Genomic DNA, 56,791 nt, shown 5'->3' on the forward strand with positions numbered 1-56,791 from the left:
CCCGCGGCTGTGGTTCCTGCCGGGGGGGGGGCGCCCCGCCGGCCCCCCCCCCCCCCCGACTCGAACAACGGGGACATCATGAGCGAACAGGAAGTGCAGCGCGTGACCGCGACGCCCGCCGCGATCGACTTGATCGAAAAGCTCAAGACCGAGCACGGCGAGGTGCTGTTCCATCAATCCGGCGGATGCTGCGACGGCAGTGCGCCGATGTGCTTTCCGGTCAGCGAATTCATGGTCGGCGGCTCGGACGTCAAGCTGGGCGCGATCGGCGGCGTGCCGTTCTACATGACCGAATCGCAGTACGAGTACTGGCAGCACACGCAGCTCATCATCGATGCCGTGCCGGGCAATGGCGGCATGTTTTCGCTGGAGCGTCCTTCCGGTCTGCGCTTTCTCACGCGCTCCCGTCTATACAGCGATGAAGAGAACGCGTGGCTCGACAAGCATCCGGTCGAGCACGTGACCTAGGCGTTCAATCCCGACGCGGCGGACGCTTTTCGATGAACGCCTGCGTTCCTTCGAGCGCGGCGTCCTGCATCATGTTGCAGGCCATCGTTTCCGATGCGAGTGCATATGCAGCTTCGATGCCGGTTTCGAGTTGCCGATAGAACAAACCCTTGCCCGCCGCGACCGCTTCGCGCGGTTTGGCGGCGATGGTCGCGGCAAGCGTGCGCACGGCATCGTCGAGTTCGGCTGGCGACGCGACGCGATTCACGAGGCCGCGTTCGCGCGCGGTCGCCGCATCGATGAATTCGCCGGTGACGAGCATCTCGAACGCGGCCTTGCGCGATACGTTGCGCGACAGCGCCACGCCCGGCGTCGCGCAAAAGAGCCCGAGATTCACGCCCGATACGGCGAAACGCGCTTCGCTCGATGCCACCGCGAGATCGCACATCGCGACGAGCTGACAGCCCGCCGCGGTCGCGACGCCATGCACACGCGCGATCACCGGCTGCGGCATGCGCTGGATCGTCAGCATCATGCGCGAGCAGCGCGCGAACAGCTCGCGATAGTAATCGAGCGCGGGTTCCGCGCGCATCTCTTTGAGATCGTGGCCCGCGCTGAACGCGCGCCCCGCGCCCGCGAGCACGACGACACGCGCATCCGATCCTGCGATGTCCGCAAGCGCGCGTTCGAGCGCTTCGAGCATCGCTTCGGATAACGCGTTGAACGCATCGGGCCGGTTCAGCGTGAGCTTGACGACGCCGCGGGTTTCATACGCATCGCGTTCGATCAGAACGAGTTCGCTCATGCTCATGCTCTCCTTCAGACGTCGATCGCGGTCACCGAACCCGCGCGCTTGCGCAATTCGAATTTCTGAATCTTGCCGGTGGATGTCTTCGGCAACTCGCAGAACTCGATCGCGCGCGGCACCTTGAAGCCCGCCAGATGCTTCTTGCAATGCGCGATCAAATCCTCCGCGCTGACTTGTGCGCCGGACTTCAGTTCGACGAACGCGCATGGCGTTTCACCCCAGCGCGCATCCGGTTTCGCGACGACGGCCACCGCGAGCACGGCCGGATGCCTGTACAGCACATCTTCCACTTCGATGCTCGATATGTTCTCGCCGCCCGAGATGATGATGTCCTTGCTGCGATCCTTGATGCGCACATAACCATCGGGATAAGCGACCGCGAGATCGCCCGTATGGAACCAGCCGCCGCGAAACGCTTCTTCCGTCGCGGCAGGGTTCTTGAGATAGCCTTTCATCGCGATGTTGCCGCGAAACATGATCTCGCCGATGGTCTCGCCGTCCGAAGGCACGAGTTCCATCGAAAGCGGATCGCGCACGGTCACCGCATCCTGCAGGTGATAGCGCACGCCTTGCCGCGCATTGAGCCGCGCGCGTTCGCCGATATCGAGCGCGCTCCATTCGGCCTGCTGCGGACACACCGTGGCCGGGCCATAGACTTCAGTGAGCCCGTAGACGTGGGTCAGCTCGAAGCCCATGCGTTCCATGCCTTCGATCATCGCGGCGGGCGGCGCGGCGCCCGCGACCATCGCGTGAACCTTCTGTTCGATGCCGGCCTTCATCTCGTCGGGTGCATTGACGAGCAGGTTCTGCACGATCGGCGCACCGCAGTAATGCGTGACGCCTTCGCTGCGGATCAGATCGAGGATGGACTTCGCATCGACGCGGCGCAGGCACACGTTCACGCCCGCGCGGGCCGCGACGGTCCACGGAAAGCACCAGCCGTTGCAATGGAACATCGGCAGCGTCCACAAGTACACGGCGTGCTTCGGCATGTCCCATTCGAGGATATTGCTGACCGCGTTCGTGTACGCGCCGCGATGGTGATAGACGACACCCTTCGGATTGCCCGTCGTCCCCGACGTGTAGTTCAGACAGATGGCGTTCCATTCGTCCGATGGCGGCGACCATTCGTATGCGGGATCGCCGCTCGCGAGCAACGTCTCGTAGTCGATTTCGCCGATGCGTTCGCCCGCGCCCGTGTACTGCGGATCGTCGACATCGATGACGAGCACATCCTGCGGCACGTCCTTGAGCGCTTTACGCATCACGTCGGAGAACTCGCGATCGACGAGCACCGCTTTCGCTTCGCCATGCGTGAGCATGAAGGCGAGCGTGGTGGCGTCGAGCCGCGTGTTGAGCGTGTTGAGCACGGCGCCCGTCATCGGCACGCCGAAGTGCGCTTCGACCATTTCCGGTGTGTTGGGCAGCATTGCGGCGACGGTATCGGAGAGACCGATGCCTCGTGCCGCGAGCGCCGACGCGAGCCGCCGCGTGCGCGCGTAGGTCTCGGCCCAGTTGCGCCGCACGTCGCCGTGCACGATCGCGGGGCGCGTCGGATACACGGACGCCGCGCGCTCGATGAACATGAGCGGCGTCAGCGCCGCGAAGTTGGCGGCCGTTTTGGGAAGGCCATCGTCGTACATGCCGGGTGTCATCGTCGTCTCCTGTGCGCGCATTTCAATGCGTTTTCTTCGATTATGCCCGCAAGCCTTACACACGACTGACGCCGGCGCACCACGCGAACGTCAGACGAGATCGTCGAGCTTGACCTCGAAGCCGCGTCTGACGGCCGGGCGCGCGAAGAGCGCTTCATACCAGCGCTTGACGTTGGGGTAATCATCGAGCGAAACCTGATGACGTTCGTGTCGCCACGCCCAGCCGAGAATCGCGAAATCGGCAACCGACAAATCGCCCGCCACGTATTCCACCTGCGCGAGACGCGTGTCGAGCACGCCGTACAGACGGCGGGTTTCATCGGAATAGCGCTTCAGTGCGTAGCGCCGGTCGCATTCCGCCTCGACCATGCGGAAGTGATGCACCTGTCCGGGCATCGGGCCGAAGCCGCCCATCTGCCACATCAGCCATTCGAGCACGGGCACGCGTTCGCGCAGGCTTGCGGGCAGGAACTTGCCGGTTTTCTCGCCGAGATAGAGCAGGATCGCGCCGGATTCGAAGATGCTGATCGGCTGGCCGTCGGGGCCGTGCGGATCGACGATCGCCGGAATGCGGTTGTTCGGGCTGATGCGCAGAAAGCCGGGAGCGTGTTGCTCGCCCTTCGTGATGTTTACCGTTTTCACGCTGTAGGGCAGTTGCATTTCCTCCAGCGCGACGCTGATCTTGCGTCCGTTGGGCGTGTTCCAGGTATGCAGTTCGATGGTCATGGCGATGCGCCCCGGTCAGGTCAATGCAGGCGACACATGATGCTGAAAGCCTGTGCGCTGCGTGATGCCCACGTACCAGCGTTCCAGCTCGGGCAACGACGGCCGCGCGAGCTCCGCGATGCCGAACCAGCGGCGCGCGTAAGCGCCGATGACGATATCGGCGAGCGTGAACGAGTTGCCTTCGAGATAGTTGCGGCCTTTCAGATGCGTATCGATGACGCGCCAGAGCTTTTCGACTTCGCTTGCGGCGGCGGCGAGCTTCGCGACGTCGCGATCCGCTGCGCTCGTGCGGATATAGCCCCAGAAGAGCGGGCGCTCGGTCGGTTGCAGCGTGGAGAGTGCCCAGTCGAGCCAGCGATCCGCGCTTGCGCGAATCTTCGGCTCGGCGGGGTAGAGCGTGGTGGCCGGGCCGTATTGCATCGCGAGATAACGGATGATCGAATTCGATTCCCACAGCACGAAATCGCCGTCGACCAGGGTGGGCACGCGGCCCATCGGGTTCATCTCGAGATAGCCGGGCTCGTTGTTGCGACCGAATTGCAGGCCCGCGTCGATGCGCTCGTACGCGAGTTTTAGTTCATCGCAGCACCACAGCACTTTCTGCACATTGACCGAGTTGGCTCTGCCCCAGATCGTCAGCATTCGATGTCATCCTCCGGTAGTGCGCCGTGTTCGGCGCGTCGAAGGGTCAATCTTAGAGTGAGTTGGGGAGTTTCGCTGGATTTTGCTTATCGGTTGGGTTCGGGTTTTTGGGTTTTCGCCGGATCCCGTATTCGTGTTGGTTTATTAGCACTGCCCCTGTGCGGGGCGGCAGTCACTTTCTTTGCTGCTGCAAAGAAAGTAACCAAAGAAACAGCTATCCCCAGCCTAAGCACTTCACACCGGCCGCGGCACAGGCGATTGGCTGAATGGCCCGGCAGTAGCGAGTGCCCTCGCAGGTCTCACGGGGCTTGGACCGCGCACGGTCTGACTCATCGCACCACAGAACAAACTGGTTCAGCACCAAAGAGCTCCGGCCCGCTTTGCGGCCGATGGGTTAATCGGGTTTGCGCGCGCTTCTTCTTCGTTGGCTTCCCTCGCATACCCAGCGGCAGCGCGTAGCGCTGTGCCGAAGCTATTTGGTGCTGAACCATCGCGCTGAAACGTCTCGGGCGGCAGACCGTGCGCGAGCCAAGCCCGATTGGTCCTTCGAGGGCGACACTTAGGCGAGTGCCATCGCGGGCTGGCAAGCATGGCCAACGTGCGTGTGACCGCGGGCCTAAACGAGCTGCTTTCTTTGGTTACTTTCTTTGCAGCAGCAAAGAAAGTGACCCCCGCCCCGGGGAGGGGCAGTGCTAATAAACCACTACGCTAACGGGATCCGGCGAAAACCCCATCGACCTCTCCCGCGCCCTGCCTCAATCGACGTGCGCAGCGAACCCCGTCTTCCCCGCAGCCAGTCCCTCACGCAACGTGAGAAGAGGAATCGCATAATCCCCGTGATTCTGCTTGCGAAACGCGATAGGCGCGTCATCCCAGAGTCGATCGAGCCGCTGCCCGAGCGCATCGTAAGTCGCACGAAGACGCGCATCGTCCATCATGCTCGTGTGATAGAGAACGAACGGCGGCAGCACATCGAACCCGGGATAAAACAGCATCCCATGCTGAATCGGAAACAGAATATCGTCGATCGGTCCGTTGATGCCGCGCGGGCTGTAATGCGATTCCCACCCGCCCGTCGTGACGACGATCATCGCGCGCTTGCCCGCCATCAGACCCTCCCCGTAGCGGTCGCCCCAGTGCGTGTCCGAATGCTCGCCCACCCCATAGCCGAAACCATACGCGTACACGCGCTCGACCCAGCCCTTCATGATCGCGGGCATCGAGAACCACCACATCGGGAATTGCAGGATCAGGGCGTCGGCCCAGCGCAGCTTGTCCTGCTCGATTTCGATATCGCGGCTTTGCAGACCGTTCTCGAATGCGTGCTTCGAGTCGAGGGCCGCATGAAACGGCGCATCGCCGTTGCGTTCGCGGACGTCGTTCGCATCGAGCGAGGCTTTCCAGTTCATCGCGTACAGGTCGGAAACCTGCACCTCGTGGCCATTGGCGCGCAGGCGCTCGACGGTGAAATCATTGATGGCGCCGTTCAGCGAGCGGCGTTCCGGATGGGCATACACGATCAACACTTTCATCAGGCAATCTCCAAATCGGTTCAGGAATGATGGCCAGCTTAGTGACGGCGCGGGTATATTGGAAATGAATATCTGAAATTGCAGGCATTGCCATGATTAATATCTTGAGAAGGCTCGATCTCAATCTGCTCGTCACGCTCGATGTCCTGCTCGCCGAGCAGAACGTCACGCGCGCGGCCGAGCGTCTTCATTTCTCACAGCCGTCCGTCAGCGTGCATCTCGCCAAGCTGCGCGATATCTTCGGCGATCCCTTGCTGTTGCCCGGACCGCGCGGCATGCGGCCGACGGCGCGCGCCGAAAGTCTGCGCGAGCCATTACGCGAGGCGCTCGCGTCGCTCGAACGCGCGGTGTCGCCGGAAGCCGCGTTCGATCCCGCGACCGCCGACAACACATGGCGCATCGCTGCCACCGACTACACGGAATCGACCGTGCTGCTGCCCGCGTTGAGCGGCTTGCGCGCGGCCGCGCCGCATACGCGGATCGCGGTGCTGGAGATCATGCCGCAGCGGCTCGCGAAGCAGGCGGAGAACGGCGAGATCGATCTCGCGTTTCACATCACATCGCCTGAAACGGCCGGCTTTCATCAGCAGGTGCTGTACACGGAAAGCTATGTGCTCGTGGGACGCAAGGATCATCCGAAGTTGAAACGGCGGCCTACGCTCGCGCAGTTCTGCGCGCTGGAACACGTGATCGTGTCGCCCGATGGCGGCGGATTCGCCGGGCCCACGGACGCCGCGCTCGCGACGCTCGGCATGCAACGGCATGTGGCGCTTTCGGTGCCGCACTTCCTGTTCGTGCGTTCCGTGCTCGCGACGACCGATCTCGTTTCGATGCAACCGCTCAGACTAGCGAAACACTGGCCCGAGCTGCGCAGTGTCACGCCGCCCGTCGATGTACCCGGCTACGAGATGTCGATGTACTGGCACGAACGCGTCCATCGCGATCCCGCGCATCGATGGTTGCGCGACTTCATCGCGCAAGCTGTCTGAAAGCATCGCGCATCATTGATGACGTTTTCGCATGACCGTCTTTATCGTTAGTACCGATTCAGCGCATGAAACGCGAGTGCTACTGTTTGTCGGCAAATCCTTAATTGCTGCATGTGTCATGTGTCTGGTTGGCGTCGCTCCACGATCGTTTCGCGATTACAAAGAGGAGACTGATGATGTCAAAGGGCAAGTCGCGGCGGGGAATGAGTACCGTCATTGCAACGGGTACGGTGATGGCGGGGCTGGGCCTCTCGGCCACGGCGCACGCAGCGGGGGAGCCGATCAAGATCGGCGTCATCAGCGAAGAGTCCGCCGTGGCCGGTGCGTCGATCAGCAAGGCCGCGCAACTCGCCGCGGAGGAGATCAATGCCAAGGGCGGCGTCGATGGCCGGCAGATCCAGATCATCGCTTATGACGACCACTCGTCGGCATCGGACGGCGTGCGTGCGTTTCAGCGCGCGGCGAGCCAGGACAAGGTGGTCGCGATCATCGGCAGCTATATCAGCGAAGTGGCGCTCGCGATGGAGCCCTGGTCCGCGCGCCTGAAGATGCCGTTCATCACGCCGGGCGCGGCGAGCAATGAAATATCGAAGCGCGTCCACGACGATTACGCCAACTACAAGTACACCTTTCACGGCTGGATGACGTCCGCGTTCATCGCGCAGTCGATCTGCGATTTCTCGCATGACGTGCTCGTCGGCGAGTTCAAGATGAAGACGACCGTCGTGATGAGCGAAGACGCCGCGTGGACCAAGCCGCTCGACGAACGCTACCTCGAATGCCTGCCGAAAGCGGGCCTGAAAGTGCTGGATCACATCCGCTTCAATCCGGACACATCCGACTTCACGCCGATCTTCAATCAGATCGAAGCGAAGCATCCGGACACGATCACGACGGGCATCAGCCATGTCGGTGTGCAGCCGACCGTGCAATGGCACGATCAGCAAGTGCCGATTCCGATGTCGGGCCAAAGCTCGCAGGCCACGACGACGAGCTTCTGGAAAGACACCAACGGCGCGACCGAAGGCGTCATCACCGCATCGGCGGCGGCGCCCGGCGTCGCGATGACGCCGAAGACCGTGCCTTTCGTCGAGTCGTACCAGAAACACTTTGCCGGCGTATCGCCCGCATACGACGGCTTCACGAGCTATGACCTCGTGTACATCCTCGCCGATGCGATTCATCGCAACCAGGGCTCGACCGATCCCGACAAGATGGTCGATGCGCTGGAGAAGACCGATTATGTCGGCACGATCGGGCGCTGGCAGTTCTACGGCAAGAACGATCAGTTCACCCATGCGTTGAAGTACGGTGAAGGCTATATCACCGGCATCAACCTGCAATGGCAAAACGGCAAGCAGGTGGCGATCTGGCCGAAGTCGGTGGCGAACGGGAAGGTCAAGTTTCCGGCCTTCGTGAAGGTGCAGGCGGCCGCGAACTGAACGCCTTTGCGTCGCGCAAGGCGCGTGCGCCTTGCGCATGTTGCGGGGACCGGTTCCACGTAGACATCGACTAAAAAGGCCGCCATGCTGCCACTGCAAATACTCATCGATGGCTTCGCCATCAGTTCGCTTTACGCGCTCGGTGCGATCGGCTTCACGCTGATCTTCGGCGTCTCCGGCGTGCTCAATCTCTCGCACGGCGGCGTGATGCTGATCGCCGCGCTGCTCGGCTGGGCGCTCGCCGGCGAAGCGGGACTGGGCACGTACATCGCCACGCCGCTCGGCGTGATCTGCGGGATGATCGCCGCTTTCATCACCTATTTCATGGTGGTGCGGCCCATTCAGAATTCCGCCGCGATTCCGCGTGAAGAGAAGGAGATCTTCGTGCTGACGGGCACGCTCCTCTGGGGCATCATGATCCAGCAGGGGATGGCCTATCTCTTCTCCGACAACCCCATCACGATGCGCCCGCTGATTCCCGGCGTCGCGAGCGTCGCGGGCGTGCGCGTGCCGTACAACGAGATCATGATCGCGGTGGTGTGCTGGGTCGTGATCGGGCTGTTGTGGCTCTTCGTGAATCGCACGAAAGCGGGCAAGGCGCTGCTCGCGGCATCGATGAATCCGCGCGGCCTCACGCTGCTCGGCTTCGAGCTGTCGCGCATCTATCTGCTCGCGTGGACGCTATACGGCGTGCTCGCGGGCATCGCGGGCGTGCTGCTCGCGTCGTTTCTCGGCGTGAGCACGAACAACACGGGACAACTCACGGCGAGCGCGTTCTCCATCGTCGTGCTGGGCGGTCTCGGGAGCGTCTCGGGTTCGTTGATGGCCGCGTATGTGGTGGGCTATCTGGAGACCGTCACCGCGTATCTCATCGCGCCGACGCTGCGGCCGCTGCCCGCGCTGCTGCTGCTCGTGCTCGTCGTGTATGTGCGGCCGCAAGGCTTTCTCGGACGGCGCTGATCATGAAAGACATCGTTCGCTCGCGTCTGACAATGTCCGCGATTTTGCTCGCGATCGTCGCCGCGACGCTGCCGTGGTGGCTCACGGGTTATATCCTCGGCGTGCTGACCGTCGCGTATTACTTCGGCGTCTTCGCGATGTCGTGGGACTTGCTGTTCGGCTTCGCCGGCGAGGTCAACTTCGGTCCGACCTTCCTGATCGGACTCGGCGCCTATTCCGCCGCGATACTGAACGCGCACGCCGCCGCGCCGATACCCATTTGCGTGATGGCAGGCGGACTCGTCGCGCTCGTCGGCGGCCTGCTGCTCGCGGTGCCCGCGCTGCGTTTGCGCGGGCCGTACTTCGGCCTCGTGACGCTCGTCGCCGTGTTGCTGTTGCAGAACGCGATCGTGATCTTCGCGGGCGTCACGGGCGGCGAGATCGGCATGATGGTGCCCGACGTGATGTCCGTCGACGCAAGCAACAACTACTGGATCGCGCTCGCGTTCCTGATCGGCTGCGCGATCATCCTGTTCGGCCTGTCGCGCTCGGCGATCGGCCTCATTCTGCAGGCGAGCGGGCAGGACACCATTGGCGCGCAGGCGCTCGGCTTCAACGTCGTGAAGCACAAGCTCGCGGCGTTCTGCATCAGCGCGGTGTTCTCCGGCGTCGCGGGCGCGATGCTCGTGTTCTATCAGGGCACGGCGTCGGTGAGCACGGTGGTCGATATCGGCATCGGCGTGCAGATCATCATCGCGGCCGTGCTCGGCGGGCGGCGCACGATACTCGGCGCGGTGCTCGGCTCGATCTTTCTCATCGTCGCGGGCGAATTCCTGCGTCCGCTCGGGCAGATCAACACGTTCGTGGTCGCGGCCGTCGCGCTCGCGGTCATCCTGTTCTTTCCGGATGGCTTGCTCGGCAACATCCTGCGCGTGAAGGAGCGCGAATGAACGATTCACCTCTGCTCTCCGTGCGCGGTCTGACGAAGCGCTTCGGCGGTCTCGTCGCGGTGAAGGATATCGGCTTCGATATCGAACCCGGCGAGATACTCGGCCTGATCGGCCCGAACGGCTCGGGCAAGTCGACGGTGATGAAGCTCATCATGGGCATCGAGCGGCCCAATGCGGGTTCGATCAAGGTCGATGGCGTCGAGATGGCCGGCTGGCTGCCGCATCGCATCGCGCGCGCGGGCGTGGGCATCGTGTTTCAGCATTCGCGGCCGCTGCATCGGCAAACGGTGCTGGAGCATATCAAGCTAGCGCTGTTGCCCGATTCGCTCGTGAAGCTCGCCGCCGATCCGCATGTCAATCGCCGCGCGCGCGAGATCGCGGAGCGCGTGGGTCTCGCCAAGGTGATGCATCGTCATCCGGCGACGCTGCCTTTCGCCGATCTGCGCCGCATGGAAATGGCGAAGGCGATCGCGCGCGATCCGCGCGTCGTGCTCGTCGACGAACCCTTCGCGGGACTCACCGCGGCCGAGTCGGAAACCTTCTCCGAATTGATCCGCGGCTTTCGTGCGGAAGGGCGCGCGGTGCTGCTCGTCGATCACAACGTGAAGAGCCTCGCGGCGCTCGCGGATCGCGTGCTCGCGATGTATCTCGGCGAGTATGTCGCGCAAGGCTCCGCCGACGAGGTGATGCGAAACGAAACCGTGCGCCGCGTGTATCTCGGCGGCAAGATCGAGGCGCGCGAGCGCGGCGTGGAAGTAGTCAGCAGCAAGCCTTCGATCCTTCAGGTCGACAATGTAGGCGTGCTCTACGGCAAGGCGCGCGCGCTCGACGGCGTGAACATGCATGTGCGCGAAGGCGAGTTCGTATCGGTCGTGGGATTGAACGGTGCAGGCAAGACGACGCTCTTCAACGCGATCTCCGGGCTCGTGCCTTACGAAGGGACCATCCGCTATGGATCGAAGGATCTGAAGGGCATGAGCGGCGCGGCGATCGCTCGCGGGGGCATCGTGCAATGTCCGGAAACGCGCGAGCTTTTCGGCGATATGACCGTGCGCGAGAACCTGGATCTCGGCGGCTATCATCTCTCCGACAAGGCGCGCGCCGATCAGCTCAAGTGGCTCTTCGAACTCTTTCCGATTCTCCAAGCGCGTGAGAAGCAGACCGCGCGCACGCTGTCGGGCGGCGAGCAGCAGATGCTCGCCATCGCTCGCGCGCTGATGATGCAGCCGAAGCTCCTCATTCTCGACGAGCCGACGCTCGGCCTCGCGCCGGTGATCCTTGAGCAATTGTCGAAGGCGATGGAACTGATGCAGAAGACCACGCCGATCACCGTGTTGCTCGGCGAGCAGAACGTCACGTTCGCGCTGCCTCATGCGGACCGCGTCTATGTGCTCGAACATGCGCGCATCGTGTGGGAGGGCAGCCCGTCTCGTTTCGAAAAGGAGATGGGACGCGGGTTTCTCGAAGCGGTGCCGTCCGAGCCGATGCAGGCGAGAGCGTGAACGCCTAAGCCTGTTGCGCAAAAACACCACACGTAGTGCACGAAACCACGCATCGCGACAATTGATGTGTTAAAAAACGCGTGCCTTCATGCGTCACGCCGAAGCCGCGTTCATCTAGACAGTGAACTGAAAGGCGACGCATCGAAGCCCCACAAAATCGCTAATAAATAGACGCTCCAACACATCATGAAGACAATCACATCGCGTGCCATCGCAGGGATGGGTGCATCGGTCATCGCGCTCGCCTGTCAGTCCGCATTCGCGCAAAGCTCGGTCACGCTCTATGGCGTCGCCGACGTCAGCGTGCGTTATCTCACGAACGCCAACGCCAATAACGACGGCAAGCTGTTCATGACCAACGGCGCGATCACCAATAGCCGTATCGGCCTGAAGGGCGAGGAAGATCTCGGCGGTGGCCTGAAGGCGATCTTCCGGCTGGAAAGCGGTGTGGAGTTGGAGAACGGCCAGTACTCCGACAGCGCGCGCGCATTCAACCGCGCGGCCTACGTCGGTCTGTCGAACCAGTACGGCACGCTGACGCTTGGCCGCCAGAAGACGCCGCTCTTCGATATGCTCGGCGACACTTATGATCCGCTCACCGTCGGCAACTACTTCGAGAACGCATGGCTGCCGGTTGCACTGGGCGCGGGTCTCTATGCCGATAACGCGGTGAAGTACAACGGCACGTTCGCGGGCCTCACGCTCGGCGCGATGTACTCGTTCGGCACGAACTACACGGCGACCGGCGCGGGCGGCTTCTCCGGTCAGGTGCCGGGCCATATGGGCGCGGGCAACATGTACGGCTTCACGGCGTCGTATGCGATGGGTCCGTTGTCCATCGGCGGCGGTTATCAGCAGAACAGCGACAACTCGTCGAACAAGCAGAAGATCTGGAACGCGAACGCGGTCTATACGATCGGCGCGGCCAAGCTCTATGCGGGCTATCTGCATTCGACCGACGACACCGGCTTCGTCGACAGCATCCTGCAACAGCGCGGGCTCGTGTCGGGCACGGATATCCTGAAGGGCTCGGGCCGCCGCGACGACGGTCCGTTCGCGGGCATCACGTATCAGGTCACGCCGGCGCTGTTGCTCACGGGCGCGTTCTACTACGACCATATGAAGAACGCGGCCATCGGCGGCGGCGCGACGGGCAGCGGCAATCGCTACACGGGCGTCGCGCTGGCGGAGTATGCGTTGTCGAAGCGCACCGAAGTGTATGGCACCGTCGACTTCAACAAGGTGACGGGCGCGGCCGATGTCGAATTGCCGGGCCGCTCGAATCAGACGGGCGTATCGATCGGCTTGCGCAACATCTTCTGATCGCGCGTCAGCGCACGCGCAACGTATAGCGCGTGCGCTGACGATACACCGCGTCGGGACGCAGGACGGCGCGCTCGCCGTCCATGTTGATCTCGTCCGGAAAGCCGCCTGCTTCGAGACACAGCCCCGCATGCTTGCGATAGCGCGACCCATTGCGCGCGCTCACGCCTTCCAGATAATTCCCCGAATAGAACTGCAAGCCGCGCACATCGGTGGCGACGCTCAATTCGCGTCCGCTCGACGGGTCGAACAGCACGGCGACCGTGCGCGGTTCTTGCGCGTCTTCGCCCAGCACATAGCAATGATCGAAGCCGCCCGCGAGCGTGAATTGCGGATGCGATGCATCGAGACGCGCCCCGATCGATGCGGGCTCGCGCAAATCGAACACGCCGTTCGCTACCGCTTCGCGTGCAACGGGAATCGACTGCGCATCGATCGCAAGGTACGTATCCGATGCAATCGATATTTCATGGTCCCGAATGCTCGCGTCATTGCTCAGATTGAAGTACGCATGGTTCGTCAGGCTGACGGGCGTCGGTGCATCGGTGCGCGCTTCGTAATCGATCGATAACGTGCCCGCGTCGTTCAGTGCGTAGCGCACGGTCACATCGAGATTGCCGGGAAAGCCCGCCGCGCCCGCGGGCGAACGCAGCGTCATGACGAGCGCGTCATCGGCCACGTCCACGCGCCACATCTGCCGATGAAAACCCGCCGAACCACCGTGCAGATGATTCGCGCCTTCGTTGCGCTCGACCTGATACGCGAGGCCGTCGAGCATGAAGCGTCCATCGCGGATGCGATTGGCCCAGCGCCCGATGATCGCGCCCATGAATGCGCTGCCGTTCAGATAGTCGGCGGGCGTGTCGTGGCCGAGCAGCACGTCGGCGAGATGTCCGTCGCGGTCGGGCGCGAACCATGAGACGAGCGTCGCGCCCAGATCGCTGATCTCGATGCGCATACCCGACGCATTGCGCAACGTATAGAGATGCGCGTCGCCCCAGGGCCGAATGTCGATGAGAGAAGAGGAGGTCATGCGCGCGATCATCTCACGGACGCGCCGCGACTTCATCGAGATGCAGCAGCAGATCCGCGGGATCTTCATACACGCGCAAGGCGCCCGAGCGCTCCAGTTCGTCGCTGCCATAACCGCCCGAGAGCAGGCCGACGCCGAGCGAGCGGCATCGGCGCGCGGCGAGCATGTCCCAGATGCTGTCGCCGACGACAACGGTATGCTCGATCGGTACGTTCAGGCGCGCGGCCGCGGCGAGGAAGAGATCGGGATCGGGCTTCGCGTACTTCACCATGTCGCGCGTGATGACCACCTGCTTCGACGGATCGACACCCAGCGCTTCGAGATTGACCTGCGCGGTCTCCATGCGTCCGCTCGTCGCGATGGCCCATTTCGTACCGGCCTGCGTCAGCGCGTCGAGCAACTCGCGCGCGCCCGGCAGCGGGCAGACCTGCGCGCGCAGCCGCTTGTACGCTTCCGCATGCAACAGACGCAGCCGTTCGACGCGATCCGCGGCGATCTCGCCATGCGTTTCGCGCAGCAACTGATTGGTGAAGAGCCCGCCGCTCATACCGATCTTGCGATGGATGCGCCACACGGACAACTCGATTCCTTCGGCGTCGAGCGCTTCCTTCCACGCGAGCACGTGCTGATAGACGCTATCGACGAGCGTGCCGTCCAGGTCGAACAGGAATGACGTTTCGATACGCATGATCTTCTCCCTTTGAGTGTGTCCGAGCGACTTCATGATACGCACGATCGGGCAAGCGGGCTGCTGCAAGTGCGATAATGGATGATTGCGCCGCGAGTCGGTTATCTCGCGGACAATACGCACAAAGTCCTTGAATTTTGCATCAATTACGCATGACGGAGCCTATCTTGACCCGCATCGACAATCCCTCCCGCGATCAGGAAGCAGGCGTGGCCGACGCCACGCAAGACACGACCCGTATCGACGATACGCGCATCGGCGCCGTGCGTCCGCTGATCTCGCCGGCCCTGCTGCTCGACGAACTGCCGGTTACGCCCGACGTGCAGACGCTCGTCGAGGAAAGCCGCGGCGCCATCGCGAACATACTGCATGGCCGCGATGACAGGCTCGTCGTGGTCGTCGGTCCGTGCTCCATTCACGATCACGATCAGGCGATGGAATACGCGCAGCGTCTGAAGAAAATCGCGGACCAGTTGCGCGACGATCTCTTCATCGTGATGCGCGTGTACTTCGAAAAACCCCGCACGACAGTGGGCTGGAAGGGCTACATCAATGATCCGCGTCTGGACGGCAGCTTCCGCATCAACGAAGGCCTGCGCCGCGCGCGTGAACTTCTGCTCGACATCAGTGCGCTGGGTCTTCCGACCGCGACGGAGTTTCTCGATCTGCTGAGCCCGCAATACATCGCCGATCTGATCGCGTGGGGCGCGATCGGCGCACGCACGACGGAGAGCCAGAGTCATCGGCAGCTTGCATCGGGTCTGAGTTGCCCGATCGGCTTCAAGAACGGCACCGACGGCGGCGTGCAGGTCGCGGCGGATGCGATCGTCGCGGCGCGCGCGAGCCACGCGTTCATGGGCATGACGAAGATGGGCATGGCCGCGATCTTCGAAACGCGCGGCAACGACGACTGCCATGTGATCCTGCGCGGCGGCACGAAGGGGCCGAACTACGATGCGGAGAGTGTGGCGGCGGCGTGCGGTGCATTGGCCAAGCTCGGCCAGCGCGAGCAAGTGATGATCGACTGCTCGCATGCCAACTCGAACAAGTCGCATCTGCGTCAGGTGGACGTCGCGCAGGACATCGCGCGGCAACTGGAAGCGGGCGAGCGGCGCATTACCGGCGTGATGATCGAGAGCCATCTGGAAGAGGGGCGTCAGGATCTCAAGCCCGGCGTACCGCTCAAGCATGGCGTGTCGATCACCGATGCGTGCCTGGGCTGGACGCAGAGCGAGCCGGTGCTCGAACTGCTTGCGCAGGCTGTGAGAAAGCGCCGCGCGGGCTGAGCGGGGCGGTCGATGTGGTGGCGAGGTAGCGTCTTCGATGGAACGCTACCTCGCCACCGCCGCATTCAACGCGTTGACCCAGTTGCCGAATGCGGCTGATTAACGCGCGGCAAGCGACTTGATGAACGACTCGTCATTGAGCAGCATGCCGATCAGCTTTCGGTACAAACCTTCATACTGCCTCGCAGCTTCAGGAATCGCGATGGCACCCACAAACGGCGAGTCCCACGTCGAATCCACATGAAGTGTCCGATCGTACTGTACGGCCTCGGAGCGCTTGACGACAAAGCGCGCCGTCAACGAGGCATTGCCTGTGCCAATAGGTCCATTCAATGTGCTGTCGAGAAGCGTGCCCGAGATTATCGTGTTGGCTTGCGGATCGAGTAATCCTGCCGATTGCAACTCGACGCGCAATGCCTCACCCAGATATTGAGCCATCGAGTCCTTCACGGGAGAGGTCACGGTACTGCCACGGACGCTGACACTGCGATCCATGCCTTCCGGTTGCGATGGGTCCAGCGAAAACCTGCCGATCTCCACCTTGCCGGGAGGAGGATCGGCGCGGCGCAGCTTGGCGAGATTTTCGACGCTTGGTTGCGGGGCATGCATCGGGATCTGCATGCATCCGGCCAAAAGCATGACCGCGCCCAACGACAGCGGTGCTATCCAGTTGATTGCTCTCATGACGACCTCACTCGAACGCCGGATCGCGCGACAAGTCGTCAAGCGCGTTGCTCAGCACATCGAGCGTCATTTGATTGACAGCATCGACGGCCGACGGCGACTTCTGCGCGTTCGGTGGCGCACTGGTGTTTCCCACAGTTGTGTGGATCGCGTGGCGGGCCGTTTTGACGATCGGTGTCGTCCGATTGGGAGCGAGATAGCGAACGGTGCAGATATATCCATCCGTGACGGTATTGCCGGCGAGCCCGAAGGTCAGGCCGGTAACAAAGCCCTTGGAAGCCGCGTCTTCCGTGATGGGGACGTTGTTGAGGGTGACGCTGAGCATGCCCGCGTTTGGCTGCGGGTTTGAGGAAACCGTGGAAAACAGGCCGGAATCCTTGACTTCCTTGCTTACCACGCTGCTTAACCTATCCGTTGCCCGTGCATTGGGCGCTCCCTTCGTCTGGAACTCGAACACGAGTTGCACTGGTTTCGGATCGGCGACCTTCTTCATTTGTGCAACCGGGACTTGTTTCGTTTGTGTGTCGACATAGACGCTGCTGCACGCAGCGAGAAGCGCTGTAGCGAGGAGTACCGATGCGGCGACAATGCGGCGAAAGATCGCCAGGTTCCCCAACGTATTTGATTCGTTATGCATAATTATATGGGCATGGTCAGTGATGTTTTATTCGTCGAGCGTAGCGACATCGCGTGCGATGCTGAACTCAGCATCGGCCGGCTAACGCACGGCGATGGTAGCAGAGCGAAACACCAAACTTGAAAGTCAAAAGATTGTATTTTGTCAACGAAAAGCCGGACGAGGCTCTGGATTTCGACCAGGCGAGGGACGTGTCGGATGATCTCGATGTGGTTCGAGCTCAAGAATGGATTGATTGCCGCAACTGGCGCTGTTTGCCAACGCTACGCGATCGAAACGGGCTGCGACTGAACGCGAGGTCCGCGGATCATCCCTACCTCGCCACCGCCGCATTCAACGCGTTGACCAGCGCCAGCGGATCGAACGGCTTGCGCACCTGAACCGCTCTCGGCAACGCGCGCCGCTCGTCATCGCCGAGCGCGAGATCGTAGCCGCTCACGAACACGACGCCCAGCTCAGGCGCTTCGCGACACGCGTCGATGGCGAGATCCACACCGGATTGCCCCGCGAGATCCACATCCGTCAGCAACACTTCGAAGCGATGCTCGCGCAGCAACGCAAGCGCCTCATCGACGCTGCCTGCATCGATCAGATCCAGTCCGAACGTGCGCAGCAACTCGGCGGTGCTCGTGCGCACGAGTTCGTCGTCTTCGACGAACAGCACCCGCATGCGCGACGGCGCATCGTCCTCGGCGACACGCGGCACATGGGTGTCGATGTCCGCGACAACGGCTTCCGACGCCTGCGAGGACAGCCCGAGCACATGCCGCACCTTGCGCGCCAGCGCCTCGTGCGTATAAGGCTTGCTCAACAGATCGATGCCTTCGTCGAGCCGCCCCGCATGCACGATCGCGTTATCCGTATAGCCCGACGTGAACAGCACCGCGATGCCCGGCACGCGTTCCCGCGCCTTGCGCGCGAGTTCGGTGCTGCGCAACGGTCCGGGCATCACGACATCGGTGAAGAGCAGATCGAGCGGCACGCCGCTCTCGACGATCGCCAGCGCGCTCTGCGCGTCCTTCGCCCGCAGCACGCGATAGCCGAGATCGACGAGCAGTTCGACGACGGTGGCGCGCACTTCTTCATCGTCCTCGACGACGAGAATGGTTTCGCTGCCGCCCTTCGCCGGGCCGGCATCGATATTGATTTCGAGGTCTTCTTCGGCACGCGCGCGCGGCAGATAGAGGCGCACCGTCGTGCCGTGTCCCTGCTCGCTGTACACCTTCACGTGGCCGCCGGACTGCTTGACGAAGCCGTACACCATCGAGAGCCCGAGGCCCGTGCCCTGGCCTTCGCGCTTGGTCGTGAAGAACGGCTCGAACGCGCGTTCCTGCACTTCGGGCGACATGCCCGAGCCCGTGTCCGTCACGGCGACCATCACGTACTGGCCGGGCGAAACGTCGGCGTTGCGCATCGCGTAGGCTTCGTCGAGCGATGCGTTGCCCGCTTCGATCGTGAGCTTGCCGTGACCGTTCATCGCATCGCGCGCGTTGATCGCGAGATTGAGCAATGCGTTCTCGACCTGAAACGGATCGACGAGCGTATTCCACAAGCCGCCCGACACGATGGTCTCGATCTCGATGCCGTCGCCGAGCGCGCGGCGGAACATGTCGTCGAGGCCGCGCACGAAGCGCCCCAGATTCACGACCTTCGGCGCGAGCGGCTGACGTCTGCCGAACGCGAGCAACTGCGACGCGAGATTCGCACCGCGCGCGACGCCCGCGAGCGCATTCCTCACGCGCTGCTCAGGCTTGTCCTTCCCGGCGACGTCCTTCGCGAGCAATTGCAGATTGCCGCCGATCACCTGTAGCAGGTTGTTGAAGTCGTGCGCGACGCCGCCCGTCAGCTTGCCGATGGCTTCCATCTTCTGCGCCATGCGCAGCGCTTCCTCGGCGTGACGCAGCGCGTCGGCGGTTTCGCGGTCCGCCGTGACGTCGCGGCCCACGCCGTGAATGCGCCGCGTGCGCGGATCGAGCGATACCGTCCACGCGATCCAGCGCCAGCCGCCGTCCGAGCGGCTCAGACGGCATTCGTAGCGCACCGGCAGGCCGTTCGCGCGCAGCTTGCCGAGTTCGGCCGTGGCGGCGTGCGCGTCGTCGGGATGCACGAGGTCCATCACCGTGTGCGAATGCAGGCGCTGCGAGTCGAAGCCGAGCACCGTCGTCCATGAAGGACTGACGCGCAGCAGCGCACCCTCGAAGCTCGCGACGAAGAACAGATCCTCGCTCAGTTCCCATAAGCGATCGCGGTCCGCGACGGCATCGGCCACGCGGCGTTCCAGCGTTTCGTTCAGATCGCGCAGCGCGTCCTGCGCCTTCGTGCGCTCGTCGATCTCGTCCTGCGCGGCCCGATAGAGACGCGCGTTGTCGATGGCGATTGCCGCCTGCGACGCGATGCCGGTCAGGATCCGCTCCGCGCGGTCGGTGAAGACGCCCGGCTCGGGATGCCCGAAGAAGAGCCCGCCGAGCACTTCGCCGTTGCGCGAGACGACCGGCGCGGCGAGATAGCTGCACACGGCGAGATGGCCCTTCGGCATGCCGTGATGGGGCGCGTTGTGACCATAGCGCGGATCTTTCGTGATGTCGTCCGAACGCACGATGCCTTCGCCCGCGAACGTCGGGCCGAACACGGCGGTGTTGCGCGGCATCGGGAATCGGGAGAACGTGTCCTTCGGCACGCCCGACAGCGTGTAGAGCGTATAGCGGGCGCCCTTGTCGTCGAGCACGTTGTAGAAGAACGAACCGAAGGCGGCGCCCGTCAGCTCGGTCGCGGCATCGACGACGACCTGCACCGCGCGGCTCAGTTCGAGTTCGCCCGCGACCGTCGTGCCGACGCGATTCAGAATCTCCAGCGTGCGCGATTCGTCGCGCAGCTTCTGTTCGGTCGCGTGACGCAATCGCGCGAGGCGCAGATTGCTCGCCACGCGTGCGAGCAGTTCGCGCGCCGGGAAAGGTTTGGTCAGATAATCGTCCGCGCCCGCTTCGAGTCCGCCGACGCGCGCCTCCTCGCCCGCGCGCGCCGACAGCAGCACGACCGGCGTCTCGCGCAGCGCCTCGTCCTCGCGCAGCGCGCGCAAAAGCCCGAAGCCGTCGAGGCGCGGCATCATCACGTCGGAGACGATCACCCCGGGATGCACACGCCGCGCGATCTCGAGCGCGGCTTCGCCATCGGCGGCGACGCTGACCTCGTGGCCCGCCGCGATCAGCATGCGGCGCATGTAGTCGCGCAGGTCGGCGTTGTCGTCGACCACGAGCACGCGGCCCGGCAGCGCGTCGGCGAGCGTCGGCTCATCGGTCGCGTCCACGCCGAGCGGCGTGTCGTCATCGCTCTCGACGACGGGCCGCTCATTCGCGTCGGGCATCCAGCGCATGGCGGCATCGACGTACGAACGCGCGCGAATGCTCGCTTCGGCATGCGGCGCGCCTTCTGCGTCGGCGGCGGGTTCGCGCGGCGCGGGCAACGTGACGGTGAAGCACGCGCCATCGCCGGGCGTGCTGTCCACACGGATCGTGCCGCCGTGCAGCTTGACGAGCTCCTGCACCATCGCCAGCCCGATGCCGCTGCCTTCCATCGAACGGCCCGCCGCGCCCGCGACGCGATGAAAGCGCTCGAACACGCGCGCGAGTTCCTGCTGCGGAATGCCGATGCCGGTATCGCTCACGCAGAGTTCGATGCCGTGCTCCGCGTTCGTATGGAGCGCAATCCGGATAACGCCGTCGAACGTGAACTTGAACGCGTTCGACAGCAGGTTCATCACGATCTTTTCCCACATGTCGCGGTCGATTTCCGCGATCACGGGCGCCGGTCCGGTGTCGATTTCCAGGCGCAGTCCGGCCGTTTCGATCGCCGAGCGAAAGAGCGATGCGAGCTCGGCGGTGAACACGGCGATGTCCGTCGGCTGCCGATGAATCTCGATGCGCCCGGCCTCGATGCGCGAGAAGTCGAGCAGCGCGTTGACGAGCTTCAGAAGCCGCAAGCCGTTGCGATGCATGACCTCGACGATCCGCATGTCCTCCTGACTCACGCGGTCGGGACTCGCGAGCAGCTCTTCGAGCGGGCCGAGCATCAGCGTGAGCGGCGTCCTGAACTCGTGGCTGATGTTGGAGAAGAACGTGGTCTTCGCGCGGTCGATTTCGGCGAGCGCTTCGGCGCGCCGGCGCTCTTCGTCGTAGGCGTGCGCGTAGCCGATCGCCGCGCCGATCTGGCCCGCGACCAGATTGACGAACGCGCGATACCCTTCGTCGAACAGGCGATAGGGATTGAGCGCGGCGATCAGCACGCTCGAGCGGCCCGTGTCGCCCGAGGGCGCGATGGGCACGATCACCGCGCTCGCCGGCGCGACGCTCCATGCGCCGGTGGGCAGCGGCGCGTCGATCAGGCGATCCAGATTCGTGACGATGCGCGCCTCGTTGTCGCGCAGCACCTCGTGGAAGGGCCACGGGTTCGGGTGCGCCGCGTGCAGGACCGCGGGCGCGGCGCGATGCTCCGGCCCGATGCCGCAAGCGCCGACGAGCGCAGCCGTGTCGCCGCCGGGTTCGACCGCATAGAGCAGCGCGAAGGGCATGTCGCGCGATGCGCCTTCGAGCGCGTTCATCGAACGTTCGCACGCCTCGCGCCAGGTGCGGGCGTCGGCCGCCGATGCCGCCAGCTCGCGCAGCACGTTCAACTGGCGCTCGCCGAGCACGCGTTGCGTGTCGTCGCTGTTCGCGCAGATGATGCCGCCCGCGCCGCCGCGGTCGTCGGGAATCGGGCTGTAGGAGAACGTGTAATACGTTTCCTCCGGGAAGCCGTTGCGCTCCATGATGAGGAGCTTCTGTTCGACGTAAGTGCCTTCGACGCCCACGAGCGCGGTGTCGAGGAGCGGGCCGATCTCGTTCCAGATTTCGCGCCACACCACCGACGTCGGCCGGCCGAGCGCCTGCGGATGCTTGCCGCCGATGATCGGCTTGTACGCGTCGTTATAGAAGAAGAGCAGGTCGGGCCCCCAGCCGACCCAGATCGGCTGGCGCGACGTCAGCATGATGCGGATGGCCGTCTTGAGACTTTGCGGCCAGTGTTCGGGCGAGCCGAGCGCAGTCTGTGTCCAATCGACCTCGCGGATGAGCGCGCCCATTTCGCCGCCGCCCAGGAGAAAGCTCGGGTCTAGCCCGTTCATTCTCGTATCCGCGATTAGATTGTCAGCTTTCATCGACGCTTGGTCTCCTCGCCCGGTCTCGATGCGGCGACGTCATGTGCCGGCAATGCACGTATTAAGGTTCGAATCGCTTGCGACGCGCTTCATGGCACGCAGGCGATTTTCGAATTCTCGCACGGAAAACGGCTTCGGTTTGTGTCGGCTTTGCGCGCGGCAGGCCCGCCTGCAAACGCGCTCCGGCGTCCGCGGATCATCGGACGGGAACGCGCCGGACGTTCGGAACGCATTTTGCTGAAACGATGCCGACCCAAGCACATTGCGTACTCACGCAGCCACGACGTTCGAGAACATGTCCAGATCGATGCCCAGAACCACACTCACCTCCGAAGCAGGGACGTACGAAGGCTTCGATATCTACGCGTCGTATGTGGTCAACGCGACGGGCATGCACATCGGCACACTCAAGGTGGTTCGCAGGCGCGACAAGCGCGTGCTCTATCCGTTCGACGGCTGCGAGACCATCGGCCCGTTCGAATCCAGCGAGGACGCGCGACATGCCGCCGAAGCGCTCGGCAGACGCATCGTCACGGCGGACATCGCCAATCCCGAGCCTTGATCGCGTGCCGGCGCGAATGTCCTGTGACACGCGGTAAAAAGCCCCGCGATATCGGCGACTCATCGGCAAGAATCGCCCGTGCTTCGGGGAAAACCCCAGCGTCCCGATCGTCCTAGGACATGCGAGGCATGCGGGATGCGTCTGTATCTTGAACTCAAGGCGGTGCGTGGCGCGCGAACTCGGGCGCAGCACCGGGCCACTGACGCACCCGGACAACGACTATGAGTTACGTGCAACCCTCCACGACGCAAGACGCGCAATCGCGCGCACCCATCAGACGCGCGATGGCGGCTTCGGCCATCGGCAACGCGACCGAGTGGTTCGACTACGGCATCTACAGCTACGGCCTCACCTATATTTCAGCCGCGCTCTTTCCCGGCAGCACGGCGCAGGCCACGCTCTTCGCGCTCGCGACCTTTGCGATTTCCTTCCTCGTGCGGCCGCTCGGCGGACTCTTCTGGGGACCGCTCGGCGACCGGCTCGGCCGCAAGCATGTGCTCGCGCTGACCATCATCATCATGTCGATGGCGACGCTGCTCGTCGGCGTCCTGCCATCGTATGCGAGCATCGGCCTGTGGGCGCCCGCATCGCTCGTTGCGTTGCGCATGGTCCAGGGCTTCTCGACGGGCGGCGAGTACGGCGGCGCGGCGACCTTCATGGCCGAGTACGCGCCCGATCACAAGCGCGGCTTCTGTGGCAGTTTCCTGGAGTTCGGCACGCTCGCGGGCTTCTCGCTTGGCGCCTTCCTGATGCTCGGCTGCTCGGTCCTGCTCGGCAACGACGCGATGCACGCATGGGGCTGGCGTCTGCCGTTCCTCGTCGCGGCGCCGCTCGGTCTGATCGGACTTTATCTGCGCTCGAAGATGGAAGACACGCCGGTGTTCCGCGAGTGCGCCGAAGCATCCGAACGCGAGCACCACGCGGGCTTGCCGCTGCGCGAACTTTTCGCGAGCTACTGGAAGCCGCTGCTTCAGCTCGGCGGGCTGGTGGTCGCGCTGAACGTGGTGAACTACGTGCTGCTCGCGTACATGCCGACCTTCATGAAGAAGGAACTCGGCATGAGCGACAACCTTTCGCTGCTGCTGCCCCTGATCGGCATGTTGTCGATGATGGTGCTGCTGCCGTTCGCGGGCGCGTTGTCGGATCGCATCGGGCGCAAGAAGGTGTGGTGGCTGTCGCTCGTCGGCATCTTCGTCGCGGCCGTGCCTATGTTCACGCTGATGTCGCATGGCATTGCCGGCGCGCTGATCGGGCTTGGCGTGCTGGGGCTGCTTTATGTGCCGCAACTCGCGAGCATCTCGGCGATGTTCCCCGCGATGTTTCCGACGCAGGCGCGTTATGCGGGGATGGCGATCGCCTATAACATTTCGACGTCGATCTTCGGCGGCACCGCGCCGATGGTCACCGACTGGCTCATCGGCCGCACGGGCAGCACGCTGGTGCCGGCGTATTACATGATGGGCGCTTGCGCGGTGGGCGCGATTGCGTTGTTGTTCGTTACCGAGACGGTGGGGTGCTCGCTGCGTGGGCGGGAGATTCCTGGTGCGAAGGTGAGCGGCGGGGCGCGTCGTGAGGATGTTGCGCATGAGGGGTTGCCGGAGCATCGGCACGCTTGATGAATTGCGTGAGCGAATCCACCTGCGGCCCGACGCGATCGGGCCGCGTTGGTTTTCAACGCGCCACCTTCACCGTTTTTTTTCCACTCAACACCCGCGCCTGCAACACGATCACCAGCAACAAGAACAACCCGCGAATCACCGACTGCCAATAAGCCGAAAGCGAGATATACCCCAACCCGTTTTCAAAGTTCAAAAGATTGAACACGAGCCCAAGCAGCGCGACACCGGCAATCGTCATCGCGATGGAACCTTCGCCGCCAGTCAATCGCGTGCCCCCAAGCACCACGGCCGAAATCGCAAACAGCTCCCAGCCGACGCCCTCGTTTGGCTGCCCCGCGCCGAACTGCGCGGCGAGAATCGCGCCGGCGATGCCTGCAAGCAAACCCGAAACGGCATAAACGAAGACCAGCGTGCGATCGACGTTCAGTCCCATCAAACGCGAAGCCTCTTCGCTGCCGCCGATCGCCAGCGCATGCCGCCCGAACCGTGAACTGCGCAACGCGATCCACCCGATCACCGCCGCCGCCGCGCAGACGATTCCGGGAATCGGCAGGCCCAGAAAATCGCCTTGCCCGAATGCGGCGAAATTCGTATCCGAGGATATCGCCACCGCATCGTTATGACCGAGCAAAAGCGCGAGCCCATGCGCGCCGAGGCTCGTCGCCAGCGTGACGATGAACGGCAGTATCCGCATATGCGTGATGACGAGCCCGTTCAACACGCCGACCGCAAGTCCCGCGAACGACCCGGCCATCACGCCGGCCCACGCGCCATGCGGACTCGCCAACGCCGATACGACGCTCGCGAGCGCAGCCACCGCACCAACCGACAGATCAATGCCGCCCGTGATGATCACGAACGCCATGCCGATCGATATCAACAGGAACATCGAGTTGTATCGCCAGAACGACGTCACGTTATACGCCGACAGAAAATGCTCGTAACGCGTGACGCCCAGCACGAGCAACGCGACGAGCGCGATCAGAATGGGCAGGTTCTTCTTCATGGAAAAGTCAGCCTCGCTTGCGTTGCACGTACACCGCGGCAATGATGATCGCGGCCTTGAGCACGAGCGCGGCGGCATCCGGAATGCCGTGCGCGAGCAGTGTGTAACGCAACAACTGAATGATGAGCGCGCCGATCAGCGTGCCCGTGATATACGCCTTGCCGCCGGTCAATGCAGTGCCGCCGACCGCGACCGCCGCGATTGCATCGAGTTCGACGCCGAGGCCCACCACGTTCGCATCCGACGACGAATTCACAGAGATCGAAATGAGCCCCGCGAGTCCCGCGAGCGCCGCGCATACCGTGTACGCGATCATCTTGACGCGCGCAGTCGGAATGCCGGAGAGATACGCGGCGTCCTCGTTGCCGCCCGTCACGAGCAGGTATTTGCCGAACAGCGTCTTGCGCACGATCCATGTGAAGAGCGCGACGAGCACGAGCATCAGCAGGATCTGGAAGGGCACGCCCGCCACCTTGCCGAGCGCGATCCACTGAAACGCGGGATTGTTGAACGCTTGCAGGCTGCCATCGGTGACGACCTGCGCGATGCCGCGACCCGCGATGAACAGCACGAGCGTCGCGACGATCGGCTGCACGTTCAGACGCGTGACGAGAAAGCCGTTGAACACGCCGCATAACGCAGCGGCGATGACCGGCAACGTGAACGCGAGAATGATGCCGAGCGGCCCGTCGATATTCATGAAGAGCATCGGCGCGAGCGCACCGGCAATCGCCATCGAAGCACCGACCGACAAATCGATGCCGCCCGTCGCGACGACCAGCGTCATGCCGATGCCGACGATCACGATCGTCACCACTTGCGTGAGATTCACGTTGAACGTCTGCAACGAAAGGAAGTGCTGCGTGAAGATCAGGTTGAAGACGATCATCGCGAGCAGCACGGCGACTTCGCGCTGGATCGCGACGCCGCGTTTCCTCTTCACGGGCGCCTGCACGATCGGTGCGGCGCGTTGCGTGTCATCGATCATGTTTCGCTTCCTCCACCGCTTCGGCGAGCGTCGATTCCGCGCCCGCGCCGTACGCGATCGCGTCCATGATGGATGCCTCGTTCATCTGCGCGCCGTCGAGTTGCGCGACCGTTTCGCCATCGCGGATCACGACCGCGCGATCGGCCACGGCCGTGAGTTCTTCCAGTTCCGATGCGGACAGCAGCACCGCGAGTCCCGCATCGCGCAACTCGCGCACGATCTTCGCGACATCCGCTTTCGCGCCGACATCGATGCCGCGCGTGGGTTCATCGAGCAGCAGAAGGCGAGGGTGGGTCGCGAGCCAGCGCGCGAGCAACACCTTCTGTTGATTGCCACCCGAGAGCTCGCGTATCGGCTGATCCGGCGAGCGCAGCTTGATGCCGAGCGATTCGACGAAACCATCGACGATCTCGCGCTGTTTCGCGATATCGACCACGCCGCGCTTCGTCAACGCGGGCAGGCATACGAGCGTGAGGTTGTCGCGCACGGACAGCTCCGGCACGATGCCTTCGGCCTTGCGATCTTCCGTCAGATAAGCGATGCCGCGCGCGATCGCATCTTTCGGTGACTTGAACGCGGCATTCTCGCCGCCGACCGCGAGCGCGCCCTTCGCCGGGCGGTCCGCGCCGAAGAGAAGGCGCATCGTCTCCGTGCGTCCCGAGCCGAGCAAACCCGCGAGACCGACGGCTTCGCCCGCGTGCACATCGAGCGATACGTCCGTGACTTTCGTGCCCGCGGCGAGGCCTTGAGCCGAGAGCGCAACAGGTCCGCGCTTGGCGAGGTTCGCTTCCTTCACCGCGCTATCCTCGTGCACGACGGCGGCGAGCGTGCGGCCGAGCATCGTCGTGACGAGCTTCAGCTTGTCCATCTCCTGCATCGAGTTTTCGGCGACGGTCTGACCGTCGCGCATCACGGTGACGCGATCGCACAGCGCATACAGTTCATCGAGCCGATGCGACACGAAGATCACCGCGCGCCCGTCGTCGCGCAAACGGCGCACGACGGTGAAGAGCAGTTCGACCTCGCGTTCGTCGAGCGAGGACGTCGATTCGTCCATGATGACGAGCTTCGCATCCGACGACACCGCCCGCGCGAGCGCGACCATCTGCTGGATCGCGGTGGAATATTCGCGCACGGGCTTCTTCACATCGATTCGTAATCCGAACGATTCGAGCAATTCAGCCGCGCGCCGCTGCACCGTCTTCCAGTCGATGAGACCGAGACGGCGCGGCTCACGCCCGAGAAAGATGTTCTCCGCGACCGAGCGGAACGGCACGAGGTTGATCTCCTGATAGATCGTGCTGATGCCTGCCTCGCGCGCGTCCTTCGGTGTGCGGAAATCGACTTCGCGGCCATCGAAGCGAATCGTGCCCGCGCTCTTGCGATATGCGCCCGTCAGAATCTTGATGAGCGTGGACTTGCCCGCGCCGTTCTGGCCGATGAGCGCGTGCACTTCGCCCGCCGCGACCGAAAGGCGCGCGCGCTTCAACGCAGCGACGCCGCCGAACGCGATGTCGATGTCCTGCATGTCGAGAAGGAGAGTCTGAGCCATGCCGTGAGTCCGTCGAAATGAAAAAGCGAGCGCCTTCGATCAGGCGCCCGCAAGACACACACACTCCGCTCAGTACCCGTACTGCATGCTCGCGTCGACGTTGCTCTTGTCGTAGAAGCGATCCGAAACCTTCACCCACGGCGGAATCGTCTCGCCCTTCGCGTACTTCTGCGCGACATCGCACGCGAGCGGCCCGAAGAACGGGCTCGATTGCACGCTCGCGCCGAGCTCGCCCGCCTTGATCGCTTCGAGCCCGCCCTTGGTGCCGTCGATCGTCACGAGGACGATGTCCTTGCCCGGCTGCTTGCCCGCCGCCTTGATCGCGGCGATCGCGCCGAGCGCCATTTCGTCGTTGTGCGCATAGACGGCGGTCACATCGGGATGCGCCTGGAGCAGCGTCTCCATCACCTGGCGGCCCTTGTCGCGCGCGAAGTCGCCGCTCTGCGACGCGACGATCTTCATGCCCGAATTCTTCGCGATGACTTCGTCGAAGCCCTTCTTGCGATCGTTCGCGGCGGAAGCGCCCGTAGAGCCTTCCAGTTCGATGATGGTCGCTTTGCCGTTGGTCGCCTTCACGAGCCAGTCGGCGGCGCGGTGCCCCTGATCGATGAAGTCCGAGCCGATGAAGGTGATGTAGTCCTTGCCCGCCTTCGCCATCGACTGGTCGATGTTGCGATCGACGAGAATCACCGGAATTCCCGCCTTCTTCGCCTGCATCACGACGGGCACGAGCGGCTTCTCTTCACGCGGCGGGAACACCAGCAGATCGACGTGCTGCGCGATCATGCTCTGGATGTCCGAGACCTGCTTGGCCGCCGAGCTGTTGGCGTCGGTCATGACCATCTGCCAGCCGCATTTCGCGGCGATATCCTTGAAGCTCTTCGTTTCCGCGAGACGCCACGGGTTGTTGCTCTCCGTCTGCGCGAAGCCGACCTTCAACGGCTTCTTGTTCGGGATTTTCGGCAGTCCGTCATCGGCGGCGTGCGCGGCGGTGAAGCCGGCCGCGAGCGTCAGGGCGGTCAGTGCGGCGGCGAGCGGGCGCAGGCCCAGGCGCGATTTCTTCTCTAGCGACAGCATGTCTTCCTCCATAGGATGGTTTGCCTTTTTCTAGTGGTGCCGATGCTTGTGTTGCCCGGTCTGCCTGCTGCGAGAGTGGTCATGCGTACTGCGACTTCGGCGATTATTTCATCGCGTTTTATTACTGGTCAATCGCTAATATTATTAATTGCGAGCTGTTTTGCTACGGTGATTTCCCTGACCGAGCCGCGTTCGATCAGCGGACCGTCGAGCTTCACGGTGCGGCGTCGCACCGGTGCGCCCGCAGCGCGGTTTTCTTCTTCCTGAAGCAGCGTTTCGACCGCCCAGCGCCCGAGCTCATAGTTCGGCAGGACGACGGTGGAAAGCGGCGGATGCGTGTGCCGCGCGATTTCCTGATCGTCGTAGCCGAGCACGGAGACGTCATCGGGTACGCGCAGGCCGAGCTGTTTGAGCGCCTCGATCGCGCCGAGCGCCATCAGGTCGTTCGCGCAAAAGATCGCAGTCGGCGGATTCGGCTCGCGCATCAGCGAGAGCGTTTGTTCGAAGCCGGTGCCCGGGCTCCAGTCGCCTTCGCGAACGAGCTCCGGCGCGTATGGCAAGTCGGCCGTCGCGAGCGCGGTGCGGTAACCCTTCAGCCGATCGCGCGCCGCATCCTGCCACGGCTCGCCATTGATATAACCAATGCGTTTGTGGCCCGCGGCCAGCAGATGATCCGTCGCGCTGTGGCCGCCCGCGACTTCGGCGGGCACGACCGACGAAACGCTCGCATCGCTCGTATAGCAGTTGAGCAGCACGGTCGGAACTCTGGCGAGAAGCGCGGGCAGGGTCACCCGGCGCGTGTAGACCGTCGCGTAGATCACGCCGAGCACGTTCGGATTGCCGAGCGTTGCGTCGAGCACGCGCGCCTCGATCTCCGCGTTGCCGTGCGTCGAATAGACCGCGAGCATGCGCCCGTTGGCGAACGCGGCATCGCGCGCGCCGTCGATGCTGACGACCGGATGCGGACTCGTCGAAATTTCGTCGGCGAGATAGACGATCAGGTTGCGTTCGCCCTGACTCTCCAGTGCGGCGACCGGTTCGCGCTGCGTCATGCGATAGCCAAGTTCCTGCGCGGCACGCAGCACCTTGTCGCGCGTGGTATCGGAAAACTTCGCGCCGCTTGCGTTGTTCAGCACGAGCGAGACCGTCGATTGCGAGACTCCTGTGAGCTTCGCGATGTCGGTCATCGTCGGGCGGCGTTGCGTGGATTTTTTCATTGTGCGTGCCGCGTGCGGCGTCTGAAGCTTCCGCGAATCGTGTCGCGCGGGCCGAATGAACTTGCCACTAATATTAGTGATGAATGCCGCGGAAAGCACGGATTTATTGGTCATTTCAGATCAGGGTTTTCACCGGTTATTACTAATAATATTGACGAACGGATTACACGCGTGCGATTCTGTCCTCGCACTCGCAACGAGGAGAGGGCGCATGGGCAAATACGACGAGAGCACGCGAGACGCGTTCGCCGAAGCGTTCGAACGAGACGGCTTCGTGCTGTTGCGCGACCATTTCCCGCGTGCCGCGCTCGAAGCCTGGAACAATGCGTTCGCGCCGCTTTTGCAACCGCATATCGAAGCCGCACGCGAAGCATCGACGAGCGGTAATCGCGGACCGGGCCGCTACTACGTCACGCTGCCGTTCGAAGGCGTGTTTGGGGACCCGTCGATCTTTTGCGATGAAGACATCGTCGGCATCGTCGAGCGCGTGGCCGGACGCGATCCGGTGATGTGTCAGCTCGCCACCGATACGCCCGTGGCCGGCTCCGAGTACCAGGACTGGCATCGCGATACGCCGCCGCTTTTCGAAGACGCGCCCGAGACGCCTTCGTTTCAGCTTGCGGTGAATTTCCCGCTCGTCGATGTCGATGAGCGCAACGGCCCGCTCGAAACGACGCGCGGCACGCATTGCATGTCGCGGGACGACGCGCTCGCCGGTCTGGAGGCAGGGCGCTTCGCTGCCGAGCAGGTGCCGATGAAAGTCGGCGACGTGATGATTCGCGATGTGCGCGGGCTGCATCGGGGCACGCCGAATCTGAGCGGCGAGCCGCGTCCGATGGTGGTGATCGGCTACAGCCGTGCGTGGTACTTCCGGCCCGAGGTGCATATCGACGTGCCGCGCGACGTGTTCGCCGAATTGCCCGCGCGCGCGCGGCGTCTCCTGCGTTTCAATCCGCTGGTCGAGAAGACGGCGCGCACCTTCGACGAAAGCTACCGGCAGTTCGCATATTGAGCGCCGCACTGTCCGACACGCTCGTCGAGCTGCGTTACGGCGCACGGCGCGTGCTACTCGCGCCGCATGTGGGCGGCTCGATCGCGGCCTTCGACGAAATACGCGATGGCCGTTCGATCGACTGGCTGCGTCCCGCGACGCCCACCGCGCTCGCCGCCCGCGATCCGCTCGGCATGGCGAGCTTTCCGCTGCTGCCGTACTGCAACCGCATCCGCGATGCGCGCTTTCGGTTCGACGATGCGCTCGTCGATCTGTCCGGCGATGGCAATGCCTTTGCGCATGCGCTTCACGGCAACGCATGGCGCTTGCCGTGGCGCGTGGGCGAGGTGTCGGAGTCGCGCGCGTGCCTGCATTTTTCGCACGAGCCTTCGAAAGCAGCGGCGCATCACTGGCCGTTTGCGTATGAAGCGACGCAGGAATTCGCACTCGATGCCCACACGCTAACGGTCACGATCTCCGCGCGCAACCTGTCCGATCGGCCGATGCCCTTCGGCATGGGACATCATCCATACTATCCACGCACGCGAAACACACGCGTTCACGCGCACGTCGCGGCAATGTGGCATAGCACGCCCGATCTGTTGCCGACGCATGCGGGAGCGCATCCGTGCGTCGATGCGATGGCGTCGAAAGAAGGCATGTCCGCCGATGCATTCGATCTCGATAACAACTTCGCCGGCTGGTCGCGCACGGCGACGATCGCGTGGCCGGACGAAGGGCGCGCGATCACGCTCGACGCCGAGACGCCGTTCGATCACATGGTGGTGTACGCGCCGGCGTCGCATCCCGATTTGCTCTGCGTCGAGCCGGTGAGCAACGTGGCGGATTGGGTGAACCTCGATACCGACCGCGCGATGAAGGGCGGCGCGGTGCTGAAACCGGGCGAGTCGGTCATCGCGTCATTCGCATGGACGACTCGCTTTGGGTAGGACGATGTCCGCTTACTGACCGAAGAAGATGTCGCAGCGGGCCGCGTCGCGGCAGCCGCTCTGAGCGCGACCGCTTGCGGATGCGTTTGCGCCCGCGGCCATGCCGCCGTACGCGGCGTCATCGGTTTGAGCAGCGCGCGTTGCGATGGTCTGGTCCTGTTCGGGCGTGGCTTGCGACATGTACATCGGACGCATCGTCTGAACGAGTTGCTGCGCGTCGGCGGGCATGCCCTGAGCGTGTGCCGTGCCGACATTGGCGACGATCGCGCCCGCGGCCATCATCGCGAAAAGTTTTGGATTGACTTTTGCCTTCATGCTCCAGCTCCTTGAAACGAATGCACAAGCAGCCGGGAAACACGATTCTCGGACTCCTTGCAGCTTTATCGATGGATGGGATCGAGCGCAATGGCTAACTCGCCGCAACATGCTTCCCCCGACGCGACGATAGAAGACGCGTCGGCGCAATGAATAGCGCTCAGGGCTTAAGTTACGGGGATGAGGGAGCGGGAGAAATCCCTATCTCGTAGGGATGCTTTGGTGGGGAGTGCCGCGGAGTTGAAGAAAAAGCGCGCTCGGTCTCACGAAGAGACCCGAGCGCGCTTAGGAACTGACTTCAATGCAGTTTAGTTTGACTTCCCGGCACCGCCACTCGACGCACCCGAGTCCATGCTGCTCTTTTTGTTCTTGTGCATCTTGTTGCTGTGAGACGAGTCCATTGTGCTTGCGCCCGAAGCGCCCGACGTCGTGCCCGTCACACCGTTGGCGTTTGGCGTGCTCATGCCGGTCCCGCCCTGGCCAGCGCCGTTGCCGCCGGCCGTACCGCCACCGGCACCGCCGCCCGCGCCCTGCGCGAACGCTGCGCCCGACAAGCCCAGCATCAGTGCCGATACAAGCAGAGTTCTCTTCGCGTTTTTCATGGTGTCCTCCCGTTGATCGATGGTCTCGATGCGCACCGCCTCGCAAAATGCTGCGGTGTCACCGTTTGACTTGCGCAATCGCCGTGCCGCGCGCAAGCGCGCGGCGGCGTTGCGTCAAACCATGCTGCGGGAAGACGCGCGATAACTACGCAAGCGCCTCGTCACACCATTCGATGGCCCATGCCCGCGCGCAATGGACAGCGTCCGATTCGCTGGCAAAGGAATCCAGTTCGCCGGATTCGAAAACTTCCACATGCGCCGTGTGTTCGTCCGGCAGATGTGTGATCTTCGCGTGGGCGTAGTAGCTGCCGTCCTGGTCGTGATGCGCGGTGCAATCGATATGGAACGTCTTGTAGTCGAATCGCATAAACGGGCTCCGGGAAGATGACTCGCGGGCAGGCGCGAAGCGTGCGCAAGCATATTTGCGTTTGACTCCTTACCTCTCGTGAGATACTGTATATACATACAGTATCATATTCAAGATGGATCTCTCCGAAAAGCTCGAAATCCTCGCCGACGCTGCAAAATACGACGCGTCATGCGCGAGCGGCGGCGCGCCGAAACGCGAGTCGCGCGGCATCGACGGCCTCGGCGCCAGCACCGGCTCAGGCATTTGCCACAGCTTCACGCCGGATGGCCGCTGCGTCTCGCTGCTCAAGATTTTGTTGACGAACTTTTGTCTCTACGACTGCCGTTACTGCATCAACCGCCGTTCCAGCAATGTGCCGCGCGCCCGCTTCACGCCGGATGAAGTCGTTAGCCTGACGCTGGACTTTTATCGCCGCAATTACATCGACGGACTTTTTCTTAGTTCAGGTGTAATTCGTTCATCGAACTACACGATGGAGCAGCTCGGCCTCGTCGCGAAGACGCTGCGCGAGAAGCACCATTTTCGCGGCTATATCCATCTGAAGACGATTCCCGATGCCGATCCCGGACTCATCGCGCAAGCGGGACGTTACGCTGACCGCCTGAGCGTGAATATCGAGTTGCCGACGGAAATCAGTCTCGAACGTCTCGCGCCCGAAAAGAGCGGCCGCACGATCAAGCTGGCGATGGGCAATATCCGCGTCGCGCGCGAGGAGTCGGAAGCGGAGCCGCGCGCACCGCGTTTCGCGCCGGCGGGGCAAAGCACGCAGATGATCGTCGGCGCGGATGACACCGACGATCGCACGATCCTCGGCACCGCCGAAACGCTGTACGGCTCATATCAGTTGAAGCGCGTCTATTACTCGGCCTTCAGTCCGATTCCCGACAGCCCATCCGGCGTGCCGTCGAAAGCGCCGCCGCTTTTGCGCGAACATCGGCTATATCAGGCCGACTTTCTGATGCGCGGCTATGGGTTCGCGGCCGCCGAGTTGCTCGCCGACGCCGGCAATCTGCCGCTCGATATCGATCCGAAGCTCGGTTGGGCGCTTGCGCATCGCGACCGCTTTCCCGTCGATCTGAACACCGCGCCCGCGCGCATGATCGCGCGCGTGCCGGGCATCGGTATGCGCAACGCGAAGCGGATTGTCGAGTTGCGGCGCGCGCGGCGCGTGCGCTATCAGGATCTCGTGAAATTGCGCTGCGCCATGGACAAGGTGAAGCCTTTCGTCGTCACGGCGGATTACCGGCCGCCGCTCGGCGAGGCGCCCTCGGACAATCTCCGGCGCGCGCTCGCGACGGAGCCCGTGCAGCTTTCGCTGATCTGATGCATGTCCTTCTCATCGACGACGATTTCGACGCTTGGCGCGCCGCCGCGCTCGATGCGCTCGCGCGAGGACTCACGCCCGAATCGATCGACTGGCGCACGCCGCAAGGGGAACCGGCGCTGTTCAGCGAACCGGCGCAATCGGTAAGTGGGGTAAACGCGGCGGACGCACCGCAAATTCGCGTCTCACGCGAACTCGCGTCGCTCTTGAAGGACGCCGCGCATTTCCGCGACTCGCATCGCTGGAGCTTTCTCTATCGTGTTCTCTGGCGTTGGGCGCAGGGCGACCGCGCGGTTGCATCGCCCGCCGATGAAGACGGCGCGCGCCTCTACAAAATGGCGAAGGCAGTGCGCCGCGCACAGCACGACATGATCGCGTACGTGCGCTTCCGGCAGCGCGAGGCGTCGCTCGGCGCGCCCGAATACGTCGCGTGGTACGAGCCCGGACACGACGTGCTCGCCTGGGGCGCGGAGCATTTCGCGGCGCGCATGGGACGCTCGACGTGGCTGATCGCGACGCCCGACGGTGCCGCGATGTTCGACGGCGAGCGCCTGCAACTGGAACGCCGCCGCGCGCTGGCATCGGAACATGCCGTCGATACGCCCGACGCCACCGAAGCGCTCTGGATGACCTACTACGGCAGCATTTTCAACCCCGCGCGCCTGAACGAAGCCGCGCTCGAACAGCATATGCCGGTGCGTTTCTGGAAAGGGCTGCCGGAAGGCGCGCTGATTCCGAAACTCGTGAGCGATGCGCGCGGCGGCGCACGACGCGTCGCGCAGGCGCAAAGCGTCGGCGCGCTCGGCGGCAGGGCGGTGCAGGTGCAGGCGCAGGACGCACAGCCCGAACGCGACGCCCCCACGTCGCTCGACACCTGCCGCCGCTGCGATCTGTGGCGCAACGCGACGCAGGCGGTGCGCGGCGCGGGTCCGTCCGATGCGCGCATCATGCTGCTCGGCGAACAGCCCGGGGATCAGGAGGATTTGAAGGGCGAGCCGTTCGTCGGCCCGGCGGGGCAACTGCTTCACGACGCGATGCAGCGTGCCGGCATGCCGCGCGAGCAGGTCTATCTGACCAACGCCGTGAAGCATTTCAAGTGGGAGCCGCGCGGCAAGCGGCGTCTTCACAAGACGCCCGCGCAGCAGGAAGTCGAAGCGTGCTCGTACTGGCTCGAACAGGAGTTGCACGAGGTCGGCGCGCGCGTGATCGTCACGCTCGGCGCGACGGCGTTGGCGGCGCTCTTCGGACGACGCGCGACGTTATCGGCGCATATCGGGCGCGTCGTGCCGTATCGGGACAAATGGGTCGTCGCGACGTATCACCCGTCGTATGCGCTACGCCAGAACGACGAAGCCGCGCGCGAACGAACCGTCGCGGCCATCGTCGAGGCGCTCGAAAGGGCGCGCGAACTCGGCGGCCGATAAGCTCAGAACGCCGCGCGAATCACGCCGCCGTCCGCGCGCAACGCCGCGCCGTTCGTCGCCGATGACAGTTCCGAGCACACATACGCCACCATGTTCGCGATTTCCTCGGGCGTGATGAAGCGCTTGAGAATCGAGGTCGGACGCGCTTCCTCGAAGAACTGCGTCTCGAAGTCGTGGAAGCTCTTGCCGCCCGAAAGCTTTTCGACGAAATCGGTGACACCCTCGGAACTCGTCGGCCCCGGCAGCACCGAATTGACCGTGACGCCCGTGCCCTCGCAGGTTTCCGCGAGGCCGCGCGCGATCGCAATTTGCGCCGATTTCGTCATGCCGTAGTGAATCATCTCGACGGGAATCTGGATGCCGCTTTCGCTGCTGATGAACACGACGCGGCCCCAGTTCTGCTCCTTCATCTTCGGCAGATACGCGCGCGCGAGCCGCACGCCCGACATCACATTGGCGTTGAAGAAGCGCAGCCATTCCTCGTCGGCGATTTCCTCGAACGGTTTCGGATCGAAGATGCCCATGTTGTTGACGAGAATATCGACCTGAGGAAAGCGCTTCACGAGTTCCGCGACCTGCGCGGCGTCCGAGACGTCGCCGGCGAAGCCTTCGGCCTGCGCGTTCGGCACGAGTTCGCGCAGTTTCGCGAGCGCCGCATCGACGGACGCCTGCGAACGGCCGTTGACGATCACGCGCGCACCTTCGCGCGCCAGCGCCACGGCGATCGCATGACCGATGCCTTTAGTCGATCCGGATACCAGCGCGAGCCTGTTGGCGATCTTGAGATCCATCTCTGCTCCTTCGAACGAGTTGCGGATTGCGTCGACGCGCCTGCGCGACGGGTTCCGAGGATGGTAACCAGAAGCGGACCGGTTTGCAGCAACCGTGCGCATCATTGAAGATATAACCTCCACTTAGGAGCTTTCTAGTTAGGATCACAGAATAAAAAAACTATACTGCGCGTAATCGATCTCCTCCGTGGAAGCCCATGAACGCGCCTGTCAAGCCGACGCATATCTATATCGCGACGCCGAGCTACGGAGGCTCCGCCACGACGTGCTACATCAACGGCCTGCTCGATCTGGTGAACAGCCGTTTCCACAGCGGAATTACCTTCACCGTGGGGTTCAACAACTTCGAAAGTCTGATCACGCGGGCGCGTAACGTGATGGTCGCGAACTTTCTCGCGAATGAGGAGTTCACGCACCTGATGTGGATCGACAGCGATATCGGCTTCACGGCCGCAGACGTGCTGCGGCTCGTGCGGGCGGACCGTCTGGTCGCGGCGGGCGTCTATCCGAAGAAAACAGAAGGCTGGCCGCAAGGCGGTCTCGAAGCGGCATTGCCAGCAGGCACGCGGCATTCCGATTTTCGTGCGCGCTATGGACGGTTTCCGGTCAGCGCACGCGTGGCCGCCGATGCCCCGGACGCTGACGGTTTCCTCGAAGTCGTCGATGCGCCTACCGGTTTCATGCTGATCAAACGCGAGGTTTTCGTCGCTCTCATGCGGCACTTTCCGGAGTTGCGCTACACGCCCTACGAAAGCGATCTGGGTGTAACCGCCACGCGTGGAGCCACTGATTTCCACTATGCGTTCTTCGACACCATGATCGATCCCGAAACGGGCTTTTATCTGTCCGAGGATTACGCGTTCTGCCGGCGCGTGGCGCGAATCGGCGTGCGGCCGGTCATCGACACGCGTTCCAGTCTGATCCATCAGGGCAGCATGAAATTCGAAAGCAGCTTCGGCCGCTGGTTCGAATCGAGGCGCAATGAAGCCGGTCACAACACGCCTGGATAGGGCGCGTCAATCCGATCGATCCGCTAGGTTCCAGAATCCGCGTAAGCCTTGTCCCACGGGCGTTAGCGGCTCGTGAAACCCCGCGACATAAATGCTCGATAGCCTCCGCCGCGGCCATCGCCCATAGTTGCGTCTGCGTGATCGAGAACGAAAGCAGCAGCGAGAACCGAGAGGCGTGTCACGCATCCACGAATCCACACATTAATTGCCGGCGCGGCCGGTACGGAGGCGCAACATGTCCAGCTCGATCAAATTCTCGTCGCTCAACGCGGTCTTCAAGAAAGCGCGTGGCGCGGCGCTCGCCGGCCTGGTCGTCGGCACGGCGCTGCTCGCCGGCTGCGCGAGCAATCCCGCACAGGCATCGGGCCAATACAACCAGTACGGCGGCCAGTATGTGCAGACCGTCGCGGCCACGCCCGCCGTGCGTCCCGACAACATCTACGTCTACACCTTCGCGAGCGATGCAAGCGAGGTCAAGCTCGACAACCACGGCCTGATCTCGAAGATCAGCTCCTCGATGTCCGGTGACTCGCAGGCGCAGAAGCAGGCGCAAGATGCAGTCGCGGCACGCGAGGAAGTCGCGAACGAGATCGTCGCGAAGCTCCAGTCGATGGGTCTGCGCGCGATCCGCGCCGACGTGCCGCCGCCGCAAGACCAGAACGTGCTGGTGGTGGAAGGCAGCATCAACACGATCGACGCGGGCAATCGCCGCCGCCGCATGGTGATCGGCCTGGGCGCGGGCGAAAGCAAGGTCGGCGCGACCGTGCAGCTCGTCTTCAAGCCGGCGCATGGCGCGCCGCAACTGCTCGAACAGTTCGACGCGAAAGCCGACAGCGGCCACGCGCCGGGCGTCGCGGAAATGGCGGGCGTCGGCGCGGCGGCGGGGCATGTCGCGAGTTCGCTGGCGGTGTCGGGCGGGCTGCATGCCGTGTCGGAGACGAAGCACGCGGGCGTGTCGTCCGACGAGAAGCGTCTCGGCGACACCATCGCCAAGCAGATCGCCAAGCTCGGCCAGGAACAGGGCTGGATGCCCGCGAAGGGCTGATCGAAGCGCCGATCTAAGCGCAGCGAAGTCGAAACATGCGCGGTCCGGAACCTGCTTGCACTATGATTCCGGACGAATGTTCGCTTCGCGAGGCCCACGCATGCTGACGATTGCCCTGATTATCCTGACCGTGGTCGTGACGCTCGTCGTCGTGCTGGTGATCGCGAATCTGACGAGCGGCGAGAAGAAGATCGAGCACAAGATCGAGCGGCTCTACACGAGCGACGATCCGCAATTCATCCGTTCGATGGGCCTGCTGCTCGGGCCGCCCGTCATCGGCGGCAACCGCTTCGAGGTGCTCGTGAACGGCGACGCGATCTTTCCGTCGATGCTCGAAGGCATCCGCGCGGCGCGCGAAACCATCACCTTCGAGACCTTCATCTACTGGTCGGGCGCGATCGGCGAGGACTTCGCACACGCGCTGTCCGACAAGGCGCGCTCGGGCGTCGCGGTGCACGTGCTGCTCGACTGGGTCGGTTCGTCGAAGATGGACAAGCGCTACCTGAAGATGCTGCGCGACGCGGGCGCGGAGGTCATCCAGTATCACAAGCCGCACTGGACAGGGCTCGGGCGCATGAACGACCGGACTCACCGCAAGCTGCTCGTTATCGACGGGCACATCGGGTTCACGGGCGGCGTGGGCATCGCGGAGGAATGGACCGGGCACGCGCAAGACGAGAAGCACTGGCGCGACACGCATTTTCGCGTCGAAGGCCCCGCGGTCGGGCAGATGCAGGCGGTCTTCATGGACAACTGGATCAAGGCGACGGGCAACGTGCTGCACGGCCCGACCTATTTTCCGCACATCGAGGCCGTGGGCGAAGGCTGCGCTCATATGTTCAGCAGCTCGCCCTCGGGCGGCAGCGACGACATGCAGTTGATGTATCTCATGGCGATCACCGCCGCGACGCGCTCCATCCATTTGTCGAGCGCGTACTTCGTGCCGGATAAGCTGACCATCAACGCGATCGTCGAGGCGGCGAAGCGCGGGGTGCGCGTGCGCATCATCACGCCGGGCAAGCGCATCGACACGCACACGGTGCGCGAGGCGTCGCGCGCGTGCTGGGGCGACCTGCTCGCGGCGGGCGTCGAAATGTACGAATATCAGCCGACGATGTTCCACTGCAAGCTCATCGTCGTCGATGAGTATCTCGTGTCGGTCGGCTCGACCAACTTCGACAGCCGTTCGTTCAAGCTCAACGACGAGGCCAACCTGAATATCTACGACCGCGATTTCGCGCGCCAACAGACGGTGATTTTCGATGAAGACGTCGCCCGCGCGAAACGCATCACGCTCGACGACTGGCGCCGCCGTCCGCTCGCCGAAAAGCTGCTGGAGCACGTCGCCGCGCTGCTCGATTCGCAGCTTTGACGTTCGCCGAAAGCGCATTGCGAATATTCCTCATCCGGGGCTAAAGATCGCCGGACGTAAGCCGATAAGACGCTCACGCAATCGAGTCTTCGGGCTATTCGCAACTATGCACGGCACATACAACCTCTGGCTGGTCGCGACATCGCTCGTAGTCGCGACGCTCGCTTCCTACACCGCGCTCGACATCTCGGGCCGGATCGCCTCGCTCGCGCAATCGCGCGTTCGGCACATCTGGCTCGCGGGCGGAGCGGCGTCGATGGGCATCGGCATCTGGTCGATGCATTTCATCGGCGTGCTCGCCTTCGAACTGCCGATTCCGCTCGGCTACGACTTCAAGATCACGGCCGGGTCGCTCGGTATCGCGGTGCTCGTGTCGTTCTTCGCGCTCTTCGTCATCACGAGCAGACGGCTGACGGCGCGACGTCTCATCGCGAGCAGCCTGCTGATGGGCGCGGGCATCGCGGCGATGCACTACACCGGCGACGCCGCGATGCGCATGCAACCGGCGATCGTGTACGACCCGCGCCTGTTCGCCGCGTCGATCGCGATCGCGGTGATCGCTTCGGGCGCGGCGCTGTGGATCGCGCACACGCTCTCGGACGCGAACCAGACCAACGTGCTGGGGAAGCGCGCGGGCGCGGCGCTGGTGATGGGCATCGCGATCACCGGCATGCACTACACGGGCAATGCAGCGGCGGAGTTCCTGCCGGGCTCGATCTGCGGCGCGGCCAACGACGTCGATGCGAACTGGCTCGCGACCACCATCGTGCTGTTTACGCTGGCGATTCTGATCATCACGCTCGTGCTGTCGCGCTTCGACGCGCGCACGGCGCTGCTCGCCGGCTCGGTGTCGCGACTGAATGGCCAGATCGTGCGCATGGCGACCTTCGACACGCTCACCGACCTGCCGAACCGCCGGACGATGAACGAGCGCATCGATCGCGCGATCAGGCACGCGAAGCATAGCGGCAGCCGCTTCGCGATTCTCTTCATGGATATCGACGGCTTCAAGACCATCAACGATTCGCTCGGCCATACGGTCGGCGACGAGGTGCTGAAGGCGTTCGCGCGCCGCCTGCAGGAATGCGTGCGCGGCGGCGATACGGTGGCGCGCCTGGGCGGCGACGAATTCGTCGTGATGCTGGAAAACCTGCACGCGCCGACCGATGCCGAGAAGATGGCCGAACGCATCCTCGAAGCGATGAAACAAGGCCTGCTCGTCGGGAATCATCCGTTGCAGGTGATGCCGAGCATCGGCATCGCGCTCTATCCGCAGGACGGCGACAGCGTCGAATCGCTGCTCAAGCACGCCGACGTGGCGATGTACGAGGCGAAGCGCGGCGGGCGCAGCACGTACCGCTTCTTCGAGGCCAGCATGAACGAGGCGGCGGTACGCACCTTGCAGATACAGCAGGCGCTGCACGAGGCGTTGAACGGCGGTCATTTCTATCTGCTGTTCCAGCCGAAGTTCCGCGGCAGGAGCGGCGAACTGGCGGGCGCGGAGGCGCTGATCCGGCTGGATCATCCGGAGATCGGCACGCTGACGCCGCTCGAATTCATCCCGATCGCGGAGCGTTCCGGTCAGATCGTGCAGATCGGCTACTGGGTCGTGCGCGAGACCTGCCGGCATCTGGCGCACTGGCGCGCGGAAGGGCGTCCGTCGGTGAAGGTGGCGATCAACCTGTCGCCGCGGCAGTTGCACGAGGCGGATCTCGTCGAGAACATCATGACGATCGTGCGCAAGGAAGGCGTGCAAAGCGAGCAGATCATGTTCGAGATCACCGAGACGGTGGCGATGCAGGACGCGCCGCGCACCATCGAGATGATCCGCGCGTTTCAGGAGAATGGTTTCGAGATCGCCATCGACGATTTCGGCACGGGGTATTCGAGCCTCGCCTACTTGCAGCGTTTTCGCGCGAAGCAGTTGAAGATCGACCGCTTCTTCACGAACGGACTCGACGAGAACGGGCAGGAAGGGCGCGCGATCGTCTCGGCGATCATCGCGCTCGCGCATTCGCTCGACATGGACGTGGTCGCGGAAGGCGTCGAGACGGGCTCGCAGCTCGACCGGTTGCAGGACATGATGTGCGACGAGATGCAGGGCTTTTTGCTGGCGATGCCGCTTTCGGCCGATGCGTTCGGGGTGATGCTGGAGCGGGGGGAGGTGAGTGTGTAGGGCGTTATCGAAAAAGCACTGACGCCCTCAATCCATCGCCGCATGCGCAACCGATTCATCCGCGGAACCCTTGCCCGCCGGCCGGATCAGCAACAACAATGGCACCACCAGTAACGTCGCGACGAACATCAGCTTGAAATCGTTGAGATACGCGATCATCGACGCCTGCTGCGTGATGGTCTGATTGAGCATCGCCATGTCCTGCATGGAGCCGCCGGACAGGATCGACTGCATCGCCGGATTGAACGGCGTCACCTGCGCGGCGAGGTCCGCGTGGGCGACCTGCGTGTTGCGCGTCATCAGCGTCTGCACGATCGAAATGCCGATACTGCTGCCGATATTGCGCATGAGGCTGTAGGTGGCGGTGCCGTCGGCGCGCAGTTCGGGCGTGAGCGTCGAGAACGTCAGCGCCGACAGCGGCACGAACACGAGCCCCAGCCCGAAGCCCTGGATCACGCCCGGCCACACGATATCCGACGCCGACAGCACGATCGTGTAATGCATCATCTGCCAGAGCGCCAGCGCCGAAATCAGGAAGCCCGACAGCAACAGCAGACGCGCATCGATGTGCTTCAGGAGCCGCCCCGCGACGAGCATCGCGATCATCGTGCCCGCGCCGCTCGGCGCCGTGACCAGGCCCGTCGTCGCGACGGGATAGTTCATCAGGTTCTGCAGCATCGGCGGTAACAGCGCGCGCGTCGCGTACATGACCGCGCCGATCACGAAGATGAAGCACGTGCCGGTCGCGAAGTTGCGATCCTTCAGCAACTGGTATTTGAAGAACGAGCGCGCGCCGGCCGTCGCCGTATGCGCGATGAAGAAGACGGAACTGAGCGCCGCGAGCAGCGCCTCGATGCGGATTTCCATCGAGCCGAACCAGTCGAGCTGTTCGCCGCGATCGAGCATTGCCTGGAACGCGCCAATCGCGAGGCCGAGCGTCGCGAAGCCGAACGCGTCGAACTTCACCGCGCGCCGCGCGGCCTGCGCGGGCAGGAACGTCATCACGCCGAAGAGCGCGAACGCGCCGATCGGCACGTTGATGAAAAATACCCAGCGCCAGTTGTAGCTGTCGGTGAGCCAGCCGCCGAGCGTCGGACCGAGAATCGGCCCGACCATCACGCCCATGCCCCAGACGGCCATCGCCTGGCCCTGTTTCTCGCGCGGATTGATGTCGAGCAGGATCGATTGCGACAGCGGCACGAGCGACGCCCCGAAAACGCCCTGCAACAGCCGCGACGCGACGATCTGCGTGAGCGTCTCCGACAGCCCGCAAAACGCCGACGCCACCGTGAAGCCCGCAATCGAAATGCACAGGAGCTTTTTCACGCTCAGCCGGTCGGAAAGCCAGCCGGTGAGCGGCGTCGCAATCGCCGCCGCGACGATGTAGGACGTCAGCACCCACGTGATTTCGTCCTGCGACGCCGACAGGCTGCCTTGCATATGCGGCAGCGCGACGTTCGCGATCGTGCTGTCGAGCGTCTGGATCAGCGTCGCGAGCATGATCGAGACGGTCAGCATGCCGCGGTTCAGGGGCGCCGCGGCGCTTTCCGTGGAGACTTCGGAGGACATGGACGTGACCGCGAACTGGCGGCGTTTGTAAGTAGGGTGATGATAAGCAGGCTTATTATAGGCCGTGCGCGACGCGGCGCAATCGGTCAATTACCGGGTGCGCGCCGACTGCACGCATCGAAAGCTCTTCCATATAATCGCGCGATGGAAACCCAACTCGACAAACGCTTCGGCTTTCTCGTCGCGGACGTGGACCGCCTCTGCGGCAATCGTTTCGACGTATTGGCCAAGTCATCGCTCAATCTCACGCGCGCGCAGTGCCGCGTGCTCGCCTATCTTTCGCATTACGGCGAAGTGAATCAGGCGCGGCTCGCGGAACTGCTCGAAGTCGCGCCGATCTCCGCCGGACGTCTGCTCGACCGCATGGAAGAGGGCGGATGGATCGAGCGGCGCCTCAATCCCGACGACCGCCGCGAACGCCAGGTCCGCATGACCGCGAAGGCGGAAAAGGCGCTCGACAAGGCGCGGCGCGTCGGTGACGAGATCACGTCGGAGGCGCTCGCGGGTTTCAGCCGGCAGGAAAGCGAGCAACTGATCGCGCTGCTGCAACGGGTGCGCGGGAATCTGAGCCGCATCGTGGACCGGTGAGCGGTCGTGGGCGCCTCTGCCGGTTTCGGCGCGTCGTGCTAACGTGCCGCGCGTGGATCGCGGATTGCTTGCGCGATCCACGCAAGCGCTGTTGTCAACTGTCGCCATCCATCCGGAGAAGATCGATCATGAAGAAACGCACCGCACCGTTCGCCGTCCTCGCTCTGTCCGTCGCCGCATTCGTCGCGATACCCGTCGCGCACGCGCAGGACACGGCCGCATCCACGCCGAAGCAGATCAAGAAGGCCCAGCGCAAGGAAGCGCGCGCGAAGAAGAATGCCGAGCTGAAGCAACTGGAGCAAAACGGCTACAACCCGGCGGGCGAACAGACGAACTATCCGCAGAATCTGCAGAACGCGCAGGCGAAGATCAACGCGCAGAAGGCCGGCAAGCCGGCCCCGGCGTCGGCGCCATGATCTGTCGATTCGTAGCGTGAGGACGCGGGACGCTTCCCGCGTTTTCAGTCGAGCTGATACGACAGCGTCGCGTTGATCCTCGGGCTGCGCGACGAACTCTCGACCGGTGCGTCGCCCACGGCCTTCGCCACCGACAAATCGATGCTGTAGTGCTTCGCATCCGACACCCGAAAGCCGATGCCCACCGAGGATAACCTGCGCGGATTCGCCGTTCCGCCGTGCAGAAACACGCGCGCGGCATCGACCATCACGTATGGCGTGAAGCTCCTGAGATACGTCATGTCGACGGCGACCGGACGGTTCACTTCGAACGACGCGCCCCAGCCCGAATCCCCCGACGCCTCGCCCGGCTGATAACCCAGCGCGAAACGCTGCGCGCCGAACGAGATCTGCTCGGAGGTCGGCAGCGTATCGGGCGAATACTGGCCGGTCATCGAAACGACCGTGCCGATTTTCCACGGCCATTCGTTGCTTTGCGAGTAGGTCGCGCCGGTGCGCACGAACGTCAGTGAAACAGGATTGACCGGCGCATAGCCCGCGATATTGGTTTGCGCGCTCTTCGATGCGCCGAGCACGTCGAACGCCTTCGCGACATTGAAGCTCGCGCGCCGCACGACGCCCGTGCCGATGCCGGTGTAATCGAGCTGCACTTGCGCGACGCGAATCTGCGAGCGCTGCGACAGATAAGGATTGCCCGCGGCGATCGTGTTCTTCAGCCGGTCTTCGTCGTGCGACGCATACACGGTCGCCGTGCCGACGACGCTGCGCGCATTGCTCAGCATGAACGGATACACGCCGGAAAACGCGAGCTTGTCGTTCACGACCGTGCGCTCGATATAGGAGGGCAGGCCCGGATTGTCGACGGGATGGCCGTGGTAATGCGAGGCATCGATCTTCGCGGTGAAGCCGTCGGTCCCGATGGGCAACGCGCCGTTCACCGCGTAATACGTCTGATCGTCGCGGCCTTTGGGTAGCAGCGCGGAAGCCGTAAGCGATTCGCCGAGGCCGAGCATGCCGTTTTCCGTCGCGCTCAGAATGCCCTGCACGCCCGGATGATTGAAGTCGATACCGGTGCTGACATTGAACGGCTTGCGTTCGACATCGAGTTCGAGCGCGGTCGCGCCATCGGTGTTCTGCGGCGGCGCGACGGTCGCTTTGGTCTTCACGCCCGGAATCATCCCGAGCACGTTGATATAGCGCTCGAAGCTCGCCTGCGTGAGCGGCCGGTCTGCTTTCAGACGCTCTGCGACCGCGCGGATGCGTTTCTCCGCCGCGCCCGCGTTCCCCTTCACGACGACCTTCGCGATATATCCCTCGACGATGGTCACGCGCACGACGCCGTCCTGAAACGTCTGCGCCGGCACGAACCCGAACGATAGCGCGTAGCCGTGCTCCTTGTAGAGCGCGGTGACGCCGTTCGCGGCCTCGATCAACTGACCGATGGTCACGTCCTTGCCGACGAAAGACGTGAAGCGCGCGGCGATCCGCTCGAAGGGCAGGGCCTTCACGCCTTCGATCTCGATCTTCGTCGGCGTGAGATGACGCGCGAGCAGCGCATCGAGCGCGGGGGCGGGCGGCGCGACGTTCACCGAGACCGGCGCTTTGGGCGGGGCGTTGACCTGCGGCAGCGCGTCGAGCGGATTGCCGCCGAGATTCGCGCGCGGCGCGGGCTGCGTCTGAGCGTAAGCGTGATGCGATGCGATCGGCGCCGCAAGCGCGGCGAGCATGAGCGCCCGTGTCCATTCACGGATCTTCATTGTGATGCCCTCGTAGGGTTGCGAGAACGTCGTCGCGTTCTTCGTCGATGCGGGGCGCGAGGCCGTTCATCGACCTCGCGCCCCGGTGAGCGTGATGACTAGCGCCGCGTGCCTCCCAACGCGCCGCCGACGAGCGATCCCACTGCGCCGAGCAAGCCGCCGTTGTTCGCGCTGCCGGTGTTGTTGCCGGTGGTCGTCGAAAGACCCGCGCCTGCGCCCGCACCCGCCGTCGCCGATCCCTGGTTGGCCGCGACGGTCACGCCGACCACGCCTGTCACCGATGTCACGGTGCCGAGCACGGAGCCCGCGGCGCCCGGCGAGCCGGTCAATGCGCCGACGACGCCAGTGACAGGCGCGAGCACGCCGCCCGCTGCGCCCGTCGCGCCGGTCGCGCCCGTCAGTCCGCCGACGACCCCAGTGACGGGCGCAAGCACACCGCCCGCACCCGATCCGCTCACTCCGCCGAGCACGCCCGTCAGCGGCGCGAGCGGACTCGCACCCGGCGCGCCGTGCACCAGCCCGCCCGCCGATGCCACCGTCTGCCCCGTCGTCGACACGAGATTGCCGACGCCCGCCGTGACCGGATTGCCGCCCGTCGCGGCGATGTTCTTGCCCGCGTTGTTGAGCGTGCCGCCGAGCGTCGTCAGCAGATTGTTGACGGGCGTGCCGAGTCCGGTCGCCGCGCCGACGGTCTGCGTCGTCGAACCGGCGAGCGCGGTGATCGGCGTGATTGCCTGACTGACCGTCTGCGTGAGTTGTTGCACGGGCGTAGTCGTGAGCGTCTGGCCGAGCACGCCGCCCGTCTGCGTGACGGCGTTCCCCGCGATTCCGACGATGCTGCCGACAGGCGTCGTCACGGGCGCGAGCGGCGACAGCGCGCCGCTGCCGATGCTCGAGACGAGCGTGCCGGCGCTCGATACCGTCGCGCCCGTCTTTTCGACGCCGCCGCCGAGGCTCGCCGCCGTCGTGCCCAACGGATTCGCGCTCGTGCCGATGGTGCCGAGCCCGGCCGAGACGCCATCGCCGAGTGTGGACACGGCCCCGCCGAGATTCGATACGACATCGCCCGCGGCTTTCGTGGTGCCCGCGCCGACGCCGGGCGCGGCCGTCGAGCCGATCGCCGTGCCGACGCCCGATACCGCGCCGCCCGCGGCGGACACCACGTTGCCGGTCTTGTCCGCGACGGCCGCGACGGGCTGAGGGGGCGAGCCGCTGCCCGATCCGCCGCTGCCGCCGCTTCCGCCGCCGGTCCCTCCGCTGCCGCCACCGGTGCTGCCGGTGCTGGTCCCCGAACCGCCGCCCGACCCCGTTCCCGATCCCGTTCCCGTCCCCGCTCCCGAACCGCTGCCGCCAGCCGAGCCCGAGCCGCCGCCATCGCCGGTCGAGATCGCGCCGGACCCCGCGCCCGAACCCGCCGACTTGCTCATCGTTCCTGACCCGCCGCATGCGCTGAGTGCGAGCAAGCTGGCGACCGCCGCCGCGACGACGGTCTTCGCCAGAATTTCGCGTCCGATATTCCTCGTATTCATTTGGCCCTCGATGTCTTGTATTGAACGAACCGCGGGCGATTAACTGCATTAGGTGTGCCATCGCACGGACAAAGAGGGCGATCGATGAATCGGTGAGCGATTTGATCCCACGCGTCAAGGACTTAGGTAATAGCGCGGGCTTTAGCGGTCGTTTGTGAATCGGTTCCGAAGCGCTTTATGTAACGTTACGAACGGCTGGCCGTGTTACGCCGCGATGGGTTACGCAATCGCGCTGTGCTGCCGATAAGCAGGAAATAAATGCTGTCTGTGATCGCGCGAAACAGTTGCTTCTACTGATATTCCGGATACGGTTGCCAAAATGCAGCATTCGCAAAGGGCGCATCCAAATAAACGGTCAGACAATAATTGATTTTGAGATAGGCTTGCGTTATAAATCGGCTAACCGAAACCTCTTTCCCTGGCAAACGTTCGCGAGGTGTTATCGAGAGGGACGAAGGCGACAAGAAAATCAGAGTTGTAATGCACATTCGACGTGTGGTCCGGGCGGGGCCGTTGCACGCGCCTGCCCGACGCACGGACGAAAAACATATGCGGCCAGAGAGAAGCAGCACCAGACCGAGGACATAAAAATGAACGCAAACATCCTGCAATTCATTCGCGACCGCCGCGGGATTACCGCCATCGAATATGGACTGATCGCCGGTGTTCTCGCACTCGGGATCATGACGGCGGTCGGCGATGTCGCCACTCAACTGAAAAGCACGTTCGAAGCGATCAAGACGGAGCTGTCGAAAACCACGTCCTGAAGCGATGAGCGGCATTCGCCGTTATTCGGTGCGCGCCTGATCGGCTAATCGCGGAAATTCGCGCCGGTTAATTCCGGCGCGGCATTCCTATTATCGGGCGTCTCTTAATCAAGCATCCGTATTAAACCGGATGAGGGTTTCGCTTTGCCATGCTTTCAATCGAATCCGCGATATTTATCGCCTGGGCGCTCGCGATCGTTATATTCGACTGGCGGCGCAGGCTGATTCCGAATGCGCTCATTATCGTGGGTGCATCGTGCGCGCTCGCGTTTGCCGCCGCGCATATCTCTCCTTTCGATACGTCCATCGGCGTCGCGCTCATCGGCTTCGGCGCGGGATTCGTCGCGCTGATGCCGTTTCATGTGCTCGGCATGATGGGCGCCGCCGACGTCAAGGCGTTCGCCGTGCTGGGCGCGTGGTGCGGGCCCCGTGCGCTCGTCGGGATTTGGGTCGCGGCGAGCCTCGCGGCGTTCGTGCATGCACTCGTGCTGCTCGCGCGCCGCCGCGCCGTGTTCGCATTGCGCGATCTCCCCGACACCGCGACGCTCGAAGAACGCAGGCGCAACAGCACGCCGTACGGTGCGTTGCTGGCGGCCGCCGCGATCGGTCATCTCGCGCTTTTCGCGACCGGAGCGCACGCATGACGCGCCGGCCCGGCCGTCACGCTCAACGCGGCAACATGGCGATCGAATTCGCGATCGTGTTTCCGCTGTTCTTCGTCGTCTTCTACGCGATCGTCACCTACAGCCTCATCTTCGTCGCGCAGCAATCGCTGACGCTCGCGGCCGAAGAAGGCGCCCGCGCCGCGCTGCGCTTTCAGGCGAACGCACAGAGCGTCGACGACGCCCTCGCGCGCCGTGGCGCCGCCGCCTGCGAGACCGCGAAGGGCCTGACGAACTGGCTCGCGGGCTTCGCGCAATGCACCGCCGCGCCCGCGCCGTGCGCGTATGACGCGACGCTGCGCTGCATCGAGATCACGCTCGATTACGGCTACGCGCAACGGCCGCTCGTGCCGACGCTGCCGCTCTTCGATCTGGCGCTGCCCGATGCGCTCGTCGCGCGCGCGATGGTTCAACTCGATCCGGACAACGTGCTATGAGCGCGCGCGTTCGCATCCACTTCTGATGACGTCATGGCCCATCTCACCCGCACCTTCGCCATCCTGCTATTCGGGCTCGCGCTCATCCTGGGCATCTTCGCGGTGATGCTCGCACGCGAACCCGCGCCCGCGCCGGAGCATGACCGCGCGCCCGCGCATGCATCGGCGATGGCGACGCCGCAGCGCCTCGTGCCGGTTGTCGTCGCGGCGCGCGATCTGCCCGCGGGCAAGGCCATCGACGCCGACGCGCTCACGGTGCGCATGCAGGCGGAATCGTCGCCGGGCGCGTTCGGCGACAGCGCCGCGCTGGTCGGACGCGTGCCGCTCTCGGCGGTGCAAAAGGGCGCGCCGCTGACCGCCGACGTGCTGTCGAGCGGCCTCGCCGATGTCGTCGTGGCGGGCGAGCGCGCGGTGGCCGTGCGCATCGACGAGACGAATGCGGTCGGCAACTACGTGCGTCCGGGCGATTACGTCGACGTGTTTTTCACGCTGAAGCGCGAGGGCGGCGCGGCGAACGGCGATGCCGAGATCGCGGCGACGCAGGCGCGGCTGCTGTTGTCGAAGGTGCGTGTGCTGAGCATGGGCGACGCGTCGCTCGGATCGGGCGAGACCAAGGGAAAAAGCGCGGCTCAGGTGAGCCCGCGCACGGCGGTGCTCGCCGTCCGCACCGCCGATATCGACGCGCTCACGCTCGCGGAAAGCGCGGGCCGCCTCGTGCTCGCGCTGCGCAATGCAACCGATGACGAAGCGCCCGCGCCGCCCGCGTTCGCGCCGCTGCATGCATCGGCGCGGCCCGACAGCGCCGCCGATCGCGCAGCCGCGGGCATTTCGCTCGGCACGCTCGCGGGCGCGCGCGTCGCGGCGCGCGCCGTCGATAAGCCGCGCAGCGCACGGCCGCCCGCGAGCGACGAGGTCGAAGTGATTCGCGGCGGCCGCGCGGAACGCGTCGCGTATTGAACGAACCGCAGGCCATATATAACGATGACAAGAAAACGGCAACGCAGCACCGGATCGAATCGATGGAAGAGCGCGGCGCTCGCCGCATGCGTGGCGGCCGCGCTCGCCGTCGATGTGTACGCGGCATCGCGCGATGCTTCGCAATCCGAAGCGGTTTCAGCCGCCGACGCGAGCGTCATCGCGCTATCGACGGGCGCGCAGAAACCGCTCGCGCGCGGACGGACGATCACGCGCGTCGCGGTCGGCGATCCGTCGGTCGCGGATGTGAACGTGCTGAAGGGCGGCGGCGTGCTGCTCGTCGGCAAATCGGCCGGAACGACGAACCTGATGCTGTGGGAACGCGGCCGCGATGCGCCCCTGTCGTACACGGTCGAGGTCGCGGCGGCGGCCAGTGCCGCGCTCGCCGACGCCGAAGCGCCGCAAGTGCGTGTGCTGGGCAAGACCGCCGTGCTTACCGGCACGACGCCGACGATGGACAAGCATCAGCGCGCGGTGGCGGCGGCACGCGCGTCGGTGGGCAAGGACGGCGCGCTCGTCGATGCATCGGCGGTGGCGACGAAAAGCGTCGTCCAGGTCGATGTGAAAGTGGTCGAGTTCAGCAAGACCGTGCTCAAGGAAGCGGGCTTCAATCTGTTCTCGCAGAACCACGCGGGCTTCGCGTTCGGCACCTTCGCGCCGAGCGCGCTCACGAGCGTCACGGGCGGCGCGACCAGTCCGCTCGCCGTGACCGCGACATCGCCGATCGGCTCCGCGTTCAATCTGCTGCTCAACTCGACCTCGCGCGGGCTGTTCGCGAACCTGAGCCTGCTCGAAAGCAACAACCTCGCGCGCGTGCTCGCGCAGCCGACGCTCGTCGCGCTGTCGGGGCAAAGCGCGAGCTTTCTCGCGGGCGGCGAGATTCCGGTGCCGGTGCCGCAATCGCTCGGCACGACGACCATCGTCTACAAGCCCTACGGCATTGGACTTGCGCTGACGCCGACGGTGCTCGGGCCGGAGCGCATCGCGCTCAAGGTCGCGCCCGAGGCGAGCCAGCTCGATTTCGCGCACGCGATCACCATCGATGGCGTGTCGGTGCCCGCGCTCACCACGCGCCGCGCGGAAACCGCCGTCGAACTCGGCGACGGCGAGAGCTTCGTGATCGGCGGGCTGGTCGATCGCGAAACGGCCTCCAACGTCAACAAGGTGCCGCTGCTCGGCGATCTGCCGATCATCGGCGCGTTCTTCAAGACCTTGCAGTACTCGCAGCAGGATCGCGAACTGGTGATCATCGTGACGCCGCATCTCGTCGCGCCGATCGCGAAGAATGCGGCCTTGCCGTCGACGCCGGGCCAGCAATCCGAACAGCGCGACGGTCCGGTGTGGCGTTCGTTCATCGGCGGGGCGCTGTCGTCCGATGCCGCGCCGGGGTTCTCGCGATGAGCGCCGCCTCCGCGCCGCCGACGCGCTTTCTCTGCGCGAGCCCCGACGCCGCGCGCCGCGACTGGCTGCAACACGCGCTGGCGGACGCGGGCGCGGTCGAAGCCGCGCCGTGCGATGCCGCGGGATTCGTCGCGCGCATCGGTGAAAGCGCGCCGGCGATCGTGTTCGTCGATTTCAGCAACGCCGGCGCGAGCACGCTCGCCCACGCGGCCCGCGATGCCTTTCCCGGCGTGCCGATCGTCGCGCTCGGCACGCTGGCGACGCCCGCGCCGGCGCTCGCGGCATTGCGCGCGGGCGTGCGCGATTTCATCGATATCGGCGGGCCCGGCGACGATGTTCTCGCGATCACGCAGCGCCTCATCGACGAGCGGCCGCTTGCGCGCGGCGAGCCGCCGAGCCGTCACGGCAAGCTGACGGTGCTGCTCGGCGCGCGCGTCGGCGTGGGCGTGAGCACGCTCGCCGCGAATCTCGCGGTGAGTCTGCAAAGGCGCGGCACGCGGGCGGGCCGCGCGATGGCGCTGCTCGATCTCGGCCTGCCCGCCGCCGACAGCGCGCTCCTGCTCGACATGCGCTGCGAGCTGCATTTCGTCGATGCCGTGCGCAACCTGCGCCGCTTCGACGACACCTTCGTGAACACCGCGTTCGCGCGTCACGCGAGCGGCCTCGCGCTCACGACGCTGCCCGCCGATCTAGCGGAGATGCGCGCGATCTCGTTCGCGTCGGCGGTGAGCACGTTGAATCGGCTGCGCGCGTATTTCGATCATCAGATCGTCGATCTGTGCGGCTTCTCGAATACGGAATTCGTCGGAGAGACCTTGCAGGCCGCGGACGAAGCATGGCTCGTCTGCGATGCGAACGTCGCGTCGGCGGTGTCGGCGATGGCGCTGCTCGACGCCTTGCGCCCCGCCGATGAAAACGCGCCGCCCGCGAAGATCGGTCTCGTCGTGAACAAGTTCGACGCCGCGCTGAATTTTGGCGCGGATCAACTGGCGCAGCGGCTCGATCTGCCGCTCGTCGGCGTGCTGCCGGAGCGCGCGCAGGCGCTGGGCCGCGCGGTGAATCAGGGGCGCCTCCTCGCCGATTGCGCCGAACGCGATCCCTACGTGCGCGCGCTCGCACCGCTGGTCGCGCGTCTCGCACGTCTGCATGGCGAGCTTCCCGATGAAGCCGCGCACGAGCCGAAGGCGCGCGGCGGGCGGCTGAGCGCACGCGCGGCGATCAACGTCGCGCATCTCCTTCCCAACTTTCTCAGACGGTCATAGACGATGGCTCAGGACTTCAGCAAGGACATCGCGTTCGCGAACGATCTGGCCGAAGACGCCGTCGCGTTCGCGCATTCGCAGCAGTTTCAGGATGTGGCGACGGCGGCGCACGAGCATCTGCTTACGCGCATCGAGGAACTGGGCGCGGAGTTCGGCCGATGGTCGCGTCAGGCGATTCAGCAATTCGTCGATCTTGAGATGGACAGCTTCGTGCGTCTGCGGCGCGTGCCGCTGAACGAGAGCGAAGTGCGGCTGGTTGCGGCGGCGCTGACGAAGGAACTCGCGGGCTTCGGTCCGCTGGAAGACCTGCTCGCCGATGCCGCCGTCGAAGACATCCTCATCAACGGCTACAGCGACGTGTATGTGTCGCGTCACGGCATGCTGGAAAAGATTCCGGTGCGTTTCGCGGACAACGCGCATCTGCTGCGCATCGTGCGTCGCATTCTCGCGCCGATCGGACGGCGGCTCGACGAGTCCAATCCGATGGTCGATGCGCGCCTGCCCGACGGCGGCCGCGTGAACGTCGTGATCGAACCGCTGTCGATCGATGGTCCTGTCGTATCGATCCGCAAGTTCAGGCGCGATCCGCTGCGCCCCGACGATCTGCTCGCCAACGGCACGTTCAGTCAGGACATTGCATCGCTGTTGCAGGCGGCGGTGGACGCGCGCTGCAACGTGCTCGTGTCGGGCGGAACGAGTTCGGGCAAGACATCGCTGCTGAACGCGCTCGCGTTCTTCATTCCGAAGCACGAGCGCGTCGTGACGATCGAGGATACGGCGGAACTCTCGCTGAATCATCCGCATGTGGTGCGGCTCGAAAGCAGGCCCGGCGGTTTCGATGGCGCGGGCGTCGTGTCGATCCGCGATCTGTTGCGCAATACGTTGCGGATGCGGCCGGACCGGATCATCGTCGGCGAAGTGCGCGGCGGCGAAGTGCTCGAAATGCTTCAGGCGATGAACACCGGCCACGACGGTTCGATGGGCACCGTCCACGCAAGCTCGCCGCGCGAATGTCTCTATCGGCTGGAAATGCTCGCGGGCTTTGCGGGTTTTCAGGGCACCGAAGCGAGCCTCAGAAGACAGATCGCCAACGCGATCGATTTCATCGTGCAGATCGGACGGCTCTCGAACGGGCGGCGGCGCATTCTCTCCGTGACCGAAGTGACCGGGCTCTCCGACAACATCATCGCGATGCAGGAGTTGTATCGCTACGAGCCTTCCGTCGACGCCAGCGGCAACGAAGAAGATCGCTGGACCTGGCTCGGCATCCATCCGAGTTCGACGAAGCTCGCGAAGTTCCGGCAGGCGCTCGGCGTCGCGCTGTCGGAAGGTTTCGGACATTCGGGGCGTTTCGGCGGGGGCTTCAATGTATAGAGCCGTCGCCATCATCGCGATGCTCGCGCTGCTGTGCGCGGCGGCCGCGCTCATGCTGTGGCGGCGCGGCACGCATACGCGCGAGCGCGCGCTGACCGAGCGCTTCGTCGATCGGCAAGTGCAGGCGCCTCGGCCGCAACACGCTCCGCGGCCCGTCGCGAGCGCGCCGGCCACGGCGGCGCCGAATGGCATCGGGGCGGGCATTGCGCGTGGGCGTGCGGCGTTCGCGAATCTGATGCATCGCGCGGGCATCGAACGTCCGCGCGCGCTCGCGGGCACGACGCTCGGCATCGCCGCGTGCGCCGGGCTCTGGTGCGCGCTGCGCGCCGGTCCGGTGATCGGCGCGGGCGTCGCCGCGCTCGTGCTCGCCGCCGTGTACGCATGGCTCGCGTGGCGCGCGCAGAAGCGCCAGCAGCGCATCGTGCGGCAACTGCCGCCGTTTCTCGATGGCATCGTGCGCATGATCGTCATCGGCCATAGCGTGCCCGCCGCGTTTCAGGCCGCGCTCGCGAGCGCCGAAGCGCCGCTCTCCGAATGCCTCCAGCGCGCGCTGCCGATGTTGCGCACCGGCGCGGAGATCGATCACGCGCTCGGCGCGGTCGCGCGCATGTATCGCGTGCGCGAGCTCGAGCTCGTCGGCTCGGTGCTGCGCGTATCGGTGAAATACGGCGGCCGCTCCGATGTCATGCTCGACCGCATGGCCGCGATGATGCGCGATCTGGAGCAGGCGAGCCGCGAGTTGGTCGCGCTATCGACGGAAACGCGGCTGTCGTCGTGGGTCCTCGGACTCCTGCCGATCCTGCTCGGCGCGATGGTGATCGTGACCAACCCCGCCTATTTCGATGCGATGTGGAGCGACGCGCTCGGCAAGCGCCTCGTGTATGTCGCCGTCGCGCTTCAGATGCTCGGCGCATGGCTGCTGTACCGGCTCGCGAGGCTCAGGACATGAACATGACGCCCGCCTTGCTCGGCGCTTTCGCGCTCGCAGCCGCCGCGCTCGCAGCGGGTCTGTGCGGCGTGCTCGCGCTCGGCCGCTACGCGCGCATGCAGCGTTCGGCGCGCACGCTCGATCACGCGTTGAAGGAGCGCACGACGACGCCGCCCGCGAAGGAGACCACGCCGCGAAAAGGCGTGCTCGCCGCGCTCGGCCGCGCGAGCGCCGCGTGGCTCGATACGCCGTTCGGGCGCGTCG

51 protein-coding genes (1 of these 51 cut by a window edge) are annotated in these 56,791 nt (G+C 64.4%); 29 read left to right on the top strand and 22 right to left on the bottom strand.

The window, feature by feature from the left end:
- Positions 1–78 precede the first annotated feature (78 nt).
- Positions 79–468, top strand: a complete 390-nt coding sequence (locus tag PQR08_RS19995) for a DUF779 domain-containing protein (RefSeq protein WP_187604392.1) — start codon at positions 79–81, stop codon at positions 466–468.
- A 4-nt stretch (positions 469–472) separates the two neighbouring features.
- On the opposite strand, the gene PQR08_RS20000 is transcribed toward PQR08_RS19995, so the two are convergent.
- The 5 genes from PQR08_RS20000 to PQR08_RS20020 form a co-directional block, all read right to left on the bottom strand.
- The gene (locus tag PQR08_RS20000; RefSeq protein WP_250486063.1) at positions 473–1,252 is read right to left on the bottom strand and encodes an enoyl-CoA hydratase; all 780 of its coding nucleotides are present in this window, start codon (positions 1,250–1,252) and stop codon (positions 473–475) included.
- Positions 1,253–1,266: 14 nt separating this feature from the next.
- Positions 1,267–2,910, bottom strand: a complete 1,644-nt coding sequence (locus PQR08_RS20005; protein WP_250486065.1) for an acyl-CoA synthetase — start codon at positions 2,908–2,910, stop codon at positions 1,267–1,269.
- Between the two features lie 90 nt (positions 2,911–3,000).
- Positions 3,001–3,636: a glutathione S-transferase family protein gene (locus PQR08_RS20010; protein ID WP_250486066.1), complete on the bottom strand. Its 636-nt coding sequence runs from the start codon at positions 3,634–3,636 to the stop codon at positions 3,001–3,003.
- 15 nt (positions 3,637–3,651) lie between these two features.
- Entirely contained in the window at positions 3,652–4,278 is a 627-nt protein-coding gene (locus PQR08_RS20015; protein WP_250486067.1) for a glutathione S-transferase family protein, read from the bottom strand.
- 755 nt (positions 4,279–5,033) lie between these two features.
- The gene (locus PQR08_RS20020; protein WP_187604387.1) at positions 5,034–5,810 is read right to left on the bottom strand and encodes an NAD(P)H-dependent oxidoreductase; all 777 of its coding nucleotides are present in this window, start codon (positions 5,808–5,810) and stop codon (positions 5,034–5,036) included.
- A gap of 92 nt (positions 5,811–5,902) precedes the next feature.
- On the opposite strand from PQR08_RS20020, the gene PQR08_RS20025 reads away from it, so the two are divergent.
- The 6 genes from PQR08_RS20025 (at position 5,903) to PQR08_RS20050 (ending at position 12,955) form a co-directional block, all read left to right on the top strand.
- Positions 5,903–6,799 (top strand): LysR family transcriptional regulator, encoded by an 897-nt coding sequence (locus tag PQR08_RS20025; protein WP_250486068.1) that lies wholly within the window; start codon positions 5,903–5,905, stop codon positions 6,797–6,799.
- 203 nt (positions 6,800–7,002) lie between these two features.
- On the top strand, positions 7,003–8,241 hold the full coding sequence (locus PQR08_RS20030; RefSeq protein WP_250486069.1) for an ABC transporter substrate-binding protein: 1,239 nt from the start codon (positions 7,003–7,005) through the stop codon (positions 8,239–8,241).
- Positions 8,242–8,325: 84 nt separating this feature from the next.
- Entirely contained in the window at positions 8,326–9,201 is an 876-nt protein-coding gene (locus PQR08_RS20035) for a branched-chain amino acid ABC transporter permease (protein WP_250486070.1), read from the top strand.
- 2 nt (positions 9,202–9,203) lie between these two features.
- Positions 9,204–10,130 (top strand): branched-chain amino acid ABC transporter permease, encoded by a 927-nt coding sequence (locus PQR08_RS20040; RefSeq protein ID WP_187604384.1) that lies wholly within the window; start codon positions 9,204–9,206, stop codon positions 10,128–10,130.
- On the top strand, positions 10,127–11,632 hold the full coding sequence (locus tag PQR08_RS20045) for an ATP-binding cassette domain-containing protein (RefSeq protein WP_250486072.1): 1,506 nt from the start codon (positions 10,127–10,129) through the stop codon (positions 11,630–11,632). The genes PQR08_RS20040 and PQR08_RS20045 overlap by 4 nt, the downstream gene beginning before the upstream one ends.
- A 186-nt stretch (positions 11,633–11,818) precedes the next feature.
- Positions 11,819–12,955 (top strand): porin, encoded by a 1,137-nt coding sequence (locus tag PQR08_RS20050; protein ID WP_250486074.1) that lies wholly within the window; start codon positions 11,819–11,821, stop codon positions 12,953–12,955.
- Between the two features lie 7 nt (positions 12,956–12,962).
- On the opposite strand, the gene PQR08_RS20055 is transcribed toward PQR08_RS20050, so the two are convergent.
- Both PQR08_RS20055 and PQR08_RS20060 read right to left on the bottom strand, forming a co-directional pair.
- A complete protein-coding gene (locus PQR08_RS20055; RefSeq protein ID WP_250486076.1) occupies positions 12,963–13,988 on the bottom strand; it encodes an aldose epimerase family protein in 1,026 nt (341 codons plus the stop codon).
- Positions 13,989–14,001: 13 nt separating this feature from the next.
- The gene (locus PQR08_RS20060; RefSeq protein ID WP_250486077.1) at positions 14,002–14,676 is read right to left on the bottom strand and encodes an HAD family hydrolase; all 675 of its coding nucleotides are present in this window, start codon (positions 14,674–14,676) and stop codon (positions 14,002–14,004) included.
- 167 nt (positions 14,677–14,843) lie between these two features.
- Between PQR08_RS20060 and PQR08_RS20065 the strand changes: the two genes are divergently transcribed.
- Positions 14,844–15,962 (top strand): 3-deoxy-7-phosphoheptulonate synthase, encoded by a 1,119-nt coding sequence (locus PQR08_RS20065; RefSeq protein ID WP_250486079.1) that lies wholly within the window; start codon positions 14,844–14,846, stop codon positions 15,960–15,962.
- A gap of 99 nt (positions 15,963–16,061) precedes the next feature.
- Here the strand turns inward: PQR08_RS20065 and PQR08_RS20070 are convergent, their stop codons facing one another.
- The 3 genes from PQR08_RS20070 to PQR08_RS20080 all read right to left on the bottom strand — a co-directional run bounded on the left by PQR08_RS20070 (position 16,062) and on the right by PQR08_RS20080 (position 22,471).
- The gene (locus PQR08_RS20070; RefSeq protein ID WP_250486081.1) at positions 16,062–16,646 is read right to left on the bottom strand and encodes a hypothetical protein; all 585 of its coding nucleotides are present in this window, start codon (positions 16,644–16,646) and stop codon (positions 16,062–16,064) included.
- Positions 16,647–16,653: 7 nt separating this feature from the next.
- The gene (locus PQR08_RS20075; RefSeq protein WP_250486082.1) at positions 16,654–17,139 is read right to left on the bottom strand and encodes a hypothetical protein; all 486 of its coding nucleotides are present in this window, start codon (positions 17,137–17,139) and stop codon (positions 16,654–16,656) included.
- Between the two features lie 457 nt (positions 17,140–17,596).
- Positions 17,597–22,471, bottom strand: a complete 4,875-nt coding sequence (locus PQR08_RS20080; RefSeq protein WP_250486084.1) for a response regulator — start codon at positions 22,469–22,471, stop codon at positions 17,597–17,599.
- Between the two features lie 307 nt (positions 22,472–22,778).
- Here PQR08_RS20080 and PQR08_RS20085 point away from each other — a divergent pair, with 307 nt between their 5' ends.
- Complete coding sequence (locus tag PQR08_RS20085; protein WP_187604377.1) at positions 22,779–23,033, top strand: DUF6723 family protein; 255 nt, start codon at positions 22,779–22,781, stop codon at positions 23,031–23,033.
- A gap of 221 nt (positions 23,034–23,254) precedes the next feature.
- A complete protein-coding gene (locus tag PQR08_RS20090; protein ID WP_250486086.1) occupies positions 23,255–24,649 on the top strand; it encodes an MFS transporter in 1,395 nt (464 codons plus the stop codon).
- A 55-nt stretch (positions 24,650–24,704) separates the two neighbouring features.
- Here PQR08_RS20090 and PQR08_RS20095 read toward each other — a convergent pair whose 3' ends face one another.
- The 5 genes from PQR08_RS20095 to PQR08_RS20115 all read right to left on the bottom strand — a co-directional run bounded on the left by PQR08_RS20095 (position 24,705) and on the right by PQR08_RS20115 (position 30,492).
- A complete protein-coding gene (locus PQR08_RS20095) occupies positions 24,705–25,658 on the bottom strand; it encodes an ABC transporter permease (protein ID WP_250486087.1) in 954 nt (317 codons plus the stop codon).
- Between the two features lie 7 nt (positions 25,659–25,665).
- Complete coding sequence (locus PQR08_RS20100; RefSeq protein ID WP_250486089.1) at positions 25,666–26,646, bottom strand: ABC transporter permease; 981 nt, start codon at positions 26,644–26,646, stop codon at positions 25,666–25,668.
- On the bottom strand, positions 26,636–28,198 hold the full coding sequence (locus tag PQR08_RS20105; protein WP_250486090.1) for a sugar ABC transporter ATP-binding protein: 1,563 nt from the start codon (positions 28,196–28,198) through the stop codon (positions 26,636–26,638). Before PQR08_RS20105 ends, PQR08_RS20100 begins: the two co-directional genes overlap by 11 nt.
- A gap of 69 nt (positions 28,199–28,267) precedes the next feature.
- Entirely contained in the window at positions 28,268–29,275 is a 1,008-nt protein-coding gene (locus PQR08_RS20110; protein ID WP_035509698.1) for an ABC transporter substrate-binding protein, read from the bottom strand.
- Positions 29,276–29,403: 128 nt separating this feature from the next.
- Positions 29,404–30,492, bottom strand: coding sequence for a LacI family DNA-binding transcriptional regulator (locus PQR08_RS20115; protein ID WP_250486091.1), 1,089 nt, complete (start codon positions 30,490–30,492; stop codon positions 29,404–29,406).
- Positions 30,493–30,703: 211 nt separating this feature from the next.
- Between PQR08_RS20115 and PQR08_RS20120 the strand changes: the two genes are divergently transcribed.
- Both PQR08_RS20120 and PQR08_RS20125 read left to right on the top strand, forming a co-directional pair.
- A complete protein-coding gene (locus PQR08_RS20120) occupies positions 30,704–31,504 on the top strand; it encodes a phytanoyl-CoA dioxygenase family protein (protein ID WP_250486092.1) in 801 nt (266 codons plus the stop codon).
- Positions 31,501–32,433, top strand: coding sequence for an aldose 1-epimerase (locus tag PQR08_RS20125; protein WP_250486093.1), 933 nt, complete (start codon positions 31,501–31,503; stop codon positions 32,431–32,433). Before PQR08_RS20120 ends, PQR08_RS20125 begins: the two co-directional genes overlap by 4 nt.
- A gap of 12 nt (positions 32,434–32,445) precedes the next feature.
- Here PQR08_RS20125 and PQR08_RS20130 read toward each other — a convergent pair whose 3' ends face one another.
- From PQR08_RS20130 to PQR08_RS20140, 3 genes are all read right to left on the bottom strand, one after another.
- Positions 32,446–32,748 (bottom strand): hypothetical protein, encoded by a 303-nt coding sequence (locus PQR08_RS20130; protein ID WP_250486094.1) that lies wholly within the window; start codon positions 32,746–32,748, stop codon positions 32,446–32,448.
- Positions 32,749–33,056: 308 nt separating this feature from the next.
- Positions 33,057–33,428 carry a hypothetical protein gene (locus tag PQR08_RS20135; protein WP_187604371.1) on the bottom strand — a complete coding sequence of 124 codons (372 nt, stop codon included), beginning with the start codon at positions 33,426–33,428 and terminating at the stop codon, positions 33,057–33,059.
- Positions 33,429–33,495: 67 nt separating this feature from the next.
- On the bottom strand, positions 33,496–33,717 hold the full coding sequence (locus PQR08_RS20140; protein WP_187604370.1) for a hypothetical protein: 222 nt from the start codon (positions 33,715–33,717) through the stop codon (positions 33,496–33,498).
- A gap of 115 nt (positions 33,718–33,832) precedes the next feature.
- Here PQR08_RS20140 and PQR08_RS20145 point away from each other — a divergent pair, with 115 nt between their 5' ends.
- Positions 33,833–35,044 (top strand): putative DNA modification/repair radical SAM protein, encoded by a 1,212-nt coding sequence (locus PQR08_RS20145; RefSeq protein WP_238216204.1) that lies wholly within the window; start codon positions 33,833–33,835, stop codon positions 35,042–35,044.
- Positions 35,044–36,468: a UdgX family uracil-DNA binding protein gene (locus tag PQR08_RS20150; protein WP_250486095.1), complete on the top strand. Its 1,425-nt coding sequence runs from the start codon at positions 35,044–35,046 to the stop codon at positions 36,466–36,468. The genes PQR08_RS20145 and PQR08_RS20150 overlap by 1 nt, the downstream gene beginning before the upstream one ends.
- A 2-nt stretch (positions 36,469–36,470) precedes the next feature.
- On the opposite strand, the gene PQR08_RS20155 is transcribed toward PQR08_RS20150, so the two are convergent.
- Positions 36,471–37,259 carry an SDR family NAD(P)-dependent oxidoreductase gene (locus PQR08_RS20155; protein WP_250486096.1) on the bottom strand — a complete coding sequence of 263 codons (789 nt, stop codon included), beginning with the start codon at positions 37,257–37,259 and terminating at the stop codon, positions 36,471–36,473.
- A gap of 197 nt (positions 37,260–37,456) precedes the next feature.
- Between PQR08_RS20155 and PQR08_RS20160 the strand changes: the two genes are divergently transcribed.
- The 4 genes from PQR08_RS20160 to PQR08_RS20175 all read left to right on the top strand — a co-directional run bounded on the left by PQR08_RS20160 (position 37,457) and on the right by PQR08_RS20175 (position 42,862).
- Positions 37,457–38,269: a hypothetical protein gene (locus tag PQR08_RS20160; protein ID WP_250486097.1), complete on the top strand. Its 813-nt coding sequence runs from the start codon at positions 37,457–37,459 to the stop codon at positions 38,267–38,269.
- A 235-nt stretch (positions 38,270–38,504) separates the two neighbouring features.
- Positions 38,505–39,314, top strand: a complete 810-nt coding sequence (locus tag PQR08_RS20165) for a DUF4410 domain-containing protein (protein ID WP_250486098.1) — start codon at positions 38,505–38,507, stop codon at positions 39,312–39,314.
- 100 nt (positions 39,315–39,414) lie between these two features.
- Positions 39,415–40,686, top strand: coding sequence for a cardiolipin synthase (gene cls, locus PQR08_RS20170; RefSeq protein ID WP_238290709.1), 1,272 nt, complete (start codon positions 39,415–39,417; stop codon positions 40,684–40,686).
- Between the two features lie 106 nt (positions 40,687–40,792).
- Positions 40,793–42,862, top strand: coding sequence for a putative bifunctional diguanylate cyclase/phosphodiesterase (locus tag PQR08_RS20175; protein ID WP_187604364.1), 2,070 nt, complete (start codon positions 40,793–40,795; stop codon positions 42,860–42,862).
- Positions 42,863–42,889: 27 nt separating this feature from the next.
- Here PQR08_RS20175 and PQR08_RS20180 read toward each other — a convergent pair whose 3' ends face one another.
- On the bottom strand, positions 42,890–44,431 hold the full coding sequence (locus PQR08_RS20180) for a DHA2 family efflux MFS transporter permease subunit (protein WP_250486099.1): 1,542 nt from the start codon (positions 44,429–44,431) through the stop codon (positions 42,890–42,892).
- A gap of 144 nt (positions 44,432–44,575) precedes the next feature.
- On the opposite strand from PQR08_RS20180, the gene PQR08_RS20185 reads away from it, so the two are divergent.
- A complete protein-coding gene (locus PQR08_RS20185) occupies positions 44,576–45,019 on the top strand; it encodes a MarR family winged helix-turn-helix transcriptional regulator (RefSeq protein ID WP_035509686.1) in 444 nt (147 codons plus the stop codon).
- A 128-nt stretch (positions 45,020–45,147) separates the two neighbouring features.
- Positions 45,148–45,435 carry a DUF4148 domain-containing protein gene (locus tag PQR08_RS20190; protein ID WP_250486100.1) on the top strand — a complete coding sequence of 96 codons (288 nt, stop codon included), beginning with the start codon at positions 45,148–45,150 and terminating at the stop codon, positions 45,433–45,435.
- Between the two features lie 44 nt (positions 45,436–45,479).
- On the opposite strand, the gene PQR08_RS20195 is transcribed toward PQR08_RS20190, so the two are convergent.
- Complete coding sequence (locus tag PQR08_RS20195) at positions 45,480–47,192, bottom strand: ShlB/FhaC/HecB family hemolysin secretion/activation protein (RefSeq protein WP_250486101.1); 1,713 nt, start codon at positions 47,190–47,192, stop codon at positions 45,480–45,482.
- A gap of 98 nt (positions 47,193–47,290) precedes the next feature.
- Positions 47,291–48,721: a collagen-like triple helix repeat-containing protein gene (locus tag PQR08_RS20200; protein ID WP_250486102.1), complete on the bottom strand. Its 1,431-nt coding sequence runs from the start codon at positions 48,719–48,721 to the stop codon at positions 47,291–47,293.
- 590 nt (positions 48,722–49,311) lie between these two features.
- Between PQR08_RS20200 and PQR08_RS20205 the strand changes: the two genes are divergently transcribed.
- The 9 genes from PQR08_RS20205 to PQR08_RS20245 all read left to right on the top strand — a co-directional run.
- Positions 49,312–49,488 carry a Flp family type IVb pilin gene (locus PQR08_RS20205; RefSeq protein ID WP_187604359.1) on the top strand — a complete coding sequence of 59 codons (177 nt, stop codon included), beginning with the start codon at positions 49,312–49,314 and terminating at the stop codon, positions 49,486–49,488.
- A gap of 149 nt (positions 49,489–49,637) precedes the next feature.
- Positions 49,638–50,132 (top strand): A24 family peptidase, encoded by a 495-nt coding sequence (locus PQR08_RS20210; RefSeq protein ID WP_238290724.1) that lies wholly within the window; start codon positions 49,638–49,640, stop codon positions 50,130–50,132.
- Positions 50,129–50,587 (top strand): TadE/TadG family type IV pilus assembly protein, encoded by a 459-nt coding sequence (locus PQR08_RS20215; RefSeq protein ID WP_250486103.1) that lies wholly within the window; start codon positions 50,129–50,131, stop codon positions 50,585–50,587. The genes PQR08_RS20210 and PQR08_RS20215 overlap by 4 nt, the downstream gene beginning before the upstream one ends.
- 33 nt (positions 50,588–50,620) lie before the next feature.
- Positions 50,621–51,544: a Flp pilus assembly protein CpaB gene (gene cpaB / locus PQR08_RS20220; protein WP_250486104.1), complete on the top strand. Its 924-nt coding sequence runs from the start codon at positions 50,621–50,623 to the stop codon at positions 51,542–51,544.
- A gap of 24 nt (positions 51,545–51,568) precedes the next feature.
- Positions 51,569–52,963 (top strand): type II and III secretion system protein family protein, encoded by a 1,395-nt coding sequence (locus PQR08_RS20225; protein WP_250486105.1) that lies wholly within the window; start codon positions 51,569–51,571, stop codon positions 52,961–52,963.
- Entirely contained in the window at positions 52,960–54,225 is a 1,266-nt protein-coding gene (locus tag PQR08_RS20230) for a fimbrial protein (protein ID WP_250486106.1), read from the top strand. The genes PQR08_RS20225 and PQR08_RS20230 overlap by 4 nt, the downstream gene beginning before the upstream one ends.
- 3 nt (positions 54,226–54,228) lie before the next feature.
- A complete protein-coding gene (locus PQR08_RS20235) occupies positions 54,229–55,599 on the top strand; it encodes a TadA family conjugal transfer-associated ATPase (protein WP_187604353.1) in 1,371 nt (456 codons plus the stop codon).
- The gene (locus PQR08_RS20240; RefSeq protein WP_250486108.1) at positions 55,592–56,548 is read left to right on the top strand and encodes a type II secretion system F family protein; all 957 of its coding nucleotides are present in this window, start codon (positions 55,592–55,594) and stop codon (positions 56,546–56,548) included. The genes PQR08_RS20235 and PQR08_RS20240 overlap by 8 nt, the downstream gene beginning before the upstream one ends.
- A 2-nt stretch (positions 56,549–56,550) precedes the next feature.
- A protein-coding gene (locus tag PQR08_RS20245) for a type II secretion system F family protein (protein WP_250486165.1) crosses the window boundary here: on the top strand, positions 56,551–56,791 show its start. Its footprint extends 704 nt past the window's final position; the window shows 241 of its 945 coding nt (coding positions 1–241); its start codon is at positions 56,551–56,553; the stop codon falls past the right edge of the window.

It is taken from the genome of Caballeronia jiangsuensis, assembly GCF_046030135.1.
Classification (GTDB): domain Bacteria; phylum Pseudomonadota; class Gammaproteobacteria; order Burkholderiales; family Burkholderiaceae; genus Caballeronia; species Caballeronia jiangsuensis.

Coding starts and splice junctions, on each gene's coding strand:
- PQR08_RS19995 (WP_187604392.1), top strand. CDS start 79: ATGAGCGAACAGGAAGTGCAGCGCGTGACCGCGACGCCCGCCGCGATC.
- PQR08_RS20000 (WP_250486063.1), bottom strand. CDS start 1,252: ATGAGCGAACTCGTTCTGATCGAACGCGATGCGTATGAAACCCGCGGC.
- PQR08_RS20005 (WP_250486065.1), bottom strand. CDS start 2,910: ATGACACCCGGCATGTACGACGATGGCCTTCCCAAAACGGCCGCCAAC.
- PQR08_RS20010 (WP_250486066.1), bottom strand. CDS start 3,636: ATGACCATCGAACTGCATACCTGGAACACGCCCAACGGACGCAAGATC.
- PQR08_RS20015 (WP_250486067.1), bottom strand. CDS start 4,278: ATGCTGACGATCTGGGGCAGAGCCAACTCGGTCAATGTGCAGAAAGTG.
- PQR08_RS20020 (WP_187604387.1), bottom strand. CDS start 5,810: ATGAAAGTGTTGATCGTGTATGCCCATCCGGAACGCCGCTCGCTGAAC.
- PQR08_RS20025 (WP_250486068.1), top strand. CDS start 5,903: ATGATTAATATCTTGAGAAGGCTCGATCTCAATCTGCTCGTCACGCTC.
- PQR08_RS20030 (WP_250486069.1), top strand. CDS start 7,003: ATGAGTACCGTCATTGCAACGGGTACGGTGATGGCGGGGCTGGGCCTC.
- PQR08_RS20035 (WP_250486070.1), top strand. CDS start 8,326: ATGCTGCCACTGCAAATACTCATCGATGGCTTCGCCATCAGTTCGCTT.
- PQR08_RS20040 (WP_187604384.1), top strand. CDS start 9,204: ATGAAAGACATCGTTCGCTCGCGTCTGACAATGTCCGCGATTTTGCTC.
- PQR08_RS20045 (WP_250486072.1), top strand. CDS start 10,127: ATGAACGATTCACCTCTGCTCTCCGTGCGCGGTCTGACGAAGCGCTTC.
- PQR08_RS20050 (WP_250486074.1), top strand. CDS start 11,819: ATGAAGACAATCACATCGCGTGCCATCGCAGGGATGGGTGCATCGGTC.
- PQR08_RS20055 (WP_250486076.1), bottom strand. CDS start 13,988: ATGACCTCCTCTTCTCTCATCGACATTCGGCCCTGGGGCGACGCGCAT.
- PQR08_RS20060 (WP_250486077.1), bottom strand. CDS start 14,676: ATGCGTATCGAAACGTCATTCCTGTTCGACCTGGACGGCACGCTCGTC.
- PQR08_RS20070 (WP_250486081.1), bottom strand. CDS start 16,646: ATGAGAGCAATCAACTGGATAGCACCGCTGTCGTTGGGCGCGGTCATG.
- PQR08_RS20075 (WP_250486082.1), bottom strand. CDS start 17,139: ATGAAGAAGGTCGCCGATCCGAAACCAGTGCAACTCGTGTTCGAGTTC.
- PQR08_RS20080 (WP_250486084.1), bottom strand. CDS start 22,471: ATGAAAGCTGACAATCTAATCGCGGATACGAGAATGAACGGGCTAGAC.
- PQR08_RS20085 (WP_187604377.1), top strand. CDS start 22,779: ATGCCCAGAACCACACTCACCTCCGAAGCAGGGACGTACGAAGGCTTC.
- PQR08_RS20090 (WP_250486086.1), top strand. CDS start 23,255: ATGAGTTACGTGCAACCCTCCACGACGCAAGACGCGCAATCGCGCGCA.
- PQR08_RS20095 (WP_250486087.1), bottom strand. CDS start 25,658: ATGAAGAAGAACCTGCCCATTCTGATCGCGCTCGTCGCGTTGCTCGTG.
- PQR08_RS20100 (WP_250486089.1), bottom strand. CDS start 26,646: ATGATCGATGACACGCAACGCGCCGCACCGATCGTGCAGGCGCCCGTG.
- PQR08_RS20105 (WP_250486090.1), bottom strand. CDS start 28,198: ATGGCTCAGACTCTCCTTCTCGACATGCAGGACATCGACATCGCGTTC.
- PQR08_RS20110 (WP_035509698.1), bottom strand. CDS start 29,275: ATGCTGTCGCTAGAGAAGAAATCGCGCCTGGGCCTGCGCCCGCTCGCC.
- PQR08_RS20115 (WP_250486091.1), bottom strand. CDS start 30,492: ATGAAAAAATCCACGCAACGCCGCCCGACGATGACCGACATCGCGAAG.
- PQR08_RS20120 (WP_250486092.1), top strand. CDS start 30,704: ATGGGCAAATACGACGAGAGCACGCGAGACGCGTTCGCCGAAGCGTTC.
- PQR08_RS20130 (WP_250486094.1), bottom strand. CDS start 32,748: ATGAAGGCAAAAGTCAATCCAAAACTTTTCGCGATGATGGCCGCGGGC.
- PQR08_RS20140 (WP_187604370.1), bottom strand. CDS start 33,717: ATGCGATTCGACTACAAGACGTTCCATATCGATTGCACCGCGCATCAC.
- PQR08_RS20145 (WP_238216204.1), top strand. CDS start 33,833: ATGGATCTCTCCGAAAAGCTCGAAATCCTCGCCGACGCTGCAAAATAC.
- PQR08_RS20150 (WP_250486095.1), top strand. CDS start 35,044: ATGCATGTCCTTCTCATCGACGACGATTTCGACGCTTGGCGCGCCGCC.
- PQR08_RS20155 (WP_250486096.1), bottom strand. CDS start 37,259: ATGGATCTCAAGATCGCCAACAGGCTCGCGCTGGTATCCGGATCGACT.
- PQR08_RS20160 (WP_250486097.1), top strand. CDS start 37,457: ATGAACGCGCCTGTCAAGCCGACGCATATCTATATCGCGACGCCGAGC.
- PQR08_RS20165 (WP_250486098.1), top strand. CDS start 38,505: ATGTCCAGCTCGATCAAATTCTCGTCGCTCAACGCGGTCTTCAAGAAA.
- cls (WP_238290709.1), top strand. CDS start 39,415: ATGCTGACGATTGCCCTGATTATCCTGACCGTGGTCGTGACGCTCGTC.
- PQR08_RS20175 (WP_187604364.1), top strand. CDS start 40,793: ATGCACGGCACATACAACCTCTGGCTGGTCGCGACATCGCTCGTAGTC.
- PQR08_RS20180 (WP_250486099.1), bottom strand. CDS start 44,431: ATGTCCTCCGAAGTCTCCACGGAAAGCGCCGCGGCGCCCCTGAACCGC.
- PQR08_RS20185 (WP_035509686.1), top strand. CDS start 44,576: ATGGAAACCCAACTCGACAAACGCTTCGGCTTTCTCGTCGCGGACGTG.
- PQR08_RS20190 (WP_250486100.1), top strand. CDS start 45,148: ATGAAGAAACGCACCGCACCGTTCGCCGTCCTCGCTCTGTCCGTCGCC.
- PQR08_RS20195 (WP_250486101.1), bottom strand. CDS start 47,192: ATGAAGATCCGTGAATGGACACGGGCGCTCATGCTCGCCGCGCTTGCG.
- PQR08_RS20200 (WP_250486102.1), bottom strand. CDS start 48,721: ATGAATACGAGGAATATCGGACGCGAAATTCTGGCGAAGACCGTCGTC.
- PQR08_RS20205 (WP_187604359.1), top strand. CDS start 49,312: ATGAACGCAAACATCCTGCAATTCATTCGCGACCGCCGCGGGATTACC.
- PQR08_RS20210 (WP_238290724.1), top strand. CDS start 49,638: ATGCTTTCAATCGAATCCGCGATATTTATCGCCTGGGCGCTCGCGATC.
- PQR08_RS20215 (WP_250486103.1), top strand. CDS start 50,129: ATGACGCGCCGGCCCGGCCGTCACGCTCAACGCGGCAACATGGCGATC.
- cpaB (WP_250486104.1), top strand. CDS start 50,621: ATGGCCCATCTCACCCGCACCTTCGCCATCCTGCTATTCGGGCTCGCG.
- PQR08_RS20225 (WP_250486105.1), top strand. CDS start 51,569: ATGACAAGAAAACGGCAACGCAGCACCGGATCGAATCGATGGAAGAGC.
- PQR08_RS20230 (WP_250486106.1), top strand. CDS start 52,960: ATGAGCGCCGCCTCCGCGCCGCCGACGCGCTTTCTCTGCGCGAGCCCC.
- PQR08_RS20235 (WP_187604353.1), top strand. CDS start 54,229: ATGGCTCAGGACTTCAGCAAGGACATCGCGTTCGCGAACGATCTGGCC.
- PQR08_RS20240 (WP_250486108.1), top strand. CDS start 55,592: ATGTATAGAGCCGTCGCCATCATCGCGATGCTCGCGCTGCTGTGCGCG.